49 protein-coding genes and 1 pseudogene (1 of these 50 running past the window's edge) are annotated in these 51,828 nt (G+C 69.9%); 32 read left to right on the plus strand and 18 right to left on the minus strand.

Annotated elements, in window-relative coordinates; genetic code table 11:
- The 3 genes in view from ACZ6R6_RS13665 to ACZ6R6_RS13675 are tightly spaced (each overlapping or abutting the next) and all read right to left on the minus strand, a layout consistent with a single transcriptional unit that may run on beyond the window.
- On the minus strand, positions 1-33 hold the 5' portion of the coding sequence (locus tag ACZ6R6_RS13665; RefSeq protein ID WP_470093124.1) for a site-specific integrase. It extends 1,131 nt beyond the left edge of the window; the window shows 33 of its 1,164 coding nt (coding positions 1-33); its start codon is at positions 31-33; the stop codon falls past the left edge of the window.
- Positions 30-236, minus strand: coding sequence for a helix-turn-helix domain-containing protein (locus tag ACZ6R6_RS13670; protein WP_470093125.1), 207 nt, complete (start codon positions 234-236; stop codon positions 30-32). Before ACZ6R6_RS13670 ends, ACZ6R6_RS13665 begins: the two co-directional genes overlap by 4 nt.
- Entirely contained in the window at positions 233-1,732 is a 1,500-nt protein-coding gene (locus tag ACZ6R6_RS13675) for a replication initiator (protein ID WP_470093127.1), read from the minus strand. The genes ACZ6R6_RS13670 and ACZ6R6_RS13675 overlap by 4 nt, the downstream gene beginning before the upstream one ends.
- A 104-nt stretch (positions 1,733-1,836) precedes the next feature.
- Between ACZ6R6_RS13675 and ACZ6R6_RS13680 the strand changes: the two genes are divergently transcribed.
- Positions 1,837-2,700 carry a GntR family transcriptional regulator gene (locus ACZ6R6_RS13680; protein WP_470093129.1) on the plus strand — a complete coding sequence of 288 codons (864 nt, stop codon included), beginning with the start codon at positions 1,837-1,839 and terminating at the stop codon, positions 2,698-2,700.
- Between the two features lie 152 nt (positions 2,701-2,852).
- Here the strand turns inward: ACZ6R6_RS13680 and ACZ6R6_RS13685 are convergent, their stop codons facing one another.
- The 3 genes from ACZ6R6_RS13685 to ACZ6R6_RS13695 form a co-directional block, all read right to left on the minus strand.
- Entirely contained in the window at positions 2,853-3,311 is a 459-nt protein-coding gene (locus ACZ6R6_RS13685; RefSeq protein WP_470093131.1) for a hypothetical protein, read from the minus strand.
- Positions 3,312-4,038: 727 nt separating this feature from the next.
- Positions 4,039-4,305, minus strand: a complete 267-nt coding sequence (locus tag ACZ6R6_RS13690; RefSeq protein ID WP_470093133.1) for a hypothetical protein — start codon at positions 4,303-4,305, stop codon at positions 4,039-4,041.
- A complete protein-coding gene (locus tag ACZ6R6_RS13695) occupies positions 4,302-4,694 on the minus strand; it encodes a hypothetical protein (protein ID WP_470093134.1) in 393 nt (130 codons plus the stop codon). The genes ACZ6R6_RS13690 and ACZ6R6_RS13695 overlap by 4 nt, the downstream gene beginning before the upstream one ends.
- Before the next feature lie 174 nt (positions 4,695-4,868).
- Between ACZ6R6_RS13695 and ACZ6R6_RS13700 the strand changes: the two genes are divergently transcribed.
- On the plus strand, positions 4,869-6,155 hold the full coding sequence (locus ACZ6R6_RS13700) for a helix-turn-helix domain-containing protein (RefSeq protein WP_470093135.1): 1,287 nt from the start codon (positions 4,869-4,871) through the stop codon (positions 6,153-6,155).
- A gap of 431 nt (positions 6,156-6,586) precedes the next feature.
- On the opposite strand, the gene ACZ6R6_RS13705 is transcribed toward ACZ6R6_RS13700, so the two are convergent.
- Complete coding sequence (locus ACZ6R6_RS13705) at positions 6,587-6,880, minus strand: hypothetical protein (RefSeq protein ID WP_470093136.1); 294 nt, start codon at positions 6,878-6,880, stop codon at positions 6,587-6,589.
- Between the two features lie 729 nt (positions 6,881-7,609).
- Positions 7,610-8,062, minus strand: coding sequence for an NUDIX domain-containing protein (locus ACZ6R6_RS13710; RefSeq protein WP_470093137.1), 453 nt, complete (start codon positions 8,060-8,062; stop codon positions 7,610-7,612).
- A gap of 399 nt (positions 8,063-8,461) precedes the next feature.
- Between ACZ6R6_RS13710 and ACZ6R6_RS13715 the strand changes: the two genes are divergently transcribed.
- Positions 8,462-8,995 (plus strand): hypothetical protein, encoded by a 534-nt coding sequence (locus tag ACZ6R6_RS13715; protein WP_470093138.1) that lies wholly within the window; start codon positions 8,462-8,464, stop codon positions 8,993-8,995.
- Positions 8,996-9,061: 66 nt separating this feature from the next.
- Positions 9,062-9,298, plus strand: coding sequence for a hypothetical protein (locus ACZ6R6_RS13720; protein WP_470093139.1), 237 nt, complete (start codon positions 9,062-9,064; stop codon positions 9,296-9,298).
- Between the two features lie 134 nt (positions 9,299-9,432).
- On the opposite strand, the gene ACZ6R6_RS13725 is transcribed toward ACZ6R6_RS13720, so the two are convergent.
- Positions 9,433-10,116 carry a pentapeptide repeat-containing protein gene (locus tag ACZ6R6_RS13725; RefSeq protein ID WP_470093141.1) on the minus strand — a complete coding sequence of 228 codons (684 nt, stop codon included), beginning with the start codon at positions 10,114-10,116 and terminating at the stop codon, positions 9,433-9,435.
- Between the two features lie 472 nt (positions 10,117-10,588).
- Here ACZ6R6_RS13725 and ACZ6R6_RS13730 point away from each other — a divergent pair, with 472 nt between their 5' ends.
- The 11 genes from ACZ6R6_RS13730 (at position 10,589) to ACZ6R6_RS13780 (ending at position 27,076) form a co-directional block, all read left to right on the plus strand.
- Complete coding sequence (locus ACZ6R6_RS13730; protein ID WP_470093143.1) at positions 10,589-12,610, plus strand: glycosyl hydrolase family 28-related protein; 2,022 nt, start codon at positions 10,589-10,591, stop codon at positions 12,608-12,610.
- A gap of 145 nt (positions 12,611-12,755) precedes the next feature.
- The gene (locus tag ACZ6R6_RS13735; protein WP_470093145.1) at positions 12,756-13,100 is read left to right on the plus strand and encodes an MmcQ/YjbR family DNA-binding protein; all 345 of its coding nucleotides are present in this window, start codon (positions 12,756-12,758) and stop codon (positions 13,098-13,100) included.
- Positions 13,101-13,327: 227 nt separating this feature from the next.
- The gene (locus tag ACZ6R6_RS13740) at positions 13,328-13,540 is read left to right on the plus strand and encodes an acyl-CoA carboxylase subunit epsilon (protein WP_470093147.1); all 213 of its coding nucleotides are present in this window, start codon (positions 13,328-13,330) and stop codon (positions 13,538-13,540) included.
- A gap of 155 nt (positions 13,541-13,695) precedes the next feature.
- Positions 13,696-14,688: a DUF1702 family protein gene (locus ACZ6R6_RS13745; protein ID WP_470093149.1), complete on the plus strand. Its 993-nt coding sequence runs from the start codon at positions 13,696-13,698 to the stop codon at positions 14,686-14,688.
- A gap of 239 nt (positions 14,689-14,927) precedes the next feature.
- A complete protein-coding gene (locus tag ACZ6R6_RS13750) occupies positions 14,928-15,890 on the plus strand; it encodes a DUF1702 family protein (protein ID WP_470093151.1) in 963 nt (320 codons plus the stop codon).
- Positions 15,887-17,860: a CRTAC1 family protein gene (locus tag ACZ6R6_RS13755; RefSeq protein WP_470093153.1), complete on the plus strand. Its 1,974-nt coding sequence runs from the start codon at positions 15,887-15,889 to the stop codon at positions 17,858-17,860. Before ACZ6R6_RS13750 ends, ACZ6R6_RS13755 begins: the two co-directional genes overlap by 4 nt.
- A 2-nt stretch (positions 17,861-17,862) precedes the next feature.
- Positions 17,863-18,849 carry an enediyne biosynthesis protein gene (locus ACZ6R6_RS13760; RefSeq protein WP_470093155.1) on the plus strand — a complete coding sequence of 329 codons (987 nt, stop codon included), beginning with the start codon at positions 17,863-17,865 and terminating at the stop codon, positions 18,847-18,849.
- Positions 18,846-24,635, plus strand: coding sequence for a type I polyketide synthase (locus ACZ6R6_RS13765; protein WP_470093157.1), 5,790 nt, complete (start codon positions 18,846-18,848; stop codon positions 24,633-24,635). Before ACZ6R6_RS13760 ends, ACZ6R6_RS13765 begins: the two co-directional genes overlap by 4 nt.
- A gap of 3 nt (positions 24,636-24,638) precedes the next feature.
- Entirely contained in the window at positions 24,639-25,067 is a 429-nt protein-coding gene (locus tag ACZ6R6_RS13770) for an acyl-CoA thioesterase (protein WP_306867076.1), read from the plus strand.
- A 30-nt stretch (positions 25,068-25,097) separates the two neighbouring features.
- Positions 25,098-25,637: a flavin reductase family protein gene (locus ACZ6R6_RS13775; RefSeq protein ID WP_470093159.1), complete on the plus strand. Its 540-nt coding sequence runs from the start codon at positions 25,098-25,100 to the stop codon at positions 25,635-25,637.
- Positions 25,634-27,076, plus strand: coding sequence for a cytochrome P450 (locus ACZ6R6_RS13780; protein WP_470093161.1), 1,443 nt, complete (start codon positions 25,634-25,636; stop codon positions 27,074-27,076). The genes ACZ6R6_RS13775 and ACZ6R6_RS13780 overlap by 4 nt, the downstream gene beginning before the upstream one ends.
- Before the next feature lie 594 nt (positions 27,077-27,670).
- Here ACZ6R6_RS13780 and ACZ6R6_RS13785 read toward each other — a convergent pair.
- A complete protein-coding gene (locus ACZ6R6_RS13785; protein ID WP_470093163.1) occupies positions 27,671-28,438 on the minus strand; it encodes a helix-turn-helix transcriptional regulator in 768 nt (255 codons plus the stop codon).
- A gap of 123 nt (positions 28,439-28,561) precedes the next feature.
- Between ACZ6R6_RS13785 and ACZ6R6_RS13790 the strand changes: the two genes are divergently transcribed.
- Together ACZ6R6_RS13790 and ACZ6R6_RS13795 are read left to right on the plus strand one after the other, a co-directional pair.
- A complete protein-coding gene (locus ACZ6R6_RS13790) occupies positions 28,562-28,741 on the plus strand; it encodes a hypothetical protein (protein ID WP_470093165.1) in 180 nt (59 codons plus the stop codon).
- Between the two features lie 516 nt (positions 28,742-29,257).
- Positions 29,258-29,752, plus strand: coding sequence for a SigE family RNA polymerase sigma factor (locus tag ACZ6R6_RS13795; protein ID WP_470093167.1), 495 nt, complete (start codon positions 29,258-29,260; stop codon positions 29,750-29,752).
- Between the two features lie 48 nt (positions 29,753-29,800).
- Here the strand turns inward: ACZ6R6_RS13795 and ACZ6R6_RS13800 are convergent, their stop codons facing one another.
- Positions 29,801-30,577 carry a tryptophan 2,3-dioxygenase gene (locus tag ACZ6R6_RS13800; RefSeq protein WP_470093169.1) on the minus strand — a complete coding sequence of 259 codons (777 nt, stop codon included), beginning with the start codon at positions 30,575-30,577 and terminating at the stop codon, positions 29,801-29,803.
- A gap of 481 nt (positions 30,578-31,058) precedes the next feature.
- Here ACZ6R6_RS13800 and ACZ6R6_RS13805 point away from each other — a divergent pair, with 481 nt between their 5' ends.
- The 3 genes from ACZ6R6_RS13805 (at position 31,059) to ACZ6R6_RS13815 (ending at position 33,675) form a co-directional block, all read left to right on the plus strand.
- A complete protein-coding gene (locus ACZ6R6_RS13805; RefSeq protein ID WP_470093171.1) occupies positions 31,059-31,340 on the plus strand; it encodes an acyl carrier protein in 282 nt (93 codons plus the stop codon).
- Positions 31,341-31,430: 90 nt separating this feature from the next.
- The gene (locus ACZ6R6_RS13810; RefSeq protein ID WP_470093173.1) at positions 31,431-32,156 is read left to right on the plus strand and encodes an alpha/beta fold hydrolase; all 726 of its coding nucleotides are present in this window, start codon (positions 31,431-31,433) and stop codon (positions 32,154-32,156) included.
- 475 nt (positions 32,157-32,631) lie between these two features.
- Positions 32,632-33,675 (plus strand): hypothetical protein, encoded by a 1,044-nt coding sequence (locus tag ACZ6R6_RS13815; RefSeq protein ID WP_470093175.1) that lies wholly within the window; start codon positions 32,632-32,634, stop codon positions 33,673-33,675.
- 250 nt (positions 33,676-33,925) lie between these two features.
- Here the strand turns inward: ACZ6R6_RS13815 and ACZ6R6_RS13820 are convergent, their stop codons facing one another.
- Positions 33,926-35,155 (minus strand): chymotrypsin family serine protease, encoded by a 1,230-nt coding sequence (locus ACZ6R6_RS13820; protein WP_470093177.1) that lies wholly within the window; start codon positions 35,153-35,155, stop codon positions 33,926-33,928.
- 364 nt (positions 35,156-35,519) lie between these two features.
- Positions 35,520-35,942: a MarR family winged helix-turn-helix transcriptional regulator gene (locus ACZ6R6_RS13825; protein WP_470093179.1), complete on the minus strand. Its 423-nt coding sequence runs from the start codon at positions 35,940-35,942 to the stop codon at positions 35,520-35,522.
- Between the two features lie 484 nt (positions 35,943-36,426).
- On the opposite strand from ACZ6R6_RS13825, the gene ACZ6R6_RS13830 reads away from it, so the two are divergent.
- Positions 36,427-36,873 carry a MarR family winged helix-turn-helix transcriptional regulator gene (locus tag ACZ6R6_RS13830; protein ID WP_470093181.1) on the plus strand — a complete coding sequence of 149 codons (447 nt, stop codon included), beginning with the start codon at positions 36,427-36,429 and terminating at the stop codon, positions 36,871-36,873.
- Positions 36,874-36,991: 118 nt separating this feature from the next.
- Positions 36,992-37,978 carry a helix-turn-helix domain-containing protein gene (locus ACZ6R6_RS13835; protein ID WP_306867109.1) on the plus strand — a complete coding sequence of 329 codons (987 nt, stop codon included), beginning with the start codon at positions 36,992-36,994 and terminating at the stop codon, positions 37,976-37,978.
- A 25-nt stretch (positions 37,979-38,003) separates the two neighbouring features.
- Here the strand turns inward: ACZ6R6_RS13835 and ACZ6R6_RS13840 are convergent, their stop codons facing one another.
- A complete protein-coding gene (locus ACZ6R6_RS13840; RefSeq protein ID WP_470093183.1) occupies positions 38,004-38,273 on the minus strand; it encodes a hypothetical protein in 270 nt (89 codons plus the stop codon).
- 695 nt (positions 38,274-38,968) lie between these two features.
- Here ACZ6R6_RS13840 and ACZ6R6_RS13845 point away from each other — a divergent pair.
- The 6 genes from ACZ6R6_RS13845 to ACZ6R6_RS13870 all read left to right on the plus strand — a co-directional run bounded on the left by ACZ6R6_RS13845 (position 38,969) and on the right by ACZ6R6_RS13870 (position 45,078).
- Complete coding sequence (locus tag ACZ6R6_RS13845) at positions 38,969-40,012, plus strand: NAD-dependent epimerase/dehydratase family protein (RefSeq protein ID WP_470093185.1); 1,044 nt, start codon at positions 38,969-38,971, stop codon at positions 40,010-40,012.
- 90 nt (positions 40,013-40,102) lie between these two features.
- Positions 40,103-41,782, plus strand: coding sequence for an acyl-CoA carboxylase subunit beta (locus ACZ6R6_RS13850; RefSeq protein ID WP_470093187.1), 1,680 nt, complete (start codon positions 40,103-40,105; stop codon positions 41,780-41,782).
- Between the two features lie 48 nt (positions 41,783-41,830).
- Positions 41,831-42,529 (plus strand): maleylpyruvate isomerase mycothiol-dependent enzyme family protein, encoded by a 699-nt coding sequence (locus tag ACZ6R6_RS13855; protein WP_470093189.1) that lies wholly within the window; start codon positions 41,831-41,833, stop codon positions 42,527-42,529.
- 616 nt (positions 42,530-43,145) lie between these two features.
- Positions 43,146-43,529: a hypothetical protein gene (locus tag ACZ6R6_RS13860; protein WP_470093191.1), complete on the plus strand. Its 384-nt coding sequence runs from the start codon at positions 43,146-43,148 to the stop codon at positions 43,527-43,529.
- Complete coding sequence (locus ACZ6R6_RS13865) at positions 43,513-44,196, plus strand: 4'-phosphopantetheinyl transferase family protein (RefSeq protein WP_451930168.1); 684 nt, start codon at positions 43,513-43,515, stop codon at positions 44,194-44,196. The genes ACZ6R6_RS13860 and ACZ6R6_RS13865 overlap by 17 nt, the downstream gene beginning before the upstream one ends.
- A 156-nt stretch (positions 44,197-44,352) precedes the next feature.
- Positions 44,353-45,078 (plus strand): alpha/beta fold hydrolase, encoded by a 726-nt coding sequence (locus tag ACZ6R6_RS13870; RefSeq protein WP_470093193.1) that lies wholly within the window; start codon positions 44,353-44,355, stop codon positions 45,076-45,078.
- 4 nt (positions 45,079-45,082) lie between these two features.
- Here ACZ6R6_RS13870 and ACZ6R6_RS13875 read toward each other — a convergent pair whose 3' ends face one another.
- From ACZ6R6_RS13875 to ACZ6R6_RS13890, 4 genes are all read right to left on the minus strand, one after another.
- Positions 45,083-46,261: a GDSL-type esterase/lipase family protein gene (locus ACZ6R6_RS13875; protein ID WP_470093195.1), complete on the minus strand. Its 1,179-nt coding sequence runs from the start codon at positions 46,259-46,261 to the stop codon at positions 45,083-45,085.
- Positions 46,262-46,267: 6 nt separating this feature from the next.
- Positions 46,268-46,732 (minus strand): hypothetical protein, encoded by a 465-nt coding sequence (locus ACZ6R6_RS13880; RefSeq protein WP_470093197.1) that lies wholly within the window; start codon positions 46,730-46,732, stop codon positions 46,268-46,270.
- A gap of 322 nt (positions 46,733-47,054) precedes the next feature.
- The gene (locus ACZ6R6_RS13885) at positions 47,055-48,014 is read right to left on the minus strand and encodes a hypothetical protein (protein WP_470093199.1); all 960 of its coding nucleotides are present in this window, start codon (positions 48,012-48,014) and stop codon (positions 47,055-47,057) included.
- On the minus strand, positions 48,011-49,750 hold the full coding sequence (locus ACZ6R6_RS13890; protein ID WP_470093201.1) for a thiamine pyrophosphate-binding protein: 1,740 nt from the start codon (positions 49,748-49,750) through the stop codon (positions 48,011-48,013). Before ACZ6R6_RS13890 ends, ACZ6R6_RS13885 begins: the two co-directional genes overlap by 4 nt.
- A gap of 101 nt (positions 49,751-49,851) precedes the next feature.
- Between ACZ6R6_RS13890 and ACZ6R6_RS13895 the strand changes: the two are divergent.
- The 4 genes and pseudogenes from ACZ6R6_RS13895 to ACZ6R6_RS13910 form a co-directional block, all read left to right on the plus strand.
- Positions 49,852-50,094: pseudogene (locus ACZ6R6_RS13895) on the plus strand (recombinase family protein); the annotation flags it as partial.
- Positions 50,095-50,177: 83 nt separating this feature from the next.
- Entirely contained in the window at positions 50,178-50,363 is a 186-nt protein-coding gene (locus ACZ6R6_RS13900; protein WP_470093225.1) for a hypothetical protein, read from the plus strand.
- Between the two features lie 285 nt (positions 50,364-50,648).
- Positions 50,649-50,951, plus strand: a complete 303-nt coding sequence (locus ACZ6R6_RS13905) for a putative quinol monooxygenase (protein ID WP_470093203.1) — start codon at positions 50,649-50,651, stop codon at positions 50,949-50,951.
- A gap of 46 nt (positions 50,952-50,997) precedes the next feature.
- Complete coding sequence (locus tag ACZ6R6_RS13910; protein ID WP_470093205.1) at positions 50,998-51,771, plus strand: AraC family transcriptional regulator; 774 nt, start codon at positions 50,998-51,000, stop codon at positions 51,769-51,771.
- The last annotated feature ends 57 nt before the right edge of the window (positions 51,772-51,828 follow it).

The raw sequence follows: 51,828 nt of genomic DNA on the forward strand, positions 1-51,828 counted from the left end.
GCCGCCGTCTCCCCGGCTGCGTCGTGTGGTCATGATGCCCTCGCTTCCTGTTCGAGTAGTGCGATGTAGTCGGAGATGGCCGAGGCCGGGATGAGCCGGGTACGGCCCTGGGTGACGGAGCGCAGACGGCCCGCCCTGATCTGCTCGTAGATCACGCTGCGGCTCATGCTGAGCAGGTGCATGGCGTCGCATATGCGATACAGCCGCCGTTCGCCGGGCGGTCCGGGTGCTGTCATCCGTCCTCCCGCTTGGTGGCGATCTTCCGAGCGGTGGCGACCTTCTGGCGGATGTGTTCGGCCATGATCGCCTCACCGGGGGAGTAACCCGATCCGGCGAACCGCCAGTGACCGAGAACGAGGGTCGTCTCGTCGCCAAGGGGCGGAAGGCCGTGCCGTTCGCGTGCTTCGGTGGCCCGGTGTGTTGTGCGAACCTGCCGGAGATCACCGAGGGTGGTGGAGTAGCGGCGGGACTTCGTGGAGAAGTGGCCCCGAAACCCCAGCATGTGCGCCCACGGCCGTAGACGGAGAGCCTTGTACTCAGGACGTGCGCCCAGCTCCCAGCAGGTGCGGATCATGCGCCGGGCGTGCTCGGTCACTGGAAGCGCATCCAGGTGCAGGCCGGGTTTGAGGCCGGTGCCGTGACAGCGCCCGCAGGAGGCCATTAGGCTCAGCCGCCCCCGCCCCTTGCAGGCCGGACACGACAGCCGATGATCGACGGTGCCGGAAGCTTCGGCGCCCTTCGTTGCGTACTTGGCGATGTAGCCGGCCACCGCCCGCTCGCTCAGCCCGTCCGGGCCCTGGTCGAGCAGGATGGGCCGGATGTCGAGCTGATCACCCCAGACCAGATCCCACCGGCCGAGATCACTCGGGGGAGAAGTGACCGTGACCCGCTGGACCGCTGGAGGGATCGCCCGAGTGAGCAGACCATGATCAGCCCAGTCCGGAGGGATTTCACTCCCGCCGCCCGGACCGTCGAGCCTGACGATGGCGTGGAAGTGCACCAGGCCGCGCCGCTGATACTCGGCCACCTTGGCGAACGACACCCGGACCCGCTTGGCGAACTCCCGACGGCTCAGTCCAGCCTCGCTGGCGAGGGTGCGCCGCACTTCCAGGGTGAAGCGATGCCACAGCGCGCCCGCGTGAGCCTGCCAGAGCACCGCGCCCACGTAGTCGTAACACTGGCCGCATATGGGTTGCCCGAGCCGTTCGTCTCCCGGCTCGTGGCGAGCATGGCAGCCGACCGGATGCCCGTGCTCACAGATCTTGTCGCGCTTACGGGGACGGCAGGCCCGTATCGTCCCGCCCTTCTCCCGCCGTGTGTGCACCGGTCCGAACGAGGGAGCGGTGAGCGTGACGAACGCCCGAGGGTGCCCGCTCACCTCCTGTGGGACACCCTTGCCGCCGGACAGGCCCGCCCGGATCAACTGGAAGGTGTCGGCCCGGTAGACCTCCGAGCAGGCCGGACAGACCGAGGCCCGCCGGTTGCCGCAGGCCACCAGCAGATGCCTGGACGGCTCATCCGTCGTGCGGTAGCTGTGCAGCACCTCCCCGCTGGTCGCATCGACGATCAACGACTCGCCCGCCAGGTGCACCGGGTGGGCACACCCTCCGGTGGCGGCGACCATTGAGCGCCACCGGTCGTAGCCCGGATCGTTGATCACACGTGCGAGATCGACCAGCCATTCCGGCTGCTGGTCGATGGTGCGGTGCTGCGCTTCCTCCTTGCTGTTCATGACGTCCTCCTTTGCTCGCTCCCGACAGGTACTCCAACACGTGCTACGTCTTGGCCCATGTGGACATGGTAAACAACACGTGCTACCTCTTGTAAAGAGCAAACGTGGAAGAAGGAGAACTCGGCATGACCGACGAGAAGGGCACCGCCCGGTGGCGAATCATCGCCGACCTCTTGCGTTCAGACGTGGTCCAAGACCACTACCAGCCCGGACAGGCACTCCCCGGCGAAGCATTCCTCGCTTCTGAGTACGCCACCTCACGCCCGACGATCCGCAAGGCCATCGCCCAGCTCGTCGGCGAAGGATTGCTCACCGTCGCCCACGGCCGAGGCACCTTCGTCCGCCCCACCCCTGACCGCCGCCTCATCCTCATGGGTGGCTCAGAACGCGAAGACCTGCTCAGCCCCACGTACGACCCCGCCAAGCAGGGATGGGAACACGTCACCGTCGCCAGCGAGGCCGAACGCACCGCAGGCGGTGTCACTCCCAACTCGGCACTGTTCATGACCATCGAAGGCAGCAAAGCCGACGTCCTGGGGGTACGCCGGGGACGCATGGGCGTCTACCGCTATGCCTACTGGCAGCACACCAAGACCCGCGCCCGCATCCACCTGTGCTCCTATCTCCTGGCCGACCAGGTCGCCACCATCACCGGCGAAGGCAGAGGCATGGAGATCGACTCCGAGATCGAGCCCGAGGACTACTACGCCCACCTGGAGCGCACCCACGGGCCACTGCGCTGGATCACCTGGGTTCACACCCAGATGCCCTACGGCGAGACCTACGAGGACCTCAACATGGAGCCCATTGGCACCCCCTTGTTGCTAGTCCGCCGGCTGATGCTCAGCAAGGATGGCCGCCCGCTGGAGTTCACCGAGATCGAAGCTCCTGGGGACCGCTTCGAAGCCGCAGCAGCCAGCGAACATGACCAGGCCGGGTCAGACGGGCAGGTCGCCCTCAGGGTGTAGTGGGCTCAGAGTTTCTTTACTGGTTCAAGGCAGTCCGCCTACGGCGGCCTGCGCGCGTCGGCCGGTCGCTGGCCGCGCTGCGGCTCTCCGGCCGGTCACGACCAGCACCGCCCACGCGCTCAACGACCAAATACGCGAAGTCAGCGCAAGCTTCAATCCCAGCGAACCAGCCGCAGCATTACATACGTATCCAACTTGGCGGGATCGACTTTGAGCTTTCTCTCTGTTTCTAGTTCCAGAGGCGAACCGTAAGCCTGGTATTCCTTGAATGATTTGATCGACAAGCTGGTGTGCTCCCACCTAGCCGACTCCATATGGAAACCGCTCCCGGTGGTCACCCATCCGCGTTGTTGCAGGCGGTCATACGCCATGGCACGCGCCTTCTCGAAATCTGAAGCTCCAACGTCCATCAGCACATAACTGTCGACCTGGACAGCCGGTCGAACGAAGAGTTTGCCGGGGTAGTGAGACTCCATCGTGGTCTCCGTGACGGTCCGGCCGATGCTGCGTACTTCGCTGACAGCGGCTGGATCGGCCTTGAGTACCTTCTCGGGGAAGATTTGCGTGCCGCAGCCACAGAGTATGAGTAACGCACTCAGAGTGGCGAGCACAGACCTACCCACCGCAGCCGTACGCTTCGAGCCGGTGGCGTGAGCGGGGGACATAACGGGAAACCTCCGTCACCCAAGGTGACCTATCTCATGGTCGGTATTCTGCGCAGATTAACAGTGTTCCAGGGTTCACCATGAACGCACTGAAGTGGTCAAGGCGGCAGCGCTCCGCGCCGCCGCACGGCGGGGCGTGCCCGCCCGCGCCGCGCGGACATCGGGACCGGGCATGCGGCCCTGGCGGCCGGTCCCGGCCCGCGCCCGCGCCACGCGGACGGTCAGACTCCGCCGCCCGCCGCACCAGGCCGCCCACCGTGCCGAACGGACCCGCCGCCCGTGGTGCGCGCTGCCGCCCGCCGCTGCGACCGCCGGCCCAACCGCTTCGCGGCCCCTTCGGGGTGCCATTCGGCATTGCGCCGGCCGTCTCCGCTCCGCTCATGTTCTTCAGGGTTGAGGTCGGTGACTCCCCCGCCCCCGCCGCCTCATTGTTCGTGTCCCTCAATCGGCGTCAACTCCGTCTGTGCACGTTGGGTGGGATCAACGGTGCACGTAGCGGGCTGAGGGACACGCGAAGACGAAGTTGACCCCTCAATCGCGGGCCACGAAGGTCGGCAGCTGTCGGGGACGGGGGAGGAATGGGCCAGGAGTCACCCGGTTGACCCTGGCACCTTGAAAGGCGTGGCGACGCCGTCCCTCCGGTTGGATTCACGCCGCCACGCCGGTCTATGGGCTATGACGCCCGCTGCGATGGGGCGCGCATCCAGATCTGGCCCTCAAGCCGTGTCTCGGCCTCCAGGTTGCGCGCCAGCTCGGTCAGGGTTGCCCCGCAGCGGACGTCGGACAGGCCATGCGCACTTCCGTGGGCCGAGACCATCACGCGCCGCACGGCGTACCAGCCGCCCCCGACCGCATCGGAGATGGCCCAGGTCCGCCCGTGGCACGTCCTCAGCTCGGCAAGGGTCACCCCGCCGTTCCCGTGTGATGACTCGGCGCTCACCGGATCTCTTGCTCCGGCTGTGCGGCGAGGATCAAAGCGACCACCTTTTCCGGATGCTCGCTCCTGACGACCTGCGGGTCGGGGGTGCTGGGCAGCGACACCAGGTAGGAGCCGGAACGCGGCCCCATGGTCACCGTTACGTCGTGGCCGCCCTGAGGACCGATGACGGCCAGCTCGGGCGGATACCGGTCCAGCCAGCATCGGAAAGGCCGGTTGGGCCAGGTGACCTCATCGGTGCGGCTGGCGAACATGCCGAGACTGATCGTGTGATGACACCGGGAACGGATGCCCCGTTCCTTGAGCAGCCGCTGAACCACGGCCAGCGCCTTGTCGTGGATCTCCGCCGTTGCCTCGTCAACGACGGGTGGGACGGCTCTACAGTTGTCCATGGATCGCACCTCCAGTGTGCGGTCAAGGGACCCGTACGGCGCTGAGATCGCCTGCGGGTCCCGCCATTTACGCGGTCTCTCCATCACATCGCCGCAGATACGCCCGCTGACAGTGCGAGTAGGGGAGACTGGGGGAGACGAGCGGATCCCCGACTCTCCCCTGAGGTGTACGCGATGCGCGATCTTCCGGGCTGGGCCGTACGGCTACGCGCCGAACGACGGCAACGGCTGTGGACGCAGCGGGACATGGCCAAGCAACTCACCGAGGCTGCGGACGCTCGCACTCGTGAGCGCTTCCCAGAACGGGAGTCCCTGGTTCGCATGATCAAGGACTGGGAGGCGGGCAGGCACCAGCCCAAAGACCCCTACCGCGTCCTGTACTGCCGTGCGTTCGGCATCGACGAGGCCGAGCTGTTCGGCGATCGGCAGATGGTTCGGGACCGCACGCCCGCCGAGGTTCTGAGCGTTCCGATCCCCGCGTTGCCGTTGCCGACCATCGCACCCGACGCGGACCTGTTCGAACGGATCACCCACACCCTCCAGCGGCCCAGCCGGGTCGATCAGCAGACCGTGGAGTGGCTGGAGACCTGCTTGGCCGAACACCGCAAGGTCGAGGACACCATCGGCTCCCGCCCGTTGCTCGGGATCGTGCGCCAGCAACTCGGCGTGGTGGTCGAGCTGGCCCAGCACGCTCGCGGTTCGCTCGCCGACACGGTGGTCGACCTGGCCGCGCAGTACGCCCAGTTCGTCGCGTGGATGTCTCTGGATGTCGATGACCAGGCCGCCGCGCTCGCCTGGTACGACCGCGCCCATGACTGGGCACTGGAGATCGGCGACGTGAACATGGCCACCACCACACTCAGCATGAAGGCCCACCAGGCATGGAGCGCGGGCAACGCCCGCAGATGCGTACGGCTCGCCGACGCGGCACGCTGGCACGACGGCCAGGTCACACCCGGCGTACGGGGGATGGCCGCCCAGATGGCCGCCCGAGGTCACGCGCTCGCAGGTGACGCCAGGCCCGCCCGCACGCTGCTGGACGAGGCCGAGGCACTGATCCGCCAGGCCGCCGAGCATGCCGACGATGAACCGGTGTGGATGTACTTCTACGACGAGACATGGTTTCGCCTCCAACGCGGCATGACCGAGCTACACCTTGCCAACTGGCCGAAGGCGATCGACTTGCTGGCGGAGGGGTTGTCCGGCCTGCCGGAGAGCTACAAGCGGGATCGAGCCTGGTACGGCTCGTGCCTGGCCAAGGCCCATGCTGAGGCCGGAGACGCGGCGGCAGCCCTACAGGTAAGTCTTCCCGTCGTGGCCGATGCCGTCGCGCTGAACCGTCACGCGAGCAAGGAACTGGTCGATGTCGCGGTCTTGCTCGCCGAGCGCAGGTCATCCCAGGCCGTCGTCTTGAAGGAGGCGCTCATGGCTGCCGGTCGTACGGATGGAGGCGCGCTCTGACCGGCTCGGACAGGTGAATCTCTGGGTGACCAACTGAGTGACAACGACCCCGGACAAGGCTGGACGTCGGTGGACCACCGTGGACCGTATGCGCAGCTGGGGGCAGGTATAGCCCATGGTCCCGCCCCCGCTCGGATCGCCTTACAAGCGAGATGTCACTGGTTCGAACCCAGTAGTGCCCACCACAAGGCTCTGACCTCAGTAAAGAGGTCGGGGCCTTCTCTTTTTAAGCCTGACGCCTTGGCTACATCGCTCAGACATGGCTCGCCTCCCGCCTGGACACCCTGGACGCGCTCAACCGTCACGACTGGTGGGCGACGGTCGACAATCGCACGCGGCGTGGATGCGCCGGCAAAGGCCGCCAAGGCCTGAGTGTGCGGCGTGCCTCGCCGCACCAGTGGCTGGGGCTCGCCCATCACACCTGTCGAAGCTCAGGGGATGTACACCTCGTAGTAGAAGCCCGGCAGATAAGGGCCACCCCCGCGGAACCAGTGACAGTAGACGAGCCCGGTGTACTGACCGTTCTGCGCGGCGTCCTCGTAGGCGAGGTCGCAGGCGGCCAGGGTCTGGTAGGGGCCCTGCAGGTACCAGTCCGGTGTCGGCCAGCCCCCGGCGGCCACGGCCGCGCTGGTCTGGGGGGCGGCGAAGGCGGGTGCGGTACTGGCCAGGACACTGGCGCCCAGCGCCACGGCGAGTACAGCGGAATGTAATCGGCGGATCTTCATTGTGGGTGACTCCTCACACTCGGGAAGGAGAGCACCTTCAGAGGAGCACCGGCTACCGGGCTTGAGGAGATACCGATTCTCCATATTTCGGGCGGATGGTGCGTTTGTCGAGGTTATTTCGCCTGGCCTGAACACGTGAGCGCCCCGCCGGCACGCTGCGTGGATGGCGTTGCGGAAGGCGGACAGGAAGTAGACCGTGCTCGGCCCCACCCTCGCGGGGGCCGAGCCCCTCGCGTGGCCTCACGGCTCAGACGCCCCGCGGTCTCACCGGTTCCAGCGGAAAGCCCCGTCGTCCTCCGGGGCGGCGGGGCTTTCCGTATGGCGCGGCTTATGCGCCGGCGTTTGGTTCTGGCCCACTGTAGAAGGCGGCCCTAAGGAGGCGGGAGAAGGCATCGGGGCCGTGCCGATCGTCGAGCCACGCCGACAGCGAGGCTACGCATCCGCTGATCATCGCCTGCGCGATCACGGTGTGGAGAGCGTCGGTTCCGTCGCCGCCGATCTCGGCCACGGTGTGGAGAGCGTCCGGTTCCGTCGCCGCCGATCTCGGCCAGGAAGGCGTGGTGGCGGTTGTTCACCCGGCGGGCATAGGAGCCCATCGAGGACAGGGAGTCCTCCGCGGTACCCGACCGGTCCGCGCCGGCCTGTCGAAGGGGGAGGGCGGCCAGGTCGGCAGCGGTTCGGTGGGCTCCACGGCAAGGCGCTCGTTGGGAGCCAGGCAGGAACGCCCTGTTAGGACTGTGTGTGCTGGATCAGGAGCCGGTGCGACTGCTGCACCCCCTCGGGGAGATCGTACGGCGAAAACCATGTCGCCTCCAGAATCTCGGTGGAGTCGATCTTCAGCGTGCCGCCGGTGAACTCGGCCTCATAGGCCACTTCGACCCGCAGCTTGTATCCGCTTTTGACGTGCACGAGCCGGTTGACCTTGACGTCCAGCCCAGTTTCTTCGTGCACCTCGCGGACGACCGTGTCCTCGAACGCCTCACCCTTGTCGGCGTAGCCGGTGGGGCAGCCCCACTGCCGGTCCGGCGGCCACATACGGTGCCGCAGGAGGAGCACGCGACCCTCGTCGTCGCGGACGATGCCGGTGACTCCGACCATGAATTTGGCGTGCCATAGCCACAGCACACGCCACTGCAGGGGGCCGCGGATGAGGCGCCATAGGCGGGCGACGAGATTCTTCACGCTGGTCCTTCCGGGCTTCATCCGCGATACCGCCCTCCGGCGGCGCGGACCGTCATGGCATGTCGCACACTGCCATGTCCGCGCCTGGTAGTGGGGCCGGTGAGAGATTTCCAGCCAGCCGGGTGTCTTGCAGTCGGGCCTCCTCGCTCGGCCGGCAGTCGGGCCTCCGCTCCCGTCCCAGCTCGGGATATGCGGGTGGCCACGTCGTCCACACTGCTACGCCTTACGGGCGGGCTGAACCACGGCGGAGAACACCAACGCCGCTGATCGGGATCCATGGATAGGATTCGTGTGGATCATGAGATGTTCTGATCGACTTCGGTTGGAGTTGCTGTGACTCTGAAAGAGCGGTCTCCGAGGAGTTCGATCGGCGCACCGGGTCTTCCTCTGATCGGCTCGTTGGCGGTCATCGGTCTCCTGCTCCTGTACGCGGCGAGCTTTCCTGGTGTTGCCCCTTTCTGGTCCCTGCCCGCTCTCCTGGTGTTCTCCGTGCTCGGAGCGGTCTGGCTCGTCCGTCTCGCCGTAGCGTTTTTCGACCCGGTGGGACGGCCGGGCGTCAAGCGGAACCTGCTGCGCTGGGCGGCACCGCCGCTCATCGGCCTCCTGGTGTTCACGCTGCCTGCCGTAGGAGAGTTGAAGAAGTCCAGGTTCGCCCTGTCGGCGGAGAGCTTCGAGAAGGTCGCGCGGTCGGCGGTGGCGGGGAGTCCCGACTGGAAGATGGGCCGTGGAACGCTGGGGTCGTTCGACGTCTCCTGGGCTGCACGGCATGAGGGCACGGTGCGCTTCGCGCTGTCCGACGGGGGAGACGGCGTCCATCAGCACGGCGTCATATGGAGCCCGCACGGTGAACCATCGCTGCCGGAAGAGGAGAAGTACGGACCTGACGTCGAGCACTACTACGGCCCCTGGTACCTGTGGAGCGAGAACTTCTGAAACGGAAGCCGTCCTACGCTCCGGTCGTGGCGGACATCTGTCGGTCCTCGCCCGTAGCCTCGTCCCGTGTCCGCCGCACCTGTCCCGCCTCGCTCTCCTCTGGTGGTGTACGGCTCCCGCGCAGCATGGCTGAGAGCCTGGCGCCGTGGCGAAGCCCGGTGGCTCGCCCTGATCTACTGGGACGAGGCTGACGGCTACCGGCGCCACGTCGCCGAGCGGTGGGTCGTCGCGGACGACATCACCAAGATCGACGGCGAGGACTACAGCCACATCCCGGTCCTGCACACACCCGTCAGCGAGTGACCCCTCATGCTCGGGCGGCCGGGGAGCCGGCGGAACTCCCCGTGGGGCTCTGTCACCGTCACTTGATCGTGTGAACCGGTCCGGTGAGGCGCTCACCAGGGACGGCGTGGGGAGGCGCCCGCCAGGGACACGGTCTAATCCTCGATGGTGATCCCCATCGCGCCCGCCAGGGCGTAGACCAGCCCTTGCGCGTCCCGGCTCTTGATGATCGAGCCTCTGAGGGCGGCCACGCCGCCGATCCCCAGCAACACGCAGTCGGCGAAGCGTGTGCCGTCCATCTGCGCGTTGGAGAACTGGGCCCCCGTCAGGTCGCAGCGTTCGAACCTGACTCCCCGCAGATCGGCGTTCTGGAAGTTGGTCTCCAGCATGGTGCAGTCGCGGAAGACGATGTTCTTGAAGGTCGAGAACCTGAAGCCCGCCAGGTCGGCGCGGCAGGTGTCGAACACCACGTCTCGGAACGCGCACTCCGACCAGGTCATGCCGGTCAACCGGCTCCCGGACGCCCGAGTGCGGTGCATCGCCGATGCCGTGGCCCTCATGTTCGACAGATCACAGTGCTCCAGCTCCACGTCGGTGAACCCCGCCTGGCGCATCTGCGTGCCGGAGAACCTCGTGCCGACGAAGCGGCAGCCTTCGAAGTCGGCCGCGTCCACATGCCGAGGGGGCAGGTCGACGCCCTTGAACTCCATCGACCGATAGGCGGCGTCGTCCTCGATGCCGTGCTCAGGGAGCAGCGCGACGGTGAGCGAGGCGGGCAGCTTGGGCGCGGCCGGCTCTTTCAACCGTTCCGGCCGGCGGTGAGGGGGGCGGGAAGACATGAGGCGGAGCTTAGCCCCGGGGGCCGGGCGGCGCGTCGGATCGGGTCGCGTACGGGCGGGCCGCTCCGGCTTCGACGGGGACCCCGACGCGCTGCCGCGCGAAACAGGCCGGGGGCGAACAGGCCGGGGGGCGAACATGGGGCCTCATCTTCCGAGCAGACCTCCGGGCCGTGCCGCCGGCGAAGCGCTCGCTCCGTGTCGCGGGAGGTCACGCGTTGCGGGATGCCGCAACTACTCGCGCTATCTATGCAAGAACTCAAGTCTAAGTAGCACTTGTAAAGCAAGATTGCGAAACTATTTCGCAGAAGCCTTGTGGGGTGGGACCCGGGGGACTTAGTGTCACCTCACCCTCATGGCGTCCGCTCAGCCCCGAGCGCCTTCAGGTGTTCACCCCCAGAGAAACGAGCATTCGATGTCACGGAGCAGTGCAGGAGCTGTAGCGAGGTGGTCCGGCAGACCGTCATGGAGGGCCGTGGTCGCGGTCACGGCGGTGACCGCCGCCTTCGGTCTCGGCGTCGTGCCCGGCGGCACAGCCCTCGCCGGCACAGGCGCGACCGGCGCAGGCGCGACCGGCACTTCGACCCCCGTCGTGACACGCGCCGGCCTCGATCCGTCGCTCGTCGCGGGCCGGGGCGCCGACGTCGACTTCGCCGAGCAGGAGGCGGAGAACGCCGCGACGGACGGCACGATCATCGGGCCGGACCGCTCCGCGTACACGCTGCCGGCGGAGGCGTCCGGCCGTAAGGCGGTCAAGCTGACGCCGGGACAGCACGTCGAGTTCACGCTGCCGGGCGCGGCCAACGCGATCACCGTGCGCTACAGCATCCCGGACGCGCCCGACGGCGGCGGCATCACCGCGCCGCTCGGTGTCACGGTGAACGGCGGGGGCAAGAAGACCATGACCCTCACGTCGCAGTACGCGTGGCTGTACAACCAGTATCCGTTCTCGAACGACCCGGACGCCGGGCTGCTGCACCCGGACTGGTGGATCACCGAGTGCGCCTGTGTGCCCGCCGCCACGACGCCGCCCCCGGTGATCACGACGCCGTTCCGCCCGAGCCACTTCTACGACGAGCAGCGACTGCTGCTCGACCGGACCTACCGCGCGGGTGACAAGGTGCGGCTCACGGTCCCCGCCGGGAGCGACGCCGCGTGGACGGTCGTCGACCTGCTCGACTCGCAGCTCGTCGGCCGGCCGCACGTCAACCTCGTCGCGGCGAACGTGCTGGCGTTCGGCGCCGACCCGTCCGGCAGGCGCGACTCCGCCGCCGCGTTCGACAGGGCGATCGCCTTCGCGCAGCGCAAGCACCTCAAGGTCTATCTCCCGCCGGGCACCTACCAGGTGAACCGCCACATCATCGTCGACAACGTGACGATCGAGGGCGCCGGCAGCTGGTACACGATCATCAAGGGCCGCGAGGTCACCCTCGACACACCGGCCCCCGACGGCTCGGTGCACACCGGTGTCGGCTTCTACGGCAAGGAGGCGAAGGACGGCGGCAGCCGCAACGTCCACCTGTCCGGCTTCGCGATCGAGGGCGACGTCCGCGAGCGCGTCGACACCGACCAGGTGAACGGGGTCGGCGGGGCGATGAGCGACTCGACCATCGACGGCCTCCACATCCGCCACACTAAGGTGGGCATGTGGTTCGACGGACCGATGAGCGGCCTGCGGATCACGGACAGCGTCATCGTCGACCAGATCGCCGACGCGCTCAACTTCCACACCGGAGTCACCGACTCGGTCGTGTCGAACAACTTCGTCCGCAACACCGGTGACGACGGCCTCGCCATGTGGTCGGAGAAGACCGCGAACGCCGGCAACACCTTCGACCACAACACCGTGCAGACGCCGGTTCTCGCGAACGGCATCGCCGTCTACGGCGGCACGGACAACACCGTCTCGAACAACCTCGTCGCCGACCCGATCCGTGAGGGCAGCGCGATCCACGTCGGGTCCCGCTTCGGCGCCGAGCCGTTCACCGGGAAGCTGCGGATCACCGGCAACACCACGGTCCGTGCCGGCACCTACGAGCTGAACTGGAAGATCGGCCTGGGATCCATCTGGTTCTACGCGCTGGACAAGAACATCGACGCGGACATCCAGGTGACCGGGGACCACTACCTCGACAGCACCTACAACGCGATCATGATGGTCAGCGAGTGGTCGGTGAAGGACCTGTACTCGATCCCGAACGTCCGCTTCAAGGACATCAGGGTCGACGGCACGGGAACCTCGGTGGTCAGCGCTCGCGTGAAGGGATCGGCGTCCTTCGAGAACGTGGACGCCCGCAACGTCGGCGCGGTCGGCGTCAACAACTGCGGGTCGTTCAACTTCCCGCCCACCGGTTCGGAGTTCTCGCTGACGGACCTGGGCGGCAACGACGGGGGCGGCACCACCGGTCCCTGGCTCGCCCCGTGGGAGCTGCCGAACACCATCACCTGCGACGACCGTCCGCCGGTCGTCGCGCCGCCGGCGCCGTCCCCGTGGTGACGCGCGGTCCGGACCGTCTGGGCGGCGGCGCCACCGCGACCGTCAGGCCGGCCTGCTGGGGGCCCTGGCGGCGGACGTCGCCCGGCGCCCCTCGGCGGTGAACGCGCGCGGGAAAGTGTCGGAGCGCTCTGGTACATGTTGGGCCATGGGCGTGCGAGTCGATGAGTTCCTGGAGATGCTGGACAGGCTGCCTGAGGTCACGCGGAGCGACGGCGGCAACTGGGTCTCGCTGAAGGTGCGGGGCAAGGGGTTCGGCTACCTGTGGGAGGAGACCGAGACCGTCGGGCTCAAGGCGACGATCGAGGAGCAGATCGCGCTGGTGGCCGAGCGGCCGGAGGTGTTCGAGGTCCAGTTCACCATGGGCCGGTTCGGCTGGGTCGTGGTCCACCTCGCGAAGATCGACGCGGAGGAGCTGTTCGAGCTGGTCACCGAGGCGTGGTGCCTGACGGCCCCCAAGCGGATGGTCGCGGCCCACGAGGCCGCGCGATAGCCGTACGGCCGTCGCCAGGGGTGTGCGGCGGCCGTACGGGTCCGCGGGGGGCATGCGATAGCCGTACGGCTGTCGCCGGGATGCCCCCCTCCCAGGAAAAGGATGCCCCCTCCAGGAGGGCGCCGGGGCGTCCGCGCCCGGCAGGCCCGAGGGTCCGCATCCAGGAAGTTGTGCCCAGCCGGGTCCCGGGGCGACTCTCGTGGCAGGGCGCAACCGGGAGGTGCGGCGTGGACGAGATCCCGTTCCTGGAAGTCGTACGCGGCGATCCGACGCCTGAGGAGCTGGCGGCGCTGATCGCGGTCCTGGTCGCGCGCACGTCTCCGGCCGCCGCTCCGGAGGCCCAGGGGCCGTCAGCCTGGGCCGACCGCGCCCACTCCGCCAGGCGGCCGCTCACGCCCCGCCGCGGCCCCGCCGGCGACGCGCGGCCCCGCTCCCTCTGAAATCCGCCCTCCGGTGCCGGTAATTGCAAAGTGATCGATTATCGCAGAATCCCGCAATCGGCGAGATGTATCCCCGGATTCCATATACGACCATGGGAGAGGCCAGCCGGTGGCGGGTGACGGCCATCGGCCGATGGCATAAGTGAGGAGGGTCCATGCCGACGTTGTTCGGTTCACTGCGCAGGCTTGTTTTGACGCCGTCGTTGGCCGAGGTGAGTTTTAGCGGGCGGGGCTTTCCGGTCACGCCGACGGATGCCACCCGGCGACTTGAGGCGATTCCCCAGGCCGTGATCTGTGGATTCGAATGGGGAATCGACGCGCGCGACCAATGGGAGGTCGAGCGCCGGCTGAACATGGTGGACCCCGAACTGCGCGGTTTCGCCTACGAGGGCGCGACGATGGCCTTCACCATTGTCGACGCGATGGGCGGCGGCCGTGGCCACCGTACCCGCGACCTGCTGCTCGGGCCCGGCCAGCCGCACATCTTCCTGACCTACATCGGCATCGGCTTCGCCATGGCGCGCCTGCCCAGGCCGCTGTGGAAGAAGGTCATGCCCGACCTGGACGGGTCGGCCTACTACCCGACGATGAGCTGGCTGGCCGTCGACGGCTACGGCTTCGACCGCGCCTATTTCGAGACCCGGCGCTGGGTCGACGAGCAGAAGGTGCCGGCGCCCTATCCCTGGGAGGGCTCGCCCGACTACTTCCTGCGGGCGGTGGACCAGGGCATCGGCCGGGCGCTGTGGTTCATCCACGGCGGCCAGGTGCCCGACGTGGCCGCAGCCGTGGGCCGCTTCGCGAGCCACCGCCAGGCCGACCTGTGGAGCGGCGTCGGCCTGGCCGCGACGTTCGCCGGCGGCTCCGGGAGCGAGGCGCTGGCCGCGCTGCGCCGGGAGGCCGGCGAGCACCGGGCCGAGCTGGCCCAGGGCGTGGTGTTCGCGGTCAAGGCGCGGACCTTCGCCGGATTCGTCCCCCCGCACACCGAGACCGCCTCCGCCGTGCTCGCCGACCTGTCGGTCGCCGACGCCGTCGCGCTCGCCGACGACACCGCCGTCGACCCCCGCGGTTCCGGCCCGGTCCCGCAGTACGAGCTGTGGCGGCAGCGGGTGCGCGCGCACTTCGCGGCGGCGGACCGCCTCCCCGCCTGACCGCGCCCGCCGGACAGCCGCCCACCGCGGCCGTCCGGCCGCCCGCCTGTCCGGACGGATTCCGCTGTGCCGCAGAATGCTAATTGAATCGTGCCCAAAAAATATTCTACCTCTCCGGTGGGCACGTTTGAAGTAGCCCCGAGGGTGGTCCACATGGCTAGATTTACCTAAGGACAATCCCGTGAGAAGGGCAACCCTACGAGGGGCGGGAGAGGTAATTGACCAGTATTCTGCGGTCATTGAGACGGCGTATTCTGACGCCTAATGTATCAGAGACCAAGCTTGCGACACGTGGTTTCCATGTGAAAAGCCCGGAGGCCCGGGAAATGCTGGAGACCGTCGGCGAGATGTTTCTCACCGGCTACGCCTACGCGGCCGAGGCCCGCTCGCCCGCCGAGGCGGAGGAGCGGCTGGAGGAGCTCCCCGAGCGGTTCCGGGGCTTCGCCTACGAGGGCGCCGGCATGGCCTTCACGATCCTTGACGCGATGCCGGTCGGCGGCGGAGGCGGGGGCAAGCTCGCCGAGTTCCTGGCCGGACGCGGCAAAGACCACATCTACATGATCTACGTCGGGGTCGGCTGGGCGATGGCGCGGCTGCCGCGGTTCCTGTGGCCGAAGAGCGACACGCTCGACCCGCTGCTGCTCTGGCTGGCGCACGACGGCTACGGCTTCCACCAGGCGTACTTCCGCACCGAGCAGTACGTGAACGGGCAGCACCAGGACACGGACTTCCCGTGGCCGGCCGACGGCCGGGCATACGCCGGCCGGGCCATCGACCAGGGCATCGGGCGGGCCCTGTGGTTCGTCGGCGGGACCGACGGCGACCTGGTCACCTCGATGATCGAGAAGTTCCCCGAGTCGCGGCGCCCCGACCTGTACGGCGGCGCGGGGCTGGCCGCCACCTACGCGGGCGGCGCCGACGAGGGCGAGCTGCAGCGGTTCTGGGAGCAGGCCGGAGAGTACCGTCCCCTGCTCGCGCAGGGCAGCGCGTTCGCGGCCGAGGCCCGGTGCCGGGCCGGCCTGCTGGTGCCGCACAACCATGTCGCGACGCGGGTGTTCTGCGGCACGACGCCGGAGCAGGCGGCGCAGATCTGTCATGAGACCCGGCCCCACGGGGCGGTACCGGGTGAGCTGCCGGCCTATGAGGTATGGCGGCAGCGCATCGCCGGTGAATTCGTATCTCTTGGAGGTGTTAGTCCGTGACCACGACAGCTGGCTGGCTGCGGAAGCAGCTACCCGGAATCGTCGCCCTCGTGCTGATGACGGGTGCGTTCATCGTGAGCCACCCGCCCACATCGTCAGCAGACGAGAAGGCGGACATCGCGAGCAAGTACGCGTTCAAGCCGATGAACATCGCGATGCCGGGCGGATTCTCCCAGAAGACGATCCGCGCGGTGAACCAGAGATACACGCACATCGACGCGTGGATCTCCTCGGTCGGGGCCGGGATCGCGATGAACGACCTCGACGGGGACGGCCTGGCCAACGACCTGTGCATCACCGACCCCCGGATCGACCAGGTCGTGGTCACCCCCGCCCCCGGCGGGCAGCCCGCCAGGTACGCGCCGTTCGCGCTGAACCCCGGCACCCTGCCCATGAACGACGCCATGGCCCCCATGGGGTGCCTGCCCGGCGACTTCAACGAGGACGGCCGGACCGACCTGCTCGTCTACCTGTGGGGCCGCACGCCGATCGTCTACCTGGCGAAGGCCGACGCCAAGGGCCTCACCGCCGGCACCTACCTGCCCACCGAGCTGGTGCCGGGCGTCGGAGGGGCCAAATACACCGGGCCGCTGTGGAACACCAACACGGCCACCTTCGCCGACTTCGACGGTGACGGGCACGACGACATCTTCATCGGCAACTACTTCCCGCACAGCCCGGTCCTCGACGACAAGGTCAACGGCGGCGTGGAGATGAACGACTCGATGTCCCGAGGGCTCAACGGCGGTGAGGACTACTTCTTCCGCTGGACCGGGGCCACCTCGGGCGCGCAGCCGTCGGCCGCCTTCCAGAAGCTGGACAACGTCCTGCCCACCAACGTCTCGAAGGGCTGGGAGCTCGGCGCGGGCTCGGCGGACCTCGACGGCGACATGCTGCCCGAGCTGTACCTGGCCAACGACTTCGGCCCCGACCGGCTGCTGTACAACCGCTCCAAGCCGGGCCAGATCAAGTTCTCGCTGGTGGAGGGCGTGCGCACGCCGCTGATCCCCAAGTCCAAGGTGGTCGGCCACGACTCCTTCAAGGGCATGGGCCTCGACTTCGGCGACCTCAACGGCGACGGCATCTACGACATGTTCGTCAGCAACATCACCACCTCCTTCGGCATCGAGGAGAGCAACTTCCAGTTCATGTCCACGGCCAAGGACAAGGCCGACCTGCGCGCGAAGCTCGCCAAGGGCGAGGCGCCGTGGGAGGACCGCAGTGCCCAGGCGTCCACCGCCTGGTCGGGCTGGGGCTGGGACGTCAAGATCGACGACTTCGCCAACAGCGGTGCCCCGGAGATCGCCCAGGCCACCGGGTTCGTCAAGGGCGACGTCAACCGCTGGCCGGTGCTGCAGGAGCTGGCGACCGCCAACGACGGCGTCCTGCGCAACCCGCACTCGTGGCCGAAGGTCCGGGCCGGTGACGACGTCGGCGGACACCAGACCTTCGCCTTCTTCGCCAAGACCGAGGACGGCCGGTACGCCAACATCGCCAAGGAGCTCGGCCTGGCCATCCCGGTGCCCACCCGGGGCATCGCCACCGGCGACGCCGACGGCGACGGCCGCGTCGACCTGGCCATCGCCCGGCAGTGGGACGAGCCGGTGTTCTACCGCAACGAGAGCCCCTCGGCCGGTGCCTTCCTCGGACTGCGGCTGACCCACGAGAGCCCGGCCGCCGCGGCCCCGGCCGACGGGACGCTCCCCGCCCTCGGCTCGGCCGTGATCGGCGCGCAGGTGACGGTGACCACCTCCGACGGGCGCAAGTTCGTCGGGCGGGTCGACGGCGGCAGCGGCCACTCCGGCCGGCGCAGCCACGAGGTGCACATCGGTCTGGGCCAGAACGTGACCGGACCGGTGCAGGTGAGCCTGTGCTGGCGCGACAGGGCCGGACAGATCCACGAGCAGAACCTTCAGCTGAGCACGGGCTGGCACTCGCTCCAGCTCGGATCCCAGGCCAAGGAGAAGTGACGATGGCCGAGAAAACCACAAACCCGCCCCGTCATGACCCGAAGGTCATCACGGCTCTGCGCAGGTTCGCCATCTCGATTTCGGTCTTCAACATCCTCGGTTACACGGTCCTCGGGTTCGAGCAGCCCTGGCTGTGGCCGCTGGTCGCCCTGGCCACCGGCTACGCCGTGGAGATCGGGCTGGAGATCCTCGGCGCCAGGTCCGAGGAGCGCGCGCCGCGCTTCCTCGGCAACGGCTTCCGCGGGCTCGCGGAGTTCCTCCTGCCGGCCCACATCACCAGCCTCGCGATGAACATGCTCATCTACGTCAACGACCAGATCCTGGTGATGATGTTCGGGGTCATCGTCGCGGTCGGCACGAAGTGGGTGCTCCGGGCACCGGTGCGGGGCCGCCTGCGGCACTTCATGAACCCCTCCAACTTCGGCATCGCGATCATCCTGGTGCTCTTCCCGTGGGCCAGCATCGCGCCGCCGTACCACTTCACCGAGCAGGTCGGCAACCCGATCGACTGGATCGTCCCGGGCGTCATCATCTTCTTCGGCACCATGCTCAACGCCAAGCTCACCAACCGGATGTGGCTGATCGTCTCCTGGCTGAGCGTCTTCGCCCTGCAGGCCGTCGTCCGCAGCCTCTTCCTGGACGTCTCCGTCCTCGGCGGGCTCGCCATGATGACCGGGGTGGCGTTCGTCCTCTTCAGCAACTACATGATCACAGACCCGGGCACGAGCCCGTCCAAGCCGCTCTCGCAGGTCGCCTTCGGCGGGGGAGTGGCCCTGATGTACGGCATCCTCACCGGCATGAACATCCCTTACGGGATCTTCTTCGCCACCGCCATCGTCTGCCTCATCCGCGGCGGGTTCCTGTGGTCCCTGTACATCGTCGACAAGGCCCGTGAGCAGGCCAAGGCGGAGGCACTCGCCGCCGCCGAGGCGCCCGCCCCAGCCGTCGCCGGTTCCGCGGCCGATGGAAAGGAGGTCGCGGCCGTATGAGCAGGATCGCGATCGTCGGCATGGCGTGCCGCTACCCGGACGCCACATCGCCGAGAGAGCTGTGGGAGAACGCTCTCGCCGGTCGCCGAGCCTTCCGCCGACTGCCCGACGTGCGCATGCGACTGGAAGACTACTGGGACGCCGATCCGGCCGCCCCGGACCGCTTCTACGCGCGCAACGCCGCCGTCATCGAAGGCTACGAGTTCGACCGCATCGCCTACAAGATCGCCGGCAGCACCTACCGCTCGACCGACCTCACCCACTGGCTCGCGCTCGACATGGCGGGCCAGGCGCTGGCCGACGCCGGCTTCCCGATGGGCGAGGGACTGCCCCGCGAGCGCACCAGCGTGGTCGTGGGCAACACCCTCACCGGCGAGTTCACCCGGGCCAACGTGATGCGCCTGCGCTGGCCGTACGTGCGCCGCACGCTGGCCGCCTCGCTCAAGGAGCAGGGCTGGGACGACGACCGGCTGGCCGCCTTCCTCGACGACTTCGAGGCCACCTACAAGAGCCCGTTCCCCGGCATCGACGAGGACACCCTGGCCGGTGGCCTGTCCAACACGATCGCCGGGCGGATCTGCAACCACTTCGACCTCAACGGCGGCGGCTACACCGTCGACGGCGCGTGCTCGTCGTCGCTGCTGTCGGTGGTGACCGCGGCGAAGGCGCTCATCGACGGCGACGTCGACGTCGCGATCGCCGGCGGGGTCGACCTGTCCATCGACCCGTTCGAGATCGTGGGCTTCGCCAAGACCGGCGCCCTGGCCAAGGGCGAGTTCCGGCTCTACGACCGCCACTCCAACGGCTTCTGGCCGGGCGAGGGCTGCGGGATGATCGTGCTGATGCGCGAGGCCGACGCCCTGGAGGCGCGGCGCCGCATCTACGCCACCATCGCCGGGTGGGGGATCTCCTCCGACGGCAAGGGCGGCATGACCAGGCCCGAGGTCAGCGGCTACCAGCTGGCGCTGCGGCGGGCCTACGAGCGGGCCGGGTTCGGCATCGAGACCGTGGAGCTGTTCGAGGGCCATGGCACCGGTACGGCGGTCGGCGACATGACGGAGCTCACCGCGCTGTCGGGGGCCAGGTCCGCCGCCGCCCCCGGGGCCTCGCCCGCGGCGGTCAGCTCGATCAAGGGAATGATCGGGCACGCCAAGGCGGCGGCCGGGGTGGCCGGTCTGATCAAGGCCACGATGGCGGTGCACGAGCAGGTGCTGCCGCCGACCATCGGTTGCGTCGACCCCCACCAGGTGCTGACCGACGAGTCGGCGTCCCTGCGGGTGCTGCGCAAGGCGGAGCCCTGGCCGGCCGGCGCCCCGGTGCGCGCCGGCGTCACGGCCATGGGCTTCGGCGGCATCAACACCCACGTCGTGCTGGAGAAGACCGGCCCGCGGCGGCGCGTGCCGCTGCCCAGCCGTACCCGGATGCTGGCCTCGTCGCTGCAGGACGCCGAACTGCTGCTGGCCGACGCGGCCTCGCCGCAGGAGCTGCGCGAGCGGCTCACGCGGCTGGCCGACTTCGTGCCGCAGGTGTCCTACGCCCAGCTCTCCGACCTGGCGGCCACGCTCCAGCGCGACCTGCGCGACCTGCCCCACCGGGCCGCGGTGGTCGTCTCCTCGCCCGAGGACGCCGAAAAGCAGCTGCGGCGCGTGATCGAGGCACTCGACGCGGGCGAGACCGGCCTGTTCACACCGGACGGCCGGGCCTTCCTCGGCCACGCGGACGGGCCGGGCCGGGTCGGTTACCTCTTCCCCGGCCAGGGATCGGGCCGCGGCACCAGCGGCGGCGCGCTGCGACGGCGCTTCGCCGAGGTCGAGGAGATCTACGCCGAGGCGGCGCTGCCCACCGACGGCGACATGGTGGCGACAGCGGTCGCCCAGCCGCGCATCGTCACCGGCTCCATGGCCGGCCTGCGGGCCCTGTCCGCCCTCGGCGTGGAGGCGGACGTCGCGGTCGGCCACAGCCTGGGCGAGATCTCGGCGCTGCAGTGGGCCGGCGCGCTGGACGAGGAGGCCCTGCTGCGCGTGGCGGCCGTCCGCGGCGAGGCCATGACCGAGCACAGCGCCTCGGGCACCATGGCCGGCGTCCGCGCGACGCCGGACGCGGTGACCGAGCTGATAGACGACCTGCCCGTCGTGATCGCCGGGTACAACGGGCCGAACCAGACCGTCGTCGCCGGGCCCGTCGACGCGGTCGAGACCCTCGGGAGCAGGGCCGCCGCCACCGGCCTGAGGTGGACCCGCCTGCCGGTGTCGCACGCCTTCCACTCGCCGCTGGTGGCGCCGGCGGCCGAGGCCTTCGGCGCGCACCTCGCCGGCGAGGAGTTCGGCCGGATCGAGCGGCCGGTCGTCTCCACCGTCACCGGGCAGACGCTGCCGCCGGACACCGACGTCCCGGCGCTGCTGCGCAGGCAGATCACCGACCCCGTGCTGTTCACCCAGGCGGTGGAGGCGGCGGCCAAGGAGATCGACCTGTTCGTCGAGGTCGGGCCCGGCCGGGTGCTCAGCGGGCTGGCGGCGGACGTGACGGACGTCCCGGCGGTCGCGCTGGACACCGACGACGAGTCGCTGACCGGGCTGCTCCGGGTGGCCGGCGCGGCCTACGTCACCGGAGTCCCGATCATCCACGAGGAGCTCTTCCAGGGCCGGCTGGTCCGGCCGCTGGAGGTCGGCGCAGAGTTCAAGTTCTTCGCCAGCCCGGTCGAGCAGGCTCCGCAGATCCACATCCGCGGCGGCGCCCGCAAGGTCGAGGAGCTCCCGCCGGCCGTCGGCGCCGCGCCGGCGCAGTCGGAGGGACAGCCCGGCGAGTCGAGCGTCGACCTGCTCCGCCGCCTGGCGGCCGAGCGCGCCGAGCTGCCGCTGGAGATGGTCAGCGAGGACAGCCACCCCCTCGACGAGCTGCACCTGAGCTCGGTCACGGTGATGCACATCATCGACCAGGCGACCCAGCGGCTGGGCGTGCCCGCCGCGCAGGCGCCGACGAACCTGGCCACCGCCAGCCTGCGCGAGCTGGCCGCCGCGCTCGACACGCTGGCGCAGAACGCCCAGGCGGCCGACTCCGCCCCCGCCAAGCTGGTGGCGGGCGCGGCGCCGTGGGCCCGGCCGTTCGCCGTCGACCTCGACGAGGTGCCGCTGCCGGCGCGCACCACGCCCGAGGAGAGCGGGCAGTGGCAGGTGTTCGGGGCCGAGCAGTCCCCGCTCGCCGAGCCGCTGCGCCTGGCGCTCGAACGGGAGAAGGTCGGCTCCGGCGTGCTGGTGTGCCTGCCGCAGGACTGCGCCGAAAAGCACCTGGAGCAGGCGCTGCTGGGGGCCAAGGCGGCCATCCGGGGCGCGCAGGACAGCCGGTTCGTCCTCCTCCAGCACGGCCGCGGCGCGGCGGGTCTGGCCAAGACGCTCCAGTTGGAGGCCCCCCACCTGCGCGTCACCATCGTCCACGCGCCGGCGGTCGCCGAGACGGTCGGCCGGGTGGCGGCCGAGGTGGCGGCGACCACGAGCTACGCCGAGGTCCACTACGACGCCGACGGCGTGCGGCGGGTGCCGACGATGCGCGCCATGCCGGTACGGCCGGCCCGCACCGAGCAGCCGCTCGACGGGACCGACGTGCTGCTGGTGACTGGCGGAGGCAAGGGCATCACCGCCGAGTGCGCGCTGGCGGTGGCCGTCGACAGCGGCGCCAAGCTGGCCGTGCTGGGACGTTCGGACCCGGCCGACGACCAGGAGCTGGCCGACAACCTCCGGCGGATGACGGACTCCGGCGTGACCGTGCGCTACGCCCGGGCCGACGTCACCGACGCCGACCAGGTGCGCCGCGCGGTCGCCGAGGTGGAGGCGGCCCTCGGGCCCGTCACCGCGGTGCTGCACGGTGCCGGCCGCAACGAGCCCGGCGGGCTGGCGAGCCTCGACATGGCCGCCTTCCGGCGGACCTTCGCCCCCAAGGTCGGCGGCCTGCGCAACGTGCTGGCCGCCGTCGAACCGGGCCGGCTGCGCCTGCTGGTGTCCTTCGGCAGCATCATCGGCCGCGCCGGGCTGCACGGCGAGGCGCACTACGCCACCGCCAACGAATGGCTGGCCGACCTCACCGGTGAGGTCGCCGCGCGCCACCCGCAGTGCCGCAGCATCTGCATGGAGTGGTCGGTCTGGTCCGAGGTCGGCATGGGCGAGCGGCTGTCGGTCGTCGACGGCCTGGCCCGCAAGGGCATCACGCCGATCTCCCCGGAGCAGGGTGTGGAGATCATGCGGCGGCTGGTGGCCGACCCCGACGCGCCCACCGTCGTGGTGATCAGCGGGCGTACCGAGGGCATCGACACCGTCCGCTACGACCTGCCGTCGCTGCCGCTGCTGCGGTTCGTCGACAGGCCGCTGATCCGCTACCACGGCGTCGAGCTCGTCACCGAGATCGAGATGAACGCCGGGACCGACCTCTACCTCGCCGACCACCTCCTCGACGGCAACCTTCTCTTCCCGGCCGTGTTCGGCATGGAGGCCATGGCACAGGTGGCCACCGCCGCCACCGGCTGGGAGACGGTGCCGGTGATCGAGCAGGCGGAGTTCATGCGGCCCATCATCGTGCCGCCGAACGGCAGCACGACGGTCCGCATCGCCGCGACCGTCACCGGAGACCAGACGGTGGAGGTGGCCATCCGCAGCGCGGAGACCGGCTTCGACGTCGAGCACTTCCGGGCGCGGCTGCGCTTCACCGGTGACGGCGCGCCCGACGGGCCGCCGGACCAGGTCGGCGCCGGGCTGCCGCTGGTGCCGCTGGACCCGGACAGCGAGATGTACGGGGACGTGCTGTTCCAGGGCACGCGCTTCCAGCGCCTGCGCCGTTACCACCGGGCCGCCGCCCGGCACGTCGACGCCGACGTGGCGGCGGTGGAGGCGAGGGACTGGTTCGCCGGGTTCCTCCCGGGCGAGCTGCTGCTCGGCGACCCGGGCATGCGCGACGCGCTGATGCACGGCAACCAGGTCTGCGTGCCCGACGCCACGCTGCTGCCGACCGGGATCGAGCGGGTGCACCCCGGCGGTGCCGCGCTGGCCGAGGCGGGCGAGCTGCGCTACTGCGCCACCGAACGGCAGCGCGACGGCGACACCTACATCTACGACATCGCCGTGCGCACCGCCGCCGGCGAGGTCGTCGAGCGGTGGGAGGGCCTGCGCCTGCAGGCGGTGCGCAAGAAGGACGGGCGCGGGCCGTGGGTGACCCCGCTGCTCGGCTCCTACCTGGAGCGGACGCTGGAGGACCTGGTCGGCGCCCGGGTCGCGGTCGCCGTGGAACCCGGCCGTCCGGACGTCCCGGAAGGCGACGGTGAGCACCGGACCCGGACGGCCGTGGCCGTGGGACGGGCGCTCGGTCACCAGGTCGAGGTCCGCCACCGGCCGGACGGGCAGCCGGAGATCGACGGAGACCGGGCGATCTCGGCCTCCCACGGGGCCGGGGTGACCCTGGGCGTCGCGGCCGCCGGCACGGTGGGCTGCGAGGTCGAAGGGGTGACCGAGCGGTCGGCGACGGCGTGGAAGGAACTGCTCGGCGAGTACGCCCTCATCGTCGAGCCGGTCGCCGCGGAGACGGGCGAGAGCCTCGACACCGCGGGGACGCGCGTCCTGGCCGCCGCCGGATGCCTGCGGAAGGCCGGCCTCCCGGCGGACGCCCCCCTCACCCTGGCCCCGGCGCAGCGGGACGCGTGGGTGGTCTTCACCTCAGGTGCCCTGCGGATCGCGACGCTCGTCACGAGCCTGCGGGACGCCCAGGGCCCAGTCGTGTTCGCAGTCCTCACCGAAGGGCGGTCGTAGGCCATGAGCAAGTACTACGAATACCTGCACACGGTCGGTTTCGAAGAGACCAACATCGTCGGCAACGTCTACTACGTCAACTACCTGCGCTGGCAGGGACGGTGCCGGGAGATGTTCCTCAAGCAGCGGGCGCCGGAGGTGCTCGCGGACCTGCAGGACGACCTGAAGCTCTTCACGCTGAAGGTCGACTGCGAGTTCTTCGCCGAGATCACGGCCTTCGACGAGCTCTCCATCAGGATGCGCCTGGTCGACCTGGCGCAGACCCAGATCGAGTTCAGCTTCGACTACGTCCGGCTCGACGCCGGCGAGCGGGAGACGCTCGTCGCCCGCGGACGGCAGCGCGTGGCGTGCATGAGAGGGCCGAACACCCGCACGGCCCCCGCCAGAGTCCCTGAGCCGCTGGCCCGGGCGCTCGAACCGTACGCGTCGTAGGCGCGGACCCAGACAGGCCAGGAGGTCAGCGTGACAGTCGACAACACCACGTCGTCCCGCGAGGCGGCAGACGCGAAGGCACTGCGGCGGGCGTTCGGGACGTTCGCCACCGGTGTCACCGTGGTCACGACAGGCGGCCCCATCCCGCACGCCATGACCGCGAACTCCTTCACCTCGGTCTCGCTCGACCCGCCGCTCGTGCTGGTCTGCGTCGACCGCAACGCGGTCATGCACCGGTGTCTCACCAGCACGGAGTTCTTCGGAGTGAGCGTGCTGGCCGACCACCAGGAGGCCGAGGCCCGGCACTTCGCCGACCGCTGGCGGACCCTGGGCGCCGCCCAGTTCGACAACGTCGGCTGCCTGCCTGGCGAGCTCACCGGTGTGCCGCTGATCGAGGGCGCCCTCGCCCGCTTCGAATGCGAGCTGTGGCGCACCTACGACGGCGGCGACCACACCATCTTCATAGGGAAGGTGCTGTCCATGGACCAGCAGCCGGGCCGGGACGGGCTGCTGGTCTTCAACGGGAAGTTCCGCCAGATCACCCCGGACTGGAGCGAGGTGACGGCATGACCTCCGGAGGACGACACGCCGAGGCGGTGCCGGGGGGAGCGCCCCCCGGCACCCGCCGGGTGCCGCCCGGACCGCCGTGGTGGGCTGGGCCGAGCCTGTTCAAGAAACTGGCGACGGACCGGCTCGGCATGATGTCGCTCGCCGCGACGTACGGCGACGCGGCCCGACTGTCCATCGGGCCCAAGACCCTCTACTTCTTCAACCATCCCGACCACGCCAAGCACGTGCTGGCCGACAACAGCGGCAACTACCACAAGGGAGTCGGCCTCGTCCAGGCGCGGCGGGCCATCGGTGACGGGTTGCTGACCAGCGAGGGCGATCTGTGGCGCAAGCAGCGCCGGATGATCCAGCCGGTCTTCCAGAACAAGCGGATCTCCCAGCAGGCCGGGGTCATCGCCGCGGAGGCGGCGGCCCTGGTGGACCGGCTCCGGTCCCACACCGGCGGGCAGCCGGTCGACGTGGTCCAGGAGATGACCTCGCTCAGCCTCGGCGTGCTCGGTCACACCCTGCTCGACGCCGACCTCGGCGCCTTCAGCGCGATCGGGCACTCCTTCGAGGCGGTCCAGGACCAGGCGATGTTCGAGCTGGTCACGCTGAGCAAGGTACCGATGTGGGTGCCCCTGCCCAAGCAGCTGCGTTTCCGCCGCGCCCGTGTCGAACTGCAGCGCATCGTCGACCATCTCGTCGCCGACCGCCTCGCGCGGTCCGGCGACGGGGGCGACGACGTCGTGTCCCGCCTGATCGCCTCAACCCGGCAGGAGGCCGACCCCCGGGTCGGTCGCCAGCGGATGCGCGATGAGCTGGTCACGCTGCTGCTCGCCGGGCATGAGACGACGGCCAGCACGCTGTCGTGGACCTTCTACCTCGTCGACCGGCATCCGGAGGTCCGGGAGCGGCTGCACGCCGAGGCGGTGGAGGTGCTCGGTGACCGGCTGCCGGTCTACGAGGACCTGCACCGGTTGAAGTACACCGCGATGGTGGTGGAGGAGGTCATGCGCCTCTATCCGCCGGTCTGGATGCTGCCGCGGGAGGCCCAGGGGGACGACGAGGTCGGCGGCTACCGCGTGCCGGCCGGTTCCGACGTCCTGATCAGCCCGTACACGCTGCACCGGCACCCCGCCTTCTGGGACGCGCCGGACCGCTTCGACCCGGACCGCTTCGACCCGGACCGCCCCACGGGCCGGCCCCGGTACGCCTACATCCCCTTCGGCGCCGGGCCCCGGTTCTGCGTCGGCAACCACCTGGGCATGATGGAGGCCACGTTCGTGATCGCCATGGTCGCCCGCGACCTCCGCCTGGCAAAGGTTCCCGACTACAAGGTGGTCGCCGAGCCGATGCTGTCCCTCCGGGTGCGCGGCGGGCTGCCGATGACCGTGCACCCCGCGGCCGGCTCCCGCGCCACACGGCCCCGGGCCGGCTCCCGGCAGGCCGGGGTGTGAGATCCGCCCGCCGCGGCGCCTGGGAGCACGTGGGCGCCGCGGCACGCGGGCGGTGACGGGCGAGGGCCTGGTGAGTGGTGAGGGGAAGTCCCGGTGACGGGCTGAAGGAGGGCTCGGCCGGGACGTCCCCTCAGCGGCCTGCCGTCGTTATCCCCTCCGCCCCCGCTCGCCCCGTGGCCGGAGCCCCGGGGCGGCATCCCCGTCCCCCGCGCGGGCCCGTTCCCACGCAGCGGCCTGTTTCCCGTATGGCGGCCCGTCCCCGTGTGCCGGTCCCGTCCCCGTCTGCCGGCCTGTTTCCCGTGCGGTGGCCTGTTTCCCGTGCGGTGGCCTGTTTCCCGTGCGGTGGCCTGTTTCCCGTGCGGTGGCCTGTTTCCCGTGCGGTCCCGTCCCCGTCTGCCGGCCTGTTTCCCGTATGGCGGCCCGTCCCTCTGCGCCGGCCCGTCCCCGTGTTCAACCCCGTTCCCCGGCCTGTCGGTCCGTCCCCGTGTGCCGGCCCTTCCCCGGGGACTGCCTGTTCCCGTGTGCGGGCCGCCGGGGCGGTGTCCCGGTCCTCCCGCACCGGCGCCGGCGCGATGCGGGTGAGGGGACGGTGGGTCAGCTCGCCTGCCGGACGGCGGCGACGGTCAGCAGGTCGCGCAGCGCGAGCAGCACCGGCGGGTCGAGGGCGTGCATCGGCCTGAGCTGGACGTCGGCGAGCGCGGTGTCCGCGCCGGGCCCTACCGTGATCGGCCCGTGACGCCCGATGCACAGCGCCTCGTCCCCGTCGGGCGGGTAGTTGGTGGCGTTCTCGCTGCCGGCGGCGACGGACTGCGCGATCAGGTGCCACTGTCCCTCGGGGACGTCCTCCAGCACGTACGGCCCGGGCCGGTGGAGAACCGTGTATCTGACCGGCCGGCCCTCGAGGATGCGGTCGGGGAACAGCCCGGCGAAGACCGGCCGGTCCGTCAGCGGGGACGAGATGTCACCGTGGACCGTCATGGTCGCGGTCCCCCCGAGGGCGGGGCGTTCCTCGATGAGGAGCTGCGGCGTGACGCTCTCGAACTGGCGGTATTTGGTCGGAGAGACCCCCACGCTGCTGGTGAACCGTGAGCTGAAGGTGCCGACGCTGGAGTAACCCACCCGATGGCTGATGTCGGTGACGGTCAGCGAGGTGGAGGCGAGGAGCCGCTTGGCCTCGCGGAGCCGTACCGCCGACAGGAACCTGCCGGGCGACAGGCCGGTGACCCGCTGGAAGACACGGGAGAAATGAAACTTGCTGAACATCGCGGTGCGAGCCATGTCGTCGATGGTGATCTGATCACCTAAGTTATCGTGCATGCTGTCGACGACTCGCATGACGGCTTGCTCGATTACGTCGTTCATTACTCCTCCCGGGTATTGAAGGTGTCATCCTGATTAACCTTGAATTGACGTGGGGCGGAAAATTGAACGGATGGTCACGGCCTGTGTGCGCCCTGCGGGCGCCCGGCCGGAACATTTATCCACATGCCTGCGGAAATGTTTTCGAGTGTCTCCGGCCGCTGCCGCCTGTTGCTGCTCGATGAAGTCGGCCGGCTTTACGCCGGCGACGGCTATCGGCCTGTCCGGTTATTACACGCGGCGGAGCGCACGGAACGCTGCACCGGAGTGAAGATCTTTCGAAAATATGTTGGGGTAGTCGAATGACTACACAATGCGCGTAAACGCGCCATGAGCGTGCCCGGCTGTTTTCCGGCCGTGGCACGTGATGAATCGATATGTGCGGCCGGGGTGCGGCCGGCATGCCGACATGCCGCCCTACGGCCGTGCGCACGGGGACCGCTTACCTGGTCAGGTGGGGTGGGAGCCGGGATGAGGCGCAGGTTTCCGGAGGGCGCCCGATCATCCGCGCGGGTGCCGCGGGAATTTTCCGCAGAGGCGATACGGAGGTTGCCGGTCGTCGGCAACCTTCCGCTTTCCGTCTCCACACCACTCACGTCGAGAGCGTATTCGTACACCCATGCCGGGGGAATCGAATTGCGTGCTTCCTGGGGTTCTCCCGGTCCGAACAAGGGGTATCAGGGGTATGAATAGGGGTTGTCCCCGGCGGAGTGCCCGGTAAATTGTGACGGCGCCGGTTCGATGCCGTCGAGCTGTCGTCGAGCGTTTCTCCGAGGACTTCACGCCGGGGGTGGGGTCGGTCCGTTGTGATGGGGTGTGGGGATGGCCGAGGCTCGCGAGGACGAGTTCTCGCGCTATGTCAGGGAGACGAGGCCGGCGCTGCGACGGACGGCCTTCCTGCTCTCGTCCGACTGGTATGAGGCGGACGATCTCGTCCAGCGGGCTCTGATCGCCATTCACGGGCGCTGGGAGACCCTTGAACGGCGCGACAGGATCGACGGCTACGCCCGCACGATCATGATTCGGATGATCATCAGTGACCGCCGGTCGCACCGGTGGTCGCGCGAGACGCTCCGGGAGACGCCGCCCGAGCCCGCTCCGGTGCCCGACCCGTACGCGCTCGTGGGGGACCGGATGGCCTTGATGGACGCGCTGGCCGGGCTCGGGTCCCGGCAGCGGGCGGCGGTCGTGCTCCGTTACTGGGAGGACCGCAGCGTCGAGGAGACCGCGCGGGTGATGGGCAGCGTGTGCTCGACGGTGCGCAGCCAGACCGCCCGAGCGCTGGCCGCCCTCCGCTCGGCGCTCCGGGCCGAGTGAGCCGGGCAGGCGGCCGCTACGGCCCGGGCGGCTCCGTGACCGGCCGGGTCACACCTGGTTCCGCACGGTCCACAGGTCGGGGAACATCGGGGTGAACGAGGCCGGATGCGGGCGGGTGGCGCCGGAGCTGTCGCCCATGATCCGCTCCACCGTCTTCCCGTGCCGGTAGCGCCATTCCTGGGCGCGCTGATCGAGGTCCACCAGCCCCTCACAGATCTGCGCCGTCACGTCGTCGTCACGGTAGACCCGCAGCAGCACGGCCCGCAGCTCGGCCGACGGCGCCGGCGGCAGCGACACGTCCCGATACAGCAGCTCACGGGGCACCTGGTAACCCTGGGCGGTGAGGTAGCCCAGGAAGGAGTCGAAGATGGACGGCCGGTTCATCGCCGTCTCGACCTGGTGGCGCTCACCGCTGCCCTCCGGGTAGGAGTGGTGCGCCTGGTGGTCGCGCCTGCCCAGCACCGCCTCGACCTCGCGGAACTGCGCTGACTGGAAGCCGTCGGCGGCGCCGAGGTCGCCCCGGCAGCCGGTGAACTGGAGCGGGGTGATGGTCTCCATGACGTCGATCTGGCAGATCGCCGCCTTCAGGATGCCCAGCGACCGGCGCAGGGTGCGCAGCGCGTGCGCGGTGTCGCCGACGGCCAGATGGCGCTGCAGGCCGGCGAACTCGTACAGCAGTTGCTTGAACCAGAGTTCGTGCGCCTGGTGGGCGACGATGAACAGCATCTCGTCGTGCTCGGTCGAGCGTGGCCGCTGGGCCGTCAGGATCTCGTTCAGTGCCAGGTACGAGGAGTAGGTCAGCACAGGTGAGCGGTCGACGATCACGGCTTCATCAACCTTCGCAAAAGGGAGGGGCAACGGATAAATTCGCGGTCATTCAACAGCGTCAGGCTACGGTGCGCGGCATCCGCCAGAAAGGAATCGTGGAGATGCCGGCGGAATTAGCAATCTGGAAGAAATAGCCGGTCCGGGCCGGTGCCGGGAGAATCTCCACGACCGGGGCCCGACGCGGCCCGGATCGCCGCGGTCGACGCTGCCGCGGAAGCCGTCGCGCCGCAGCTCCCCGGCCTTTCCGCGGAGCCCTTCCCCGACCTTTCCCGGGTGCCGGGGAATCATGGCCGCCCGTCTGTGGTGGCACCGCCAGAAATCCGGCAACGTGGAAGATGCCGGGCCCCGGCCCGGTGGATACGCTTGGCGCCGGCCCTGGTGGCCCGATAGGGAGGTGGGCGGATGCGCATGGCCTTGCTGGACGGCCCTCCGGGAGTCCCGGTGGCACCGGTCGCACACCGGGGCGGGCGGTGCCCCCATGGGCGGTGACGCCGTACCGGACCTGAGGCCGCCGGCCGCGGGCAGGCAGGTCGAGGAGATCTGGAAGAGCGTGCTCGACGTCTCCGAGGACGAGGCGGACGCCACGTTCTTCGAGCTGGGAGGCAGGGCGATCACCGCGCTCCGGATCGTCGCCCGCGTCGAGAACGCCCTCGGCGTCCGGGTCGAGGTCGGCGAGCTGTACGAGCACCCCAGCATGGACTCCTTCGTGCACCACGTCATGGCGAGGGCGCAGCTCCCTCCGATGGCGGGTGACCGGTAGGGCGACCTCCGGCGGGTGACCGGCGGAGCGGCTCCCGGAGGATGACCTCCGGTGGACGCCCCGACGGTCGAGGAGGGGGGCTGACCTTCCGTGAAGGGCCATTTCGTGCTGCTCCCCGGCCTGTGGATGGGGGCGTGGGGCTGGGAACCGGTGACCTGCGGCCTGCGCAGGCGCGGCCATCACGTCCGTCCGATCACGCTGTCGGGACTGGCCGCTCCCGACGGCGACGTCTCCGCCGTCGGCCTGCAGACCCATGTCGACGACGTGCTGTCGGTCCTGGAGACGGAGGAGCTGGGCGACGTCATCGTCGTGGGACACAGCTACTCGGGCATCGTGGCGGGCCAGGTCGCCGACCGGGCGCCCGACCGGGTCGCGCACACCGTCTTCGTCGAGGCGTTCCTGCCCCATGACGGCAGATCGATGCTCCACGCCTTCCCGGAGCGCCAGCGTGCCGAGGAGCTCCGGCTGATCGCCGACAACCGCGGCCGCTGGCCGGCGCCCGACCCCGCGATCGTGGCCGACGGCCAGGACCTCTCCCCGCGGCAGGCACGGTGGCTCGCCGAGCGCTTCGTGGGCCACCCGGGGCGCACGATAGCCGAGCCGGCCGTCCTGACCCGCCCGCTGGCACACCAGCGGGCCACATACGTCGTGTGCGCCATGGAGCACTTCGGCGGCCGGGTCTCCGCCGACGTCTCGGCCATGCGCACCGCGCCGAACTGGACCTTCCACACCCTCGACACCGGCCACTGGCCGATGATCTCGGCCCCCGATCCGCTCGTCGCGCTCCTGGCCGGCATCGCCGCCCAGCGCCGCTGAGCGCCGGCGCGCCGCCCCGGCGCACGGGCCTGGGGCCGGCGGCCGCCGCGCCCGGCCGTTCCACGGAAAGCGAATTGCCGGACCGGTCGGACGGTTGTTTACCTAAATTACGGAACGGCTTATCCGCGGGCCATTTCCGTGTTATTTTAGGTTCCCGGTCAATTACCGTTCGACCAGGCCGGACGGCTGTTTCAGGGCACTGCGCAAGGTGATATTCGACTCTTGGTGAGCCCCTTTTTCTTCCAGGTTGCTTGATGGCTTCTTTTACGTTGACGGCCCCCGCGCGAGGCGTGTTGTATTGGTCTTGTGTCGGCACTTGTGCGATCCGCGACACGAATTGGGCGCCGGTGCCGGGTGAGCTCGGACCGTGGCCCTCGCTAATGGCAAGACCCTTCGGGCGGCGGTGATCGGCCGCGGGTCGGGGGGCTTCACCATGGACCCTCCGGGGCCCGGCATGCGTGGCGAGGAGGGACTGATGGCGCCCACACCTGGAAGCTCTCGGCCGGCGATCTCAGGGGCGTCGTGGTCGCCGGTGCCGATGGAGGGGGTCGCCGAGTGTCTTGGCGGGGAAGTCCACCTCGCGTACGCGCGGCGTCCGGCGTCCGGAGTCGTCACCGTCGCGGCGGGCTTCTCCCCGGACGCCGCGCGGGCGAGGGCGGAGGCGCGGGCCGCCGCCATGGACGTCCTCTACCGGATCCCGGACGGCGAGGCGGAGCCCTGCGCCGGTGACGACGGCAGGCAGCTGTGCCTGGCCGACTTCATGCCGGAACCGCCGCCCGACAACCGGTCACGCATCGCCGGGACCGGCCTGCTGAGCCGGGAGCGCTATCTCCTGCCGGCCGAGGTCGTGTGGATGGGCGAGCGGGACTGCCGGGTCGAGCCCACCGTGGTCGGCGTGGTGGACGACCCCGCCGACGGCGTCTCCGGCGGGATCGCCGACCTCCTCGCCCATGACGTGTTCACCCGCTGGTGGGCGAGCCCTCGGATGCCGCTCCTGAGGGTCTCCGAGCACCTCGGGAGGCTGATCCCGGCGGGTGCCGCGGAGGCGGCGTCCGCTCTCGGGCTGTGGGTGCCGGCGTTCGTGCTGCCCGGCCCCGATTTCCAGATCGCGGTCGTGGGCGTCAGCGGAGACGGGACCACGATAGCCACCGCCGCGGCGCGCTCGATGGAGGAGGCGGTCAGCAGGGCGTTCCTGCGGGCGATGGCGGCGCGCGCGCAGCCGTGGGACACCCTTCCCGTGGCCGACTCGCTGCGCCGCATCACGGTGTGGCATCGCGAGGCCGACTACCTGGCCTACCTGGAGCGCTCCGCCGTCGACGCGGACCCGTCGGCGCTCGACGGCCCCGTCATGCCGGACGGGGCGCTGAGCTGGATCGACATCGCCTGCCGGCGGTTCGGGCACGAGCCGGTCGTCGTCTGCCTGGGGGAGTCGGGCGCTCCGGTGAAGGTCGTGTGCCCGGGCGCCGCCTGCTACCGGATGGTCCCGCCGGGCACCACGCTTCCGTGCCCGGTCCCTTGAAGATCGCCTCATCTGGCGAGGCGGCGATGACGGAGGCGGTAACGGACAACGGGGGCGATAACGGACGGCGGCGGCGGCGATGCCGGGCCGCGACATCCATGGACGGAGGGGCGCCCGCCGGGCGCCCCTCCGTCCATGAGGTCCATGAGGTCCATGAGGTCCATGAGGTCCATGAGGTCCATGAGATCCATGAGATCCATGAGGTCCATGAGGTCGGCCGTGACCGCCTGGCCGCTCGCTCGATCGTCCGTCAGCCGGTCATGATGGCGATTCCCGGGAAGGCGGCGGTCGCGTTGCTCCACGGCGAGTAGTACAGCCGCCAGGAGCAGATACGGCCGTTGACGACGTAGCCGGTGCAGGGCGCCTGAGCGCTGGTGTCGATGAGGGAGATGACCCCCACCGCGTACTGCCGGGTGGTGCCGGACGGTTCGGGGGTCTCCACCGGGCCGCCGCTGTCGCCCTGGCCGGCGGCGTTCTTGCGCGTCGGGTTCTCGAGGAGGGCCAGGCCGTGGAGCACGCTCTCGGCAAGGTAGATCGTGACGTTGGTCATCTTCACCTGGCAGAGGCAGATGGTGCCCGAGTAGGCGCCGGAGGTGCAGAGCCACATGCCCACGTAGGAGGCGGAGGTGCCGGCGACCGGGTTGCTGAACTCCGGCGGTACGGTGCCGGGGTCGTTGTTGTAGACGCGGCCGGCGCTGCCGGCGCGGATCAGCATCACGTCGCGGCTGGTGTTGGCGTGGGCGATCGGGCCGATCACCTGGCCGGTCGGGTCGGTGGCCGTCTGCCCGACGCTGCCGCAGTGGGCCGCCGACAGCATCCAGCTCACCCCGCCGGCGGTGACGGCGAAGCCCGTCGAGCAGCCGCGGCCGGTGCCGGTGTTGCGCCAGGCCGCGCCGCCCAGCCAGGGCGCGGCGTCGTCCCAGCGGCTGGCCGGGGCCGGCGCGACGCCGGCCTCCACGGTGACCGGCACCGCCGAGCCGGCGACCTTCGAGCGGGTCAGGCCGTAGTCGGCGCCCGAGACCGTCAGGCCCGAGCCGTCGGTGTTCGGCGCGATCGAGGTGATCGCGCCGCCGGAGGCGCGGACGAGGCGGTCGGTCTCGCTCTCCAGCTCGCGGGCCGAGTAGGCCGCCGGCAGGACGCTGACCGAGACGTCCCGGCGCAGCCGGCCGACCAGGGCGCTGACGCGCTCGGGGACGTCCCCCTTCCAGTAGACGCGCAGTTCGCGGTTCTCCGGCGCCGCGACGACGCCGGCGAACCCGGTGCCGTTCTGCGTCCTGGCGGCGGCGGTGACGCGGTCGGCGGCCTTGACCAGCTTCTCCTGGGTGGCCAGCAGGTCCTTCCAGGAGGCGAAACCGCCCGGGACCCCGCCGGCCGGCTCGACGGCCCGGGGGCCGGCGTCCTTGACGGGGGCGGGAGCGGGGGCCGCCGTGGCCTGGGCGGCGCCCGTCGCGACCACGGCGAGGACGACTCCCAGCGCCACGGCCAGACGGCCGGCGGCTCGTGGGGCTTTTGAGGTAATAGGGGGGATTTTCACCGGATGCTCCTCTGTGCCTTAATTACGGGGATGCATCCGGTATTCCATGTGTTTACGGCACAATCAATGCCTTGACATGGTTTTCTGACTTGGTAAATCGATATAGTCAGACAGTTCTGCGCTGGAATTGCGGCCCCGCGCCCGAAGCGTGGCTCATCCCATGATCACTCGTTGAAACGGTGGTGGAGGCCTTCGTGGAGCGGCCGGTGCGCCGGCGCTCCGCCAGGTGGAGCGCGGCGGAGGGTGGGCCGGCCGTGCCGGGTGGTCCTGGATGAGCTCGGCGCCCGCGGCGGGCCGGCCGCTCCGGCTCCTAGGAGGCGGCGGCTCCGCTGGATCCCACCGGGCCGCGTTCGTGCACCAGGCGCCACAGAAGCTTGTTGAACAGCTCGCGCTCGTCGGGGGTGAGCGGCGCCAGGAAGGTCTCGAGGGCGTTCGTCATGGTGGGGGCGAGATCCTGGCGCAGGAGCGCCTGCCCCTCGCTGGTCAGGGCGATCGCGTATTTGCGCCGGTCGTCCGGGTTGCGCGCCCGCTGGACGAGGCCGAGCCGCTCCAGGCCGTCGACGACGCTGACCATGGTGGTCCGGTCGATGCCGTGGGTGCGGGCGAGCTGCTGCTGGGACTGGGGCCCCATGGAGTCGATGGCCGTGAGCACGATGAGGTCCTTCGACCGCAGCCCGAAGGGTTCCACCGCCGACTCGAAGATCTCGACGAAAAGATCATTGGCCTTGCTCACGAGCAGACTGGTGGAGCTGGACATGAGATCCGGCAGGGGAAGATCCGTATTCGGAGAATTGGTGCTCACATACGTCCCTTCAGCGGCCACACGTTCCATAATGCGCAAAAGTGCCCATATCAAGCATGCTCATATATGGCAAGACTGTCACACGCTATAGGGCAAGAGTGTCACACGCCGACATGTGCAGCGCAACAGCTGGATTCAAATCATCAGTACTACTGATTGACAGGATCACTGAGGATCTGTGAAGCTGATTAATGCGTGAAGGGTGGGGGAGGGTCCGCCTGGGGACCCGTGGCCATCTCGGGTGAGGAGACTCCATGTCCGCAGGCCAGGTCGGCCCTGACGCCGGCACCACATGGGATGAGGTCCGTGAGATCGTGCTCGGAGTGGATCTGTCAGAGGTGGCCGACGGGCAGGAAGGCTGACCGCCGATCCGCTGGAAAGGGGTGGAGCTATGGGTGGAGACCGGGGTGGGCCCGTGCCGGCCGCGCGGCTGCTGGCCGAGTCCACCGGCTGGCTGCTCAACGGCGCGGCGCGCGAGGTCACGCTGGAGCTGGAGGAGGCGCTGAAGGGGGCCGACCTCCGCTGGCGCGACTACGGGGTGCTCAGCGTGCTGGAGGCGGCCGGGCCGCTGTCGCAGCAGGAGATCGGGCGGCGGCTCGCCGTCGACCGGTCGACGATGGTGCACATCATCGATGTCCTGGAGCAGCGCGGGCTGGTCGTGCGCAGCCGTGACCTGACCGACCGCCGGGCCTATTCGATCGAGCTGACCGACTCCGGGCGTGCGCTCCTGGTGGAGGTGCTCCATCCGGTGACCGCCGAGGTCCACGACCGCGTGATCGGCAGGTTGACGGATGAGGACCGGGCCCATCTCGACCGGATCCTCACGCAGCTGACCGGCGGGAGCCGGGCCGGCACTATGTGAGGGTTTACAAACGATCTATGCTCTGATAGTTTGAAAATATACATATCTGCGTGCCGGGCCAAGGTGGACCAGCCTGCGGTCACCCCCCTGGGTGAGGTACATGGCCAGGAGGTGAGCCATGGACATTTCCATCATCGGTATTTCGGCCGAGGCCGAGGAGCTCTATCGATACTTCCTGCGGCACCGCGGCGAGGGGATCGGCTCGGTACGGCAGGCGCTCAACATGGACCCCGACACGGTCGAGGCCGCGGCCGAGGTGCTCGGCAGGCTCTCCCTGCTCGATCTCACCGACCGTCACCGGGTGGTGGCCACCGAGCCGAGGATCGGCATCGAGCGCCTCGTGGAGCAGCGGCTCGACCAGCTCAACATGGAGATCCGCCGCGTCCTGGCGGCGCGTGACGCCATCGCGTCGTTCGTGGAGGACCAGCGGCACGGGGAGAACGCGACGCCGGTGCTCGACATCGAGCGGGTGGAGGGCCTCGACCGGGTCCGTCAGCGGCTCGACGACCTCGGGTTCTTCTCCTACAAGGAGACGCTGTGCCTGCATCCCGGCGGCCCGCTCTCCCAGGGCGCCATCGAGACGGCGCTGCCGCTGGACACCCGCTCCCTGCGCCGCGGACTGGCGGTGAAAGCGGTCTACCACCCCAAGGCGCTCGATGACCCGATGATGGCGTCGTATCTGCGTGATGTCGTCAGCCTGGGCGGTCAGATCCACATCACCGAGGACCCCATGGACCGCATGCTCATCTTCGACCGCAGCGTGGCGGTCGTGCCGATAAACCCGAAGGAGAGCTCGCGCGGCGCGCTGCTCGTGAGGGAGCCCGGCCTGGTCTCCCAGCTGGTCACCTATTTCGACGGCGTATGGCAGGCCGCCACCGACTTCCGCGACTTCACCGAGCCCTCCACGGGCGCGCCGCTCCTTTCCGAGCTGGAGAAGCGGGTGCTCGCGGTGATGGCCACCGCCGACAAGGACGAGATCGCGGCACGCGAGATCGACGTGTCCGTCCGGACCTATCGCCGTTATGTCGCGGACCTCATGGCCCGGCTCGGCGCCGTCAACCGTTTCCAGGCCGCCCTGCGTGCCAAGGAGGAGAATTGGATCTGACGGTCCCGTTCCGGGAGAGGAGAGGTCAGGGGGCGGCCTCCCCGGGCCCGGGACGGCCGGTGGTCAGGGTCTGGCAGGCCGCGAGCTCCCAGTGGCTGATCGCCGGATCGGTGAGAGCCTCGATCACCTCGGCGCGGATCTGCGCGCTGGTCACCCTCTCGTCGGTGTGGACCCGGATGACGACGTCCCCGGTGGCCTGCCTGAGGTCCTTACGCCATTTCTCCGGCAGCAGCGCCAGGATCCGGATCCCGTCCACCGGTGAATTGTTGGACGGCTCCTCCGTCGTCCGCCGCATTGTCAGCTCAACCAACATGGCTGGTGCCTCCGCCTAGTCCCGGGTGGTGCCGGCCGAGGTCGCCACGGAAGGGACGCCGACGGCGACGGCGGATGGAATTATACCGGAAAAACGCACGGACGGCGGTTTTGCGGTGATATCGGAAAAGAGTGAGGAGGTGATCGGGCTTTTCATTTCTCAATCCCTTTAATCGGGCTGTCCGGCTTTTGCCGGCACGGCCAACTCTGCGCGCTCCACGGGCCGGAGGACAGGCGGAACGAGGTCAGCAAGCTGCCCGCCCGTAGCCGCTTCCTGCCAGCCGGACGCTGGACAGCCGCACATCCGTCGGGCGGCAGGGAGAAATCGCAGGTGAAAGCCTTCCGGTAAGGGCCGCCGGCCAGGGCGGCGGCCACCTCCGGCCACGTGCTCGCGGCCCGGCCGGGGGCGGCCGGGCACGGTCGCGGGGCTCTCCCGGCCGCAGGAGCCGGTCCGTGATTCGTCCCGTCCGCGCCTTCCGGTGCGCCCATTGGCCATGGAACGGATTGTCGCCCCGGCGGCGAACATTGGCCGTGGAACGGGTTGTCCTGCGCCCGGAAAGGGCCCGCGTACGGCCCCGTGATAGCCGGCGTTCCGCGCTGCGGGGTGAAAGCACACTCGGAGATGACAGGAGAGAGGCAAGGGCATTTCACTGGGTATGGATTAGAGGAGATGATCTGATGCTGGTGTGCGTGACCGGCGGTACTGGATTCGTCGGTGCCCATTCGGTTGCGGCGATTGTGGAGATGGGCCACCGCGTCCGTATGCTCGTCCGCGATCCGTCGAAGGCGGGGCGCGCGCTGTCGCCGCTGGGCGTCGACCCCGGAGCCGTCGACGTGGTCGCCGGGGACGTCACCGACGGGGCCGCCGTGGCCCGGGCGGTGCGCGGCGCCGACGCCGTTCTGCACGCGGCCTCGGTCTACTCCTTCGACAGCAGGCTCCACGCGAGGATGCGGCAGGTCAACGAGCAGGGCACCGAGATCGTGCTCGGTGCCGCGCGGCGGGCGGGCGCGGGCCCGATCATCCATGTCTCCAGCATCGTGGCGATGTTCCCGGCCCGGGGGCGGGTGATCGACGAGAACTCGCCCGTCGGCCGGCCCCGCGAGACGTACATGGCGAGCAAGGCCGCGGCCGAGGCGGTCGCCCGCCGGCACCAGGCCGAGGGGGCCCCGGTGGTGATCACATATCCGCCCGCCCTGCTCGGCCCGCACGACCCCAACCTGGGTGACCAGGTCTCCCGCGTCCGCAGCGTGCTCCGGGGGCTGACGCCCATCTGGCCGCTGGGCGGGTTCCCGGTCGGCGACGTGCGGGACACCGCGGCGCTGCACGCCCGGCTGCTCACCCCGCCGGGAGACCGGCCGGAGCGCCACTTCGGGCCGGGCCGCTACCTCTCCACCCGGCAGTACGTGAAGGTGCTGCGCGAGGTCACCGGGCGCGCGCTGCCGGCGGTCTTCCTGCCGGCCCGCGCGATGATCCCCGTCGGGCTGTCCGTCGATCTCGTGCAGCGCGTCTGGCCGTGGCACATCCCAGCCGAATACGGGGCCATCTACACGTGCGCCTGCGCCACGCGCCTGGCCGAGGGCGTCAGCACTCATGGGATCAGCCCACGGCCCGTCACCGAGACCTTCGGTGACACGGTGCGCTGGCTGCACGGAAGCGGCCACCTGTCTGCCCGGCAGGCGGGTTCCGGCCGGCCGAGCCTGTCATCTGTAACGACGCATTGACGGGAGATGCCCCATGAGCGAGCGGACCGCCCGGCGGGCCAGAGCCTTGGGCGCCCAGGGGAACCTGGACGACCAGGGGAAGGAGCGCTGATGAGCACCTCGGAGCTCGATTTCATACTCGTCCCCTTGCCCACGCCGGTCGAGGAGGTCGTCGACGGCCGTCCCGACGGCCAGGCGAGCGGGCACCGCCGGGTGGAGCCGCCGGTCCCGCGGCCCCAGACCCGGTCCATGCGCCTGCTGCGCGAGCAGCGTGAAGAGCTGCGTGAGGAGGTCACCGCCGGCCACCGCCAGGCGGTTGACCGGCAGCACGCGCTCGGCAAGCACACGGCGCGCGAGCGGATAGACCTGCTGCTGGACGAGGGGTCGTTCACCGAGATCGACATGTACCGCCGCCATCAGTCGCACGGTCTGAAGATCGAGGAGCGGCGCCCGTACACCGACGGTGTGATCACGGGCTCCGGCACGATCCACGGCCGCCGGGTGTTCGTCTACGCCCAGGACTTCACCGTCTTCGGCGGCTCGCTCGGCGAGGCCCACGCCTCGAAGATCCATAAGGTGATGGATCTGGCGATCTCCACCGGGTCCCCCTTCATCGGGCTGAACGACAGCGGGGGCGCCCGGATCCAGGAGGGGGTGATGTCCCTCAACGGATACGGCGGGATCTTCCAGCGCAGCGTCCAGGCGTCGGGGGTGATACCGCAGATCAGCGTCGTGCTCGGGCCCTGCGCCGGAGGGGCCGCCTACTCCACGGCGCTGGCCGACTTCACCTTCATGGTCCGCGACACCGCGCAGATGTATCTGACCGGCCCCGACGTCGTCGAGGCGGTGAGCGGCCAGCGGGTCAGCCACGCCGAGCTCGGCGGCGCGGAGGTGCACGGCGGCCGGTCGGGCGTGGCCACCTTCGTCCACGACGACGAGGAGAGCTGCCTGGAGGACGTGCGCTATCTCGTCTCGATGCTGCCCAGCAACAACCTGGAGTTCCCTCCCAGCACACCGTCCTACGACGCGGCCACGGATGTGCGGCCCCGGCTGGCCGAGATAGTCCCGGTCGAGCCGAACAAGCCCTACGACATGCGGCAGGTCGTCGCCGAGCTGGTGGACGACGGGGAGTTCCTGGAACTGCACGAGGGCTGGGCGCCGAACGTGATCTGCGTGCTGGCCCGGATCGACGGCGACGTGGTCGGCGTGGTCGGCAACCAGCCCATGGTGCTGGCCGGCGTGCTGGACGTCGTCGCGTCGCAGAAGGCCGCACGGTTCGTGCGGTTCTGCGATGCCTTCAACATCCCGCTGGTGACGCTGGTCGACGTCCCCGGTTTCCTCCCGGGCACCGACCAGGAGTACGCCGGGATCATCCGGCACGGCGCCAAGCTGCTGTACGCCTACTGCGAGGCGACCGTGCCGCGCATCCAGGTCATCGTGCGCAAGGCGTACGGCGGCGCGTACATCGTGATGGACTCGCGCTCCATCGGCACCGACCTCTCGCTGGCGTGGCCGACGAACGAGATCGCGGTGATGGGCGCCGAGGGCGCCGTGAACGTCATCTTCCGCAGGGAGCTGGCCGCCGCCGTGGACCCGGCCGAGCTCCGCGCGGAGCTGGTCGCCGAGTACTCCGAACAGCTCGTGCACCCGCACTACGCCGCCGAGCGCGGCCTGGTCGACGACGTCATCGATCCGGTGCAGACGCGGGCGGCGGTGGCCCGCGGGCTGGCGATGCTGCGCAACAAGCGCAAGCAGCCGCCGCAGCGCAAGCACGGAAACGTGCCGCTGTGACGCCGGGACGGAACGCGCCGTTGTGACGCCGGGACGGAACACGCCGCCGTGAACGCGCCGGACTGGGAACGGGTGCCCGCCGACGTCGCCTACCGCCATGTCCGCGAGAACGTGACACGGCTGCTGGCCGGCCGTCCGGCCGCCGGTGACCTCGCCGTCGCCGCCTGCCCGGGGTGGACGGTCCGCGAGGTCGTCGCCCACCTCGTCGAGATCTGCGCGCGGGTGGCCGGGAGGCTGGGGAGCCGGCCCGTGGTGGGCCCGCTCCCGGGCGACGCCGCTCTGGCCGCCCTCCTCGCCGCCTGGACCACGGCGGGCGAGCAGGTGGAGCGGCTCGTCGCCGGTGACGCCGCCCGGCGTGGCGGCGTGATGACGATGGACGCGTTCACGCACGAGCTCGACATCCGCTACGCCCTGGGCCTGCCGCCGCCCGCTGAGCACCCGGCGTACCCGGGCGCGCTCGACGTCGTCGTCTCGGGTCTCTCCGCCGAGGTGAGCGCGCGCGGCCTTCCCGCGCTCCGGATCGAGACCCCCGGTGCCTGGTGGACGGCCGGCCCGGCGGGGCGGCCCGCGGCCACGCTCAGCGCCCACCGGCACGACCTGTACCGGTCGCTCGCCGGACGGCGCACATCCGCGCAGATCGCGCGGCTCCACTGGAGCGAGGACCCGGGGCCGTGGCTGCCGGCCTTCACCTGGGGGCCGTTCACCCCACCGGAGCGACCGGCGGAGAGCGCGCTCACCACTGCGTGAAAACGCCGTCCGAGGGCGTCTGACAACCGTCCCGACCCCTCCTTCCCCCCGCGTGGAAGCGCCGTCCCAGAACGGCTGAGAGCCACCCCGCCGCCGTCCCCGGCCTGAGCCGCGTGCCCGGGCGCCTCCCCGTGCGGCCCTTCCCCCTTTCGCGCTTTCGCGGCCTCTTCCCCTCTCGCGGCCCCGTGCCCTCTCACAGCCCCGCGCCGGCTCCGGCGCGCGGGCTTTTTCCCGTTCGGGGGAGCGTCTCCCACCTGGCGCGCGCGGCCATCCGGCGCCGCTCTGGCAGGAAGCGGTTAGGGCCGGGCAACTTGCTGACTCCGATCTGTCTGGTCCACGGGCCGCGGAGAGCGCAGAGTTGATTATGCGAGAACGAACACACAGCCGAGAAAGGGGTAGTTGATGAAAAGCCCGGCCGCGTTTCCAGGCAATTCCAGGGCCGCCGTGAAAGTGTCGGCGGCGATTGTCTCCGGTGCCGTTCCAGGTGCCGTCGTCATCGGCGGCCGATCCGTGTCGACCGGCGCGGGCGCGACAGGGCACTCCGCGTCACCCGTCGCCGCCGGTACCACCTGGGACTCCGCGCCCACCGCCGCCAACACGCCCTGGGGTTAGAGCCATGCTGGTCGAGCTGACGATGCGGCGGAGCGGAGGAGACCCGTCGAACAATTCACCGGTGGACGGAATCCGGATCCTGGCGCTGCTGCCCGAGAAATGGCGTAAAGACCTCAGGCAGGCGACCGGGGAAATCGTTATTCGAATCCACACCGACGAGGAAACAACCAGTGAGCAGATCTGCGCCAAGGTGATCGAAATTCTCGCCGATCCGGCCGTCAACCACTGGAAACTCGCGACCTGTCACATTCTGACAACCGGTAATCGAGAATCGAAGGAGGCTGACCATGATCACCCCCATATTAAAGGCTGGGGAGTGCAGCGTATGGTGGGCGGATCCACGGGATCACCCGGCCGAGGTCCTGACCAGCGTGCTCAGTGGAACTGAGCTGGAACGGGCCGCGACCTTCCGTCGCGAGCCCGACCGGCTCCGGTATCTCACCGCGTCCTGGCTGTTGCGCACCACCGCGGCCCTCCAGCTGGGCGTCCCTCCCGAGGACGTCCCCGTGGAGCGGCGGTGCTCGGACTGCGGCAAGCCGCACGGCAAGCCGTACATCCGCAACGAGGGGGCGGAGCTGCACGTCTCCATCTCCCACTCGGCCAACCGCGTGGCGGTGGCCCTGAGCCCCGCCGGGCGGCTGGGGGTCGACGTGGAGGAGGTGCCCTCCTGCCCGGTCGACGAGCTCGTGCGGTGCGCCCTGTCGCCGGCCGAGCAGGAGATCCTGCGGACCTTCCCCGATCACGAGCAGCACCTCGCCTTCGCCCGCATGTGGGTGTGCAAGGAGGCGGTGCTCAAGGCGACGGGCCACGGGCTGCGGATCCCCCCGGACCAGGTGGAGGTGAGCAGCCCGCGGGAGAGGCCCGCGCTGCTCGGCTGGCCGCTGGACATCCCTCCCGAGCGGGTGCAGCTCCATCCCCTCGACCCCGGCAGCGGATACGCCGGCATGGTCGCGGTCATCGCCGACGACTTCCCGGTCACGGTGTCGGAGTCGGACGCCCTCGACCTCAAGTTGAGCCCGTTCTCGCTGCCCGCCATGGCGGACATGGTGGCCTGACAACACTTGACTGTATTGGTAAAAGGCTGCTGAATGAAAATGAAAAGTTGTGCCCTGCGGGGCGGTCGGCCTGCGGATATGGATATGAGGGACCGTCGGGCCGGCCCCCCGCGCCGTTCAGGACAGCCTTAGCGTAAGGAGAGGAACTGATCTTCCGTGAAGAATTGTTTCGTCCTGATTCCCGGCCCGTGGACGGGTGCCTGGGTCTGGGAGCCGGTGACCTGCGGGCTGCGCGCGCTCGGTCATCACGTCCGCCCGGTCACGCTGTCCGGACTGGCCAGCCCCGAGGCTGATGTCTCGGGCGTCGGCCTGGCCACCCACGTCGACGACGTGCTGACGCTCCTGGAGGCCGAGGACCTGCGCAACGTCACCCTCGTAGGGCACAGCTACTCGGGCATCGTGGCCGGTCAGGTCGCCGACCGGGCACCCGGCCGAGTGGCGCGCACCGTGTTCGTGGAGGGGTTCCTGCCCCACGACGGCACGTCGATGCTCCAGGTCTTCCCGGAGCGCCAGCGCGCCGACGAGCTCCGGCTGATCGCCGAGAACCGGGGCCGCTGGCCCGTCCCGGACGTCGCCGCCGTGGCCGACGGGCAGGACCTGTCCATCGAGCAGGCACGGTGGCTGGTGGAACGCTCTGTCGGCCATCCGGGGCGCACACTGTCCGAACCGGCGGTCCTGGCGCGGCCGCTGACGCAGCAGCGGGCGAGCTACATCGTGTGCGAGATGGAGCACTTCGACGGCAGGGTCTCCGACGACGTCGCGGCCATGCGCGCCGAGCCGAACTGGACCTTCCACACCCTGAAGACCGGTCACTGGCCGATGGTGTCGGCCCCCGACCAGCTCGTCACGCTCCTCACCGACATCGTCTCCCAGCAGAACTGACCGCTCAGCGCCCCGCCTGACCGCCTGTCAGGGACAGCGCCGGCCGCCCGTCGAGGACGACGGCGGCGATCTCGGTGGCCGGAGTCTCCTGGGACCCGCGTGCGCCGCTGACCATGAACTCGTAGATGTGCCCGGCCTGGGCCGGTGCCGCCACGCTGTCGGCGAGTATCGGCAGCGGTGACCGCTGGAAGCCCTGCCCGACGGTGGCGTCGCGCCAGTAGAGCCAGTATCCGCTCGCGCCGAACACGTGCGGCCACGAGACCCTGATGTGCGAGCCGTGCGGGGTGGCGGTGATGCCGGCCGGCGCGGAGATCACGAGCGGATCGGCCGTGCGGGGGATCGGGTCGAGGAAATCCACCCGGCCGTGGGCGAACGCCGACGAGAAGGCGTCGGCGAACGCTTTCGCGATCTTGAACTCGCCGATGCTGTTCGGATGGAGACCGTCGTAGGCGTCGTTGTGGGGATCGTAGGCGCCGTCGAGGTCGACGAGGACGACCCTCGACCGGGCGGTCGACATCGCGGCCAGCGTGGCCGGCAGCGCCTCGTTGTAGGAGGTGATGATGTCCGGCAGGCCGGGGCTGGAGTCCAGCGGTGTGCGATGGACGACGTTGGCGATCAGGAACTGGATGTCCGGATCGGCCTCACGGGCCCGCCGGACGAAGGTCTCGACGTCCGCCCTCAGCCGGTCGGGGCCGGACACACCCCAGGCCAGGTCGTTGAACCCGAGCTCGACCATGAGATAGCCGGGGGCGTGGGCGGCGACGGTCTCCCGGATGTCATCCTTGGCCTCGTGGAGCCGGCGGCCCCACCTCGCGTGGTGCCTGCTGCCACCGAAGCCGATCCCCGGCCGGTAACGGCCGTTGTGGACGGGGTCGGCCGCGCAGGCCGTACACGCCGCACCGGCCGCGCAGGCCGTACACGCCACCCCCGCCGCCTCTGCCGCGCAGGCCGCGCAGGCCGGACCGGCCGGGCGGTCGTCCGGCCGGTCCGGCGGCAGCACCGAGGTGCCCCTCCCCGGTCCGACGAAGCGGACCGGGAAGTCGTGCTTGTCGAAGTTCCGGGACAGCCGGTACCGCCAGGTGTAGTCGCCTTCCAGGCCGTGGCTGATCGAGTCACCGACGATCATCAGGCTCGGAGCCGTGGCCGGGACGGCAGGGCCGCGGACCGTCCGTCCACCTGCCATTCCCTGTCACCCGTGGGCGGGGACGGCGCAGCCGCAGTGCATCTCGGCGCGCTCGGACGTGCGGGGACGCCGGTGGAGGATCATCGCCACCACCATGGGCAGGAAGACGATCGCGTTGTAGAACAGGTGCAGTTCCACGCGCGGCACGATGAGCTGGATGATGCTGGTCGGAGCGGGGCGGCCCAGCAGGTTCGAGCCGGTGAGCGCCTGGGTGAGCAGGAGCAGGTGCTCGAAGTGGTGCCACACCTGGATGGCCAGTGACACGTTCCACCACGTCCGCGACCTGCCGGTGAAGCCCTTACGCAGGATGATCAGGCCGACCAGCATCAGCAGCGCGTAGCCGTAGTGCATCCACTCGGACTTGACCAGCCAGGGGAACGGCAGGCCCAGCACGCCACGCGCCTCGGGGAGCGGCCAGCCCAGGACGTAGATCTGGATCGCCTGGGCGACGTGTTCGGCCCAGTGGGCCACGACTATCAGCAGATAAAGGCCCAATGCGGCCTGGTGATATCGGCTGTTGAGGGCCGATATCCGGACTGGAGAAGAGCTCACTGAAGCTGTCCCGGTTGCCATGTGCAGACCTCGATCCCGGAAATCACGACCGTATGTCCGCCGCGAATGCCGTGGCGGACCCTCCCTCGCTCCGCATTTCCCGCGGCGGCATTGTCGAGCCGAATGCCTATTGTGGCGAGGAGGCCCTGAGGCCGGCTTCTCCAGATTTGCTGACTTTCCCGGCGCCAGGCCGACGGCTTGACGGCGGCGGGGCCTCCGCTGGCCGGCCCGGCGCCGGGTCCTACCGTCTGATCAGCATCGCGATCTGGTACGAGCCGATGCCCACGCCGAACACGACCAGATACGGCGTGTCGAGGGCATCGGCGGAGGCGTCGAGCGTCACGGCGGCGGAGGCCACGGTGAGGTTGCCGTACAGGCTGAGCGTGTCGCGGTAGCGGGCCGGGCGCAGGCGCTCCTTCCAGTGGTCGATCAGGACGTCGGAGGCCTGGTGACCGATCACCGTCACCTCCCCGGCGGTGATCCCGTTGCGGTTGAGCAACCGCTCGACGAGGTCAGGAGGCCCGTCCATCCCCGAGGACCGGAAGGCCGTCACCCCGGAGTCGGGCTCGATCCGGTAGGTGGGCCGGGCCGTGCCGCCGTCGTCCGGGCGGGCGGCCATCGTCATCGCGCCGTACTCGGCGCTGTTGGTGTCGGAGATCCAGTCGAGGATCACCATGCGCGTGGAGCGGCGGAGCACGGCCGCGCCCGCGCCGTCCCCTATCGTCCCCGCGTGCGGGTTCCGGCTGTCCACGTGGCGGCTCCAGTTCGACCCCACGGTCACGAGGGTGTGGGTGAGACGCCCGCCTCGCATGGCCTCCCAGCCCAGGGCCAGCGCCATGACGAAGGTGCCGAACTCGCAGTTGATCGGCACCACGAGCGCGTGGCGTCCGAGCCCCAGGTCGCGGTGGACGCGGAACAGCCCGTTCGGGCTCAGGTACTCGGGGACGGTGATGTAGCCGTACAGGCCGTCGACCTGCTCCGGGGCGACGTCCGCGTTCTCCAGGGCCCGGCGGCAGGCCGACACCGCCAGGTCCTCGACCGCCTCCCCGGGCCCCAGGACCCGGCGGGTGCGGGCCCCGCTGAACAGCGCGCTCTCGGCCGACGGCGCGGACGCGGTGGATCCCGCCGCCACGGACGTCCCCGGCAGGGCCGACCCCAGACCGGCGATGCCGATCCCGGCGCGCGGCCCCCCGGCCGTCACGCGTCCCCCGCCACCGCGGTGAACCGCTCCCCGTAGGGAGGGCTCACCCGGTGGTCCGTCTTGACGACGACGACCTGTGGCCGGGACCGCTCGGCCGCCGCGGCCCGGGCCGCGCGCATCGCCTCCCGGAACGCGGCGACGTCGCCGACGGGGTGGGCGTCGGCGCCGAGCGCGCGGGAGAACTGGACGAGGTCCACCGGCCCGAGGCCGTAGTAGTCGTCGTCCAGGGGGAAGGCACCCCCGCTCTGCTCGTGCTCGCCGTGGTTGACCATGCCGAGATAGCCGTCGTCGAGCACCACGAACACGGCCCCCACCCGGTTCTTCGCTGCGGTCCGCACCTCGTTGCCGTTCATCAGGAACGAGCCGTCGCCCAGCAGCGCGATCGCGGCGCGCTCCGCGGTGCCGATCCTCCCGCCGACGACCGCGCCGCACGACCAGCCCATCGAGGACAGTCCGCACGGGTAGAAGATGCGGGTCGGCGGGTCCACGACCAGGTAGTGGGTCGCCCACGCCGTGCAGTTGCCCATGTCGACGTAGAGATCCTCCTCGCCGGTGAGCAGGTCGTTGAGGGCGAGCATCACAGCAGCCGGGGACACGCCGGACCCGCCCACCGCCGGGACCGGCCGGTACGGCGGGCGCCGGGCCGCGGCGGGGACGGCTCCGGCGGCCTCGCCGGAGCGGGGCAGCTCGCGGTAGAGGGCGCGGAGGAAGACCTCGGCGTCGACGTGGAGGTGATCGCCGCCTTCGAGGAACCGGCCGAAGACCGAGGGGTCCAGGTCGACGTGGAAATAGGTCGAGGCGCCGGTGAAGGCCAGGTCGTAGCCCCTGGTCGCCCACTCTCCGAGCCCGCTGCCGATCACCACCAGGGCGTCGATCCCCGCCGCCGCGTAGCTCGTCGCCCGCTCGGCGCCCGCCATCCCGAGCACGCCGAGCGACAGGTCGTCGCTCTCGGAGAAGACGCCCTTGCCGCGCAGGCTGGTCGCGACGGGCACCTGCAACGTGTGGACCAGCCGCCGGAAGGAGGAGTGGCCGGACCGCAGCGCTTCCCTCGCGCCGCCCCCCAGAAAGATCAAGGGGCGCCGTGCCTGCGAGAGGGTCCGGATGACGCGCCGCGCCTCCCGGGGGTCGAGATCCACGGTGGGCCGCCGCGGCGCCGCCGAGACCTTCTCGGTCCCGACCTCGTTCCCGACGGGTCTGCGGGCGAGGTCGGCGGGGACGGCCAGATAGGCGGCGCAGGGGCGGGGGCCGGTGGCGACGTTGATCGCCTGGGTGAGGACGCGCGGGAACGAGCCGGGGTCGCTCACGCCGGTGGAGTATCCGGTCACGTGGGAGTACATCGCGGCCGTGTTGACGCCCAGATCGCTGCTGTCCTGGATGGCCCCCAGGCCGAAGCGGTCCGTCGGGACCTGGCCGCCCACCACCAGCAGCGGGACCTGGTCGCGGTGGGCGGAGGCGACGCCGGTCAGCGCGTTGAGGGCACCGGGGCCGGCGGTGACGAGGCACACGCCCAGCCTCCCCGTCGAGCGCGCGTACCCGTCCGCCATGAAGGCCGCCCCGCCCTCGTGGGAGGCGATGACGAACCTGATCCTCGGGTGTCCGCGCAGGGCCTGGATGAAGGCGGATATGTTCCCGCCCGGGATGCCGAACACCGCGTCCACACCCATGGCGTCGAGCCGGTCGAGAAGAAACTCCGCCACGGTCGTCCCGTCCTGGGACCGTGCTCCGATGCTCCGCACCGACATGCCTCCTGGGGGAACTGAACTGCGCGTCATCCGATGACATGGTCATCGCAAGCCTGTCCGCAGGTCATCACTCCCCAGACTGACATCACATCCCCTTGAAAGGGGAGTTTTCGGATCTGTCACCGATTTCCGGATCAACCGGACGGCGCGGCAGTACGGCCGCCGCCCGGCGCGGCCTGGGTGACGACCAGGCCCTCGCCGCCGTCTGGGACGGGTCGGTGTTCACCGTCACCAAGTTCGACCGGTCCGCCCGCGACATGGCCGAAGCCAACGACCTGCTCACCGACCTGTCCGGCCGCGGCGTCCGGTTCGGGCTGGGTGCCAGTGTCTACGACTGGAATGACCCGTTCGGCCGACTGTTTCTCCAGACCCTTGCGATGGCCGCGGAGTTCGAGGCGGGCACCAGCGCACCCGCGAGGGCATGGCCCTGGCCAAGAAGAACGGCAAGCTCAACGGCAAGCAACCCAAACTCCCCGAACCCGCACGCCGTTCCATCCGCCGCCGCTACGCCGAAGGCGACGTCTCCCTCGCCGACCCGGCCACCGAGTACAGCGTCGGACGCTCCACCATCCACGTGTTCAACCTGCTGTCAGGCCCGCCCGCGTGACGCGTGCTGACAGGACATGCTCGGCGTCATCGGGGTAGAGGAACCCAAGAACAGCCGTTGGCGCTGAGAGTGATCTTGCGCGGACCGCGACGTCCAGCGCCGTTGTGGAACGTCGGCTCGATGACGGCCCCGGTGAGCGTGCCGCCGAGGGCGTGGGATGTCGGGAGTGGGCGTGTCCGTTGGAAGCGTGAACGCGTCCGGCTGGCGGAAGCCGGCCAGGCCGGGTTGGTGTGAGGATCGGGAGATCCCCGAGCGGCAGTCGCCGCCCCGATCCAGGAGGCCCTCGTGATCATTGCCATTGTCGACTTCGACACCGCCGCTGCCGACCGTGTGGCTGCCCTGGCTCAGCTCGACAGCGTTTGCGATGAGGTGCGCGCGATGCCGGGTAACGTTGCCTTTCGGGTGTACGCCTCCCGGGAGGACGAGACCCGGGTAACCGTGATCCACGAGTGGGACGACGAGGAGTCGTTTGTCGGCTACCTGAAGTCGGACTCCTTCGCACGCTCTGGTGAGATGCTTCAGCCGATGATGGTCGGGTCGCCGGTGAGCCGGCGCTTTCGCGCGGAGCCGCTGGAGACCGTGGCCTGACCGGTGTCATGGCGGCTCCCTACGATTGGTTCATGCGAGGCTGCGGATGAACCGGAAGGCGTACAGCTTCGTCCGCACGTTCCCGCAGGAGCCTGCCCGCACGCTTGAAGTGGACCGCCACTACCTGCTCTGCGCCTCGGCCGGTGCCCTCCGGCTCGAGGCGCAGGGCCAGGCATGGCTGTTGCCGCCGGCACGGGCCGCCCTGATCGAGGCGGGCCAGGCGATAAAGGTGAGCATCCCGCAGCCGGTCACGACCGCGTCCGTGCTGTTTGACACCCGATTCACTGCGGCCCCACCGGCACCGTTGACCGTGTTCGACCTCAGCCCTCTGGCCCGCGCACTGGTCAACGAGTGCGGCACCTGGGGCGAGAGCGACGAACCTCTCACGGCGTACGCCGAGACGCTTTTCACCGCGCTCGGCGCGGTGTGCTGGCGGCTCGCCGAGCGGCCGAGTCCAGTCGTCGTGCCAGCGGGACGATCATCGGAACTACGTCGAGCCTTGCAGCTGACCGAGGAGCGGCTCGGTGGCGAGCTCCGCTTCGAGGACGTGGCTGAGGAGGTGGGCCTGGCGCCACGGTCGCTGGCCCGGCGCTTCGAGGATGAGACCGGTATGACGTGGCGGGCAGTCCTGCGCCGGATGCGGGTCCTGCGTGCGATCGAAGAACTGGCTGCGGGCGATACTCCGATCACCAAGATTGCGTTCACGGTCGGCTACACCTCACTGTCGGCGTTCAACGCCGCGTTCCGACAGCTGACTGCCCGTACACCCACGGAGTACCGAGCTAGTGCGGTGACCGGGAACGTTCACCGGGTTGGGTGATCACACAGCGACTGGGAGAGGGCGTCCACCGAAACGGATGCCCTTTTCGCTGCGGAC

Source organism: Streptosporangium sp. NPDC048886, from assembly GCF_055586905.1.

Excerpts from the sequence above, each read along its gene's own strand:
- ACZ6R6_RS13670 (WP_470093125.1), bottom strand. The coding sequence starts at position 236 with ATGACAGCACCCGGACCGCCCGGCGAACGGCGGCTGTATCGCATATGC.
- ACZ6R6_RS13675 (WP_470093127.1), bottom strand. The coding sequence starts at position 1,732 with ATGAACAGCAAGGAGGAAGCGCAGCACCGCACCATCGACCAGCAGCCG.
- ACZ6R6_RS13695 (WP_470093134.1), bottom strand. The coding sequence starts at position 4,694 with ATGGACAACTGTAGAGCCGTCCCACCCGTCGTTGACGAGGCAACGGCG.
- ACZ6R6_RS13700 (WP_470093135.1), top strand. The coding sequence starts at position 4,869 with ATGCGCGATCTTCCGGGCTGGGCCGTACGGCTACGCGCCGAACGACGG.
- ACZ6R6_RS13705 (WP_470093136.1), bottom strand. The coding sequence starts at position 6,880 with ATGAAGATCCGCCGATTACATTCCGCTGTACTCGCCGTGGCGCTGGGC.
- ACZ6R6_RS13725 (WP_470093141.1), bottom strand. The coding sequence starts at position 10,116 with ATGTCTTCCCGCCCCCCTCACCGCCGGCCGGAACGGTTGAAAGAGCCG.
- ACZ6R6_RS13735 (WP_470093145.1), top strand. The coding sequence starts at position 12,756 with ATGGGCGTGCGAGTCGATGAGTTCCTGGAGATGCTGGACAGGCTGCCT.
- ACZ6R6_RS13745 (WP_470093149.1), top strand. The coding sequence starts at position 13,696 with ATGCCGACGTTGTTCGGTTCACTGCGCAGGCTTGTTTTGACGCCGTCG.
- ACZ6R6_RS13760 (WP_470093155.1), top strand. The coding sequence starts at position 17,863 with ATGGCCGAGAAAACCACAAACCCGCCCCGTCATGACCCGAAGGTCATC.
- ACZ6R6_RS13765 (WP_470093157.1), top strand. The coding sequence starts at position 18,846 with ATGAGCAGGATCGCGATCGTCGGCATGGCGTGCCGCTACCCGGACGCC.
- ACZ6R6_RS13770 (WP_306867076.1), top strand. The coding sequence starts at position 24,639 with ATGAGCAAGTACTACGAATACCTGCACACGGTCGGTTTCGAAGAGACC.
- ACZ6R6_RS13780 (WP_470093161.1), top strand. The coding sequence starts at position 25,634 with ATGACCTCCGGAGGACGACACGCCGAGGCGGTGCCGGGGGGAGCGCCC.
- ACZ6R6_RS13785 (WP_470093163.1), bottom strand. The coding sequence starts at position 28,438 with ATGAACGACGTAATCGAGCAAGCCGTCATGCGAGTCGTCGACAGCATG.
- ACZ6R6_RS13790 (WP_470093165.1), top strand. The coding sequence starts at position 28,562 with ATGCCTGCGGAAATGTTTTCGAGTGTCTCCGGCCGCTGCCGCCTGTTG.
- ACZ6R6_RS13795 (WP_470093167.1), top strand. The coding sequence starts at position 29,258 with ATGGCCGAGGCTCGCGAGGACGAGTTCTCGCGCTATGTCAGGGAGACG.
- ACZ6R6_RS13805 (WP_470093171.1), top strand. The coding sequence starts at position 31,059 with ATGGGCGGTGACGCCGTACCGGACCTGAGGCCGCCGGCCGCGGGCAGG.
- ACZ6R6_RS13815 (WP_470093175.1), top strand. The coding sequence starts at position 32,632 with ATGGCGCCCACACCTGGAAGCTCTCGGCCGGCGATCTCAGGGGCGTCG.
- ACZ6R6_RS13835 (WP_306867109.1), top strand. The coding sequence starts at position 36,992 with ATGGACATTTCCATCATCGGTATTTCGGCCGAGGCCGAGGAGCTCTAT.
- ACZ6R6_RS13840 (WP_470093183.1), bottom strand. The coding sequence starts at position 38,273 with ATGCGGCGGACGACGGAGGAGCCGTCCAACAATTCACCGGTGGACGGG.
- ACZ6R6_RS13845 (WP_470093185.1), top strand. The coding sequence starts at position 38,969 with ATGCTGGTGTGCGTGACCGGCGGTACTGGATTCGTCGGTGCCCATTCG.
- ACZ6R6_RS13850 (WP_470093187.1), top strand. The coding sequence starts at position 40,103 with ATGAGCACCTCGGAGCTCGATTTCATACTCGTCCCCTTGCCCACGCCG.
- ACZ6R6_RS13860 (WP_470093191.1), top strand. The coding sequence starts at position 43,146 with ATGCTGGTCGAGCTGACGATGCGGCGGAGCGGAGGAGACCCGTCGAAC.
- ACZ6R6_RS13875 (WP_470093195.1), bottom strand. The coding sequence starts at position 46,261 with ATGGCAGGTGGACGGACGGTCCGCGGCCCTGCCGTCCCGGCCACGGCT.
- ACZ6R6_RS13900 (WP_470093225.1), top strand. The coding sequence starts at position 50,178 with ATGGCCCTGGCCAAGAAGAACGGCAAGCTCAACGGCAAGCAACCCAAA.
- ACZ6R6_RS13910 (WP_470093205.1), top strand. The coding sequence starts at position 50,998 with ATGAACCGGAAGGCGTACAGCTTCGTCCGCACGTTCCCGCAGGAGCCT.